Source organism: Mesorhizobium sp. P2_C7, from assembly GCF_056404515.1.
In genome coordinates, this window is the sequence record NZ_JBFUDW010000005.1 from 172363 (window position 1) to 228568 (window position 56206).

The 56206-nt window shown below is 63.8% G+C and carries 53 protein-coding genes (2 of these 53 running past the window's edge); 26 read left to right on the forward strand and 27 right to left on the reverse strand.

The genetic code is table 11. From position 1 onward, the window contains the following. Window positions 1-43 carry the 5' end (the start) of a dihydrodipicolinate synthase family protein gene (locus tag AC1D2G_RS12665; protein WP_477414307.1) on the reverse strand. It extends 1118 nt beyond the left edge of the window, so only the first 43 of its 1161 coding nucleotides appear in the window; the start codon lies at window positions 41-43; its stop codon lies off the left edge, out of view. Between the two features lie 239 nt (window positions 44-282). On the opposite strand from AC1D2G_RS12665, the gene AC1D2G_RS12670 reads away from it, so the two are divergent. The 14 genes from AC1D2G_RS12670 to AC1D2G_RS12735 all read left to right on the forward strand — a co-directional run bounded on the left by AC1D2G_RS12670 (window position 283) and on the right by AC1D2G_RS12735 (window position 16228). After that, window positions 283-1341, forward strand: a complete 1059-nt coding sequence (locus tag AC1D2G_RS12670; protein WP_477414309.1) for a LacI family DNA-binding transcriptional regulator — start codon at window positions 283-285, stop codon at window positions 1339-1341. Beyond that, window positions 1338-2354 carry a Gfo/Idh/MocA family protein gene (locus tag AC1D2G_RS12675; protein ID WP_477414311.1) on the forward strand — a complete coding sequence of 339 codons (1017 nt, stop codon included), beginning with the start codon at window positions 1338-1340 and terminating at the stop codon, window positions 2352-2354. Before AC1D2G_RS12670 ends, AC1D2G_RS12675 begins: the two co-directional genes overlap by 4 nt. Continuing rightward, window positions 2351-3952: an acyl CoA:acetate/3-ketoacid CoA transferase gene (locus tag AC1D2G_RS12680; protein ID WP_477414313.1), complete on the forward strand. Its 1602-nt coding sequence runs from the start codon at window positions 2351-2353 to the stop codon at window positions 3950-3952. Before AC1D2G_RS12675 ends, AC1D2G_RS12680 begins: the two co-directional genes overlap by 4 nt. Further along, window positions 3945-4721, forward strand: coding sequence for an enoyl-CoA hydratase/isomerase family protein (locus tag AC1D2G_RS12685; protein WP_477306529.1), 777 nt, complete (start codon window positions 3945-3947; stop codon window positions 4719-4721). The genes AC1D2G_RS12680 and AC1D2G_RS12685 overlap by 8 nt, the downstream gene beginning before the upstream one ends. A gap of 15 nt (window positions 4722-4736) precedes the next feature. Beyond that, window positions 4737-6248, forward strand: coding sequence for an aldehyde dehydrogenase family protein (locus tag AC1D2G_RS12690; protein ID WP_477414315.1), 1512 nt, complete (start codon window positions 4737-4739; stop codon window positions 6246-6248). A 59-nt stretch (window positions 6249-6307) separates the two neighbouring features. Continuing rightward, window positions 6308-7561 (forward strand): ABC transporter substrate-binding protein, encoded by a 1254-nt coding sequence (locus tag AC1D2G_RS12695; protein WP_095084589.1) that lies wholly within the window; start codon window positions 6308-6310, stop codon window positions 7559-7561. A gap of 90 nt (window positions 7562-7651) precedes the next feature. Further along, window positions 7652-8608 (forward strand): carbohydrate ABC transporter permease, encoded by a 957-nt coding sequence (locus tag AC1D2G_RS12700; RefSeq protein ID WP_095084590.1) that lies wholly within the window; start codon window positions 7652-7654, stop codon window positions 8606-8608. After that, window positions 8605-9549 (forward strand): carbohydrate ABC transporter permease, encoded by a 945-nt coding sequence (locus AC1D2G_RS12705; protein ID WP_095084591.1) that lies wholly within the window; start codon window positions 8605-8607, stop codon window positions 9547-9549. The genes AC1D2G_RS12700 and AC1D2G_RS12705 overlap by 4 nt, the downstream gene beginning before the upstream one ends. 4 nt (window positions 9550-9553) lie before the next feature. Beyond that, window positions 9554-10669: an ABC transporter ATP-binding protein gene (locus AC1D2G_RS12710; protein WP_457154399.1), complete on the forward strand. Its 1116-nt coding sequence runs from the start codon at window positions 9554-9556 to the stop codon at window positions 10667-10669. 5 nt (window positions 10670-10674) lie between these two features. Next, entirely contained in the window at window positions 10675-12192 is a 1518-nt protein-coding gene (locus AC1D2G_RS12715) for a GMC oxidoreductase (RefSeq protein ID WP_477414317.1), read from the forward strand. Beyond that, window positions 12189-12950, forward strand: coding sequence for a 3-ketoacyl-ACP reductase (locus AC1D2G_RS12720; protein WP_477414319.1), 762 nt, complete (start codon window positions 12189-12191; stop codon window positions 12948-12950). The genes AC1D2G_RS12715 and AC1D2G_RS12720 overlap by 4 nt, the downstream gene beginning before the upstream one ends. A 13-nt stretch (window positions 12951-12963) precedes the next feature. Further along, complete coding sequence (locus AC1D2G_RS12725) at window positions 12964-14592, forward strand: GMC family oxidoreductase (RefSeq protein ID WP_477414321.1); 1629 nt, start codon at window positions 12964-12966, stop codon at window positions 14590-14592. A 66-nt stretch (window positions 14593-14658) separates the two neighbouring features. After that, window positions 14659-14919, forward strand: coding sequence for a Dabb family protein (locus tag AC1D2G_RS12730; RefSeq protein ID WP_477414323.1), 261 nt, complete (start codon window positions 14659-14661; stop codon window positions 14917-14919). A 91-nt stretch (window positions 14920-15010) separates the two neighbouring features. Next, a complete protein-coding gene (locus tag AC1D2G_RS12735; RefSeq protein WP_457152578.1) occupies window positions 15011-16228 on the forward strand; it encodes an MFS transporter in 1218 nt (405 codons plus the stop codon). A 9-nt stretch (window positions 16229-16237) separates the two neighbouring features. Here the strand turns inward: AC1D2G_RS12735 and AC1D2G_RS12740 are convergent, their stop codons facing one another. The 3 genes from AC1D2G_RS12740 to AC1D2G_RS12750 all read right to left on the reverse strand — a co-directional run bounded on the left by AC1D2G_RS12740 (window position 16238) and on the right by AC1D2G_RS12750 (window position 19645). Then, window positions 16238-17083, reverse strand: coding sequence for an EamA family transporter (locus AC1D2G_RS12740; protein WP_477414325.1), 846 nt, complete (start codon window positions 17081-17083; stop codon window positions 16238-16240). Between the two features lie 7 nt (window positions 17084-17090). After that, a complete protein-coding gene (locus tag AC1D2G_RS12745; protein WP_477414327.1) occupies window positions 17091-18002 on the reverse strand; it encodes an endonuclease/exonuclease/phosphatase family protein in 912 nt (303 codons plus the stop codon). Window positions 18003-18094: 92 nt separating this feature from the next. Next, window positions 18095-19645: a cation:proton antiporter gene (locus AC1D2G_RS12750; protein WP_477414329.1), complete on the reverse strand. Its 1551-nt coding sequence runs from the start codon at window positions 19643-19645 to the stop codon at window positions 18095-18097. 127 nt (window positions 19646-19772) lie between these two features. On the opposite strand from AC1D2G_RS12750, the gene AC1D2G_RS12755 reads away from it, so the two are divergent. Further along, on the forward strand, window positions 19773-20399 hold the full coding sequence (locus tag AC1D2G_RS12755; RefSeq protein WP_477414330.1) for a glutathione S-transferase family protein: 627 nt from the start codon (window positions 19773-19775) through the stop codon (window positions 20397-20399). Between the two features lie 39 nt (window positions 20400-20438). Here AC1D2G_RS12755 and AC1D2G_RS12760 read toward each other — a convergent pair whose 3' ends face one another. The 9 genes from AC1D2G_RS12760 to AC1D2G_RS12800 form a co-directional block, all read right to left on the reverse strand. Further along, window positions 20439-21503: an ABC transporter ATP-binding protein gene (locus AC1D2G_RS12760; protein WP_477414332.1), complete on the reverse strand. Its 1065-nt coding sequence runs from the start codon at window positions 21501-21503 to the stop codon at window positions 20439-20441. Window positions 21504-21533: 30 nt separating this feature from the next. Beyond that, window positions 21534-22325 (reverse strand): ABC transporter permease, encoded by a 792-nt coding sequence (locus AC1D2G_RS12765; protein ID WP_184876711.1) that lies wholly within the window; start codon window positions 22323-22325, stop codon window positions 21534-21536. After that, window positions 22322-23236: an ABC transporter permease gene (locus AC1D2G_RS12770; RefSeq protein ID WP_457152572.1), complete on the reverse strand. Its 915-nt coding sequence runs from the start codon at window positions 23234-23236 to the stop codon at window positions 22322-22324. Before AC1D2G_RS12770 ends, AC1D2G_RS12765 begins: the two co-directional genes overlap by 4 nt. A gap of 63 nt (window positions 23237-23299) precedes the next feature. Continuing rightward, window positions 23300-24406, reverse strand: a complete 1107-nt coding sequence (locus tag AC1D2G_RS12775; RefSeq protein ID WP_477227980.1) for an ABC transporter substrate-binding protein — start codon at window positions 24404-24406, stop codon at window positions 23300-23302. A gap of 242 nt (window positions 24407-24648) precedes the next feature. Next, the gene (locus AC1D2G_RS12780; protein WP_477414334.1) at window positions 24649-25821 is read right to left on the reverse strand and encodes an iron-containing alcohol dehydrogenase; all 1173 of its coding nucleotides are present in this window, start codon (window positions 25819-25821) and stop codon (window positions 24649-24651) included. A gap of 17 nt (window positions 25822-25838) precedes the next feature. Next, window positions 25839-27227 carry an aldehyde dehydrogenase family protein gene (locus AC1D2G_RS12785; protein WP_477414336.1) on the reverse strand — a complete coding sequence of 463 codons (1389 nt, stop codon included), beginning with the start codon at window positions 27225-27227 and terminating at the stop codon, window positions 25839-25841. Window positions 27228-27401: 174 nt separating this feature from the next. Further along, window positions 27402-28772 (reverse strand): glutamine synthetase family protein, encoded by a 1371-nt coding sequence (locus tag AC1D2G_RS12790; protein WP_477285818.1) that lies wholly within the window; start codon window positions 28770-28772, stop codon window positions 27402-27404. Window positions 28773-28860: 88 nt separating this feature from the next. Continuing rightward, window positions 28861-30417, reverse strand: coding sequence for an amino acid permease (locus tag AC1D2G_RS12795; protein ID WP_184876729.1), 1557 nt, complete (start codon window positions 30415-30417; stop codon window positions 28861-28863). A 20-nt stretch (window positions 30418-30437) separates the two neighbouring features. Further along, window positions 30438-31256: an N-formylglutamate amidohydrolase gene (locus AC1D2G_RS12800; RefSeq protein WP_457150363.1), complete on the reverse strand. Its 819-nt coding sequence runs from the start codon at window positions 31254-31256 to the stop codon at window positions 30438-30440. Between the two features lie 237 nt (window positions 31257-31493). On the opposite strand from AC1D2G_RS12800, the gene AC1D2G_RS12805 reads away from it, so the two are divergent. The 3 genes from AC1D2G_RS12805 to AC1D2G_RS12815 all read left to right on the forward strand — a co-directional run bounded on the left by AC1D2G_RS12805 (window position 31494) and on the right by AC1D2G_RS12815 (window position 36873). After that, window positions 31494-32321 carry a MurR/RpiR family transcriptional regulator gene (locus tag AC1D2G_RS12805; RefSeq protein WP_457150364.1) on the forward strand — a complete coding sequence of 276 codons (828 nt, stop codon included), beginning with the start codon at window positions 31494-31496 and terminating at the stop codon, window positions 32319-32321. Window positions 32322-32581: 260 nt separating this feature from the next. Continuing rightward, window positions 32582-33745: an efflux RND transporter periplasmic adaptor subunit gene (locus tag AC1D2G_RS12810; protein WP_477414338.1), complete on the forward strand. Its 1164-nt coding sequence runs from the start codon at window positions 32582-32584 to the stop codon at window positions 33743-33745. Continuing rightward, window positions 33742-36873 carry an efflux RND transporter permease subunit gene (locus tag AC1D2G_RS12815; RefSeq protein WP_477414340.1) on the forward strand — a complete coding sequence of 1044 codons (3132 nt, stop codon included), beginning with the start codon at window positions 33742-33744 and terminating at the stop codon, window positions 36871-36873. Before AC1D2G_RS12810 ends, AC1D2G_RS12815 begins: the two co-directional genes overlap by 4 nt. Window positions 36874-36923: 50 nt before the next feature. Here the strand turns inward: AC1D2G_RS12815 and AC1D2G_RS12820 are convergent, their stop codons facing one another. The 6 genes from AC1D2G_RS12820 to AC1D2G_RS12845 form a co-directional block, all read right to left on the reverse strand. Next, on the reverse strand, window positions 36924-37334 hold the full coding sequence (locus AC1D2G_RS12820) for a GtrA family protein (RefSeq protein ID WP_095084614.1): 411 nt from the start codon (window positions 37332-37334) through the stop codon (window positions 36924-36926). Further along, window positions 37331-38143 (reverse strand): ChbG/HpnK family deacetylase, encoded by an 813-nt coding sequence (locus AC1D2G_RS12825; protein ID WP_477398775.1) that lies wholly within the window; start codon window positions 38141-38143, stop codon window positions 37331-37333. The genes AC1D2G_RS12820 and AC1D2G_RS12825 overlap by 4 nt, the downstream gene beginning before the upstream one ends. Beyond that, entirely contained in the window at window positions 38140-39129 is a 990-nt protein-coding gene (locus AC1D2G_RS12830) for a glycosyltransferase family 2 protein (protein ID WP_477414342.1), read from the reverse strand. The genes AC1D2G_RS12825 and AC1D2G_RS12830 overlap by 4 nt, the downstream gene beginning before the upstream one ends. After that, window positions 39122-40285: a glycosyltransferase 87 family protein gene (locus AC1D2G_RS12835; protein ID WP_477414344.1), complete on the reverse strand. Its 1164-nt coding sequence runs from the start codon at window positions 40283-40285 to the stop codon at window positions 39122-39124. The genes AC1D2G_RS12830 and AC1D2G_RS12835 overlap by 8 nt, the downstream gene beginning before the upstream one ends. Before the next feature lie 206 nt (window positions 40286-40491). Beyond that, window positions 40492-41529: a zinc-binding dehydrogenase gene (locus tag AC1D2G_RS12840; protein ID WP_477414346.1), complete on the reverse strand. Its 1038-nt coding sequence runs from the start codon at window positions 41527-41529 to the stop codon at window positions 40492-40494. Between the two features lie 54 nt (window positions 41530-41583). Further along, entirely contained in the window at window positions 41584-42825 is a 1242-nt protein-coding gene (locus AC1D2G_RS12845; RefSeq protein ID WP_095084619.1) for an acyl-CoA dehydrogenase family protein, read from the reverse strand. 132 nt (window positions 42826-42957) lie between these two features. On the opposite strand from AC1D2G_RS12845, the gene AC1D2G_RS12850 reads away from it, so the two are divergent. From AC1D2G_RS12850 to AC1D2G_RS12875, 6 genes are all read left to right on the forward strand, one after another. After that, the gene (locus AC1D2G_RS12850) at window positions 42958-43773 is read left to right on the forward strand and encodes an SDR family oxidoreductase (RefSeq protein WP_477414348.1); all 816 of its coding nucleotides are present in this window, start codon (window positions 42958-42960) and stop codon (window positions 43771-43773) included. A gap of 36 nt (window positions 43774-43809) precedes the next feature. Then, window positions 43810-44295 carry a MaoC family dehydratase gene (locus AC1D2G_RS12855; RefSeq protein ID WP_378922604.1) on the forward strand — a complete coding sequence of 162 codons (486 nt, stop codon included), beginning with the start codon at window positions 43810-43812 and terminating at the stop codon, window positions 44293-44295. Beyond that, window positions 44292-45326: a phosphotransferase family protein gene (locus tag AC1D2G_RS12860; protein WP_477414350.1), complete on the forward strand. Its 1035-nt coding sequence runs from the start codon at window positions 44292-44294 to the stop codon at window positions 45324-45326. The genes AC1D2G_RS12855 and AC1D2G_RS12860 overlap by 4 nt, the downstream gene beginning before the upstream one ends. Continuing rightward, window positions 45326-46102 (forward strand): SDR family NAD(P)-dependent oxidoreductase, encoded by a 777-nt coding sequence (locus tag AC1D2G_RS12865; RefSeq protein ID WP_477398787.1) that lies wholly within the window; start codon window positions 45326-45328, stop codon window positions 46100-46102. Before AC1D2G_RS12860 ends, AC1D2G_RS12865 begins: the two co-directional genes overlap by 1 nt. Before the next feature lie 92 nt (window positions 46103-46194). Then, window positions 46195-46839 carry a TetR/AcrR family transcriptional regulator gene (locus AC1D2G_RS12870; protein WP_477414352.1) on the forward strand — a complete coding sequence of 215 codons (645 nt, stop codon included), beginning with the start codon at window positions 46195-46197 and terminating at the stop codon, window positions 46837-46839. 216 nt (window positions 46840-47055) lie between these two features. Beyond that, complete coding sequence (locus tag AC1D2G_RS12875) at window positions 47056-47304, forward strand: DUF680 domain-containing protein (protein ID WP_457150376.1); 249 nt, start codon at window positions 47056-47058, stop codon at window positions 47302-47304. Between the two features lie 133 nt (window positions 47305-47437). Here AC1D2G_RS12875 and AC1D2G_RS12880 read toward each other — a convergent pair whose 3' ends face one another. The 7 genes from AC1D2G_RS12880 to AC1D2G_RS12910 form a co-directional block, all read right to left on the reverse strand. Next, entirely contained in the window at window positions 47438-48223 is a 786-nt protein-coding gene (locus AC1D2G_RS12880) for a ThuA domain-containing protein (RefSeq protein ID WP_457150377.1), read from the reverse strand. A gap of 76 nt (window positions 48224-48299) precedes the next feature. Beyond that, the gene (locus AC1D2G_RS12885; RefSeq protein WP_457150378.1) at window positions 48300-48530 is read right to left on the reverse strand and encodes a hypothetical protein; all 231 of its coding nucleotides are present in this window, start codon (window positions 48528-48530) and stop codon (window positions 48300-48302) included. 59 nt (window positions 48531-48589) lie between these two features. Further along, window positions 48590-49174, reverse strand: coding sequence for a sarcosine oxidase subunit gamma (locus tag AC1D2G_RS12890; RefSeq protein WP_457150379.1), 585 nt, complete (start codon window positions 49172-49174; stop codon window positions 48590-48592). Then, complete coding sequence (locus AC1D2G_RS12895) at window positions 49167-52160, reverse strand: sarcosine oxidase subunit alpha (RefSeq protein WP_457150380.1); 2994 nt, start codon at window positions 52158-52160, stop codon at window positions 49167-49169. The genes AC1D2G_RS12890 and AC1D2G_RS12895 overlap by 8 nt, the downstream gene beginning before the upstream one ends. Continuing rightward, window positions 52157-52468 (reverse strand): sarcosine oxidase subunit delta, encoded by a 312-nt coding sequence (locus AC1D2G_RS12900; RefSeq protein WP_457150381.1) that lies wholly within the window; start codon window positions 52466-52468, stop codon window positions 52157-52159. Before AC1D2G_RS12900 ends, AC1D2G_RS12895 begins: the two co-directional genes overlap by 4 nt. 11 nt (window positions 52469-52479) lie before the next feature. After that, entirely contained in the window at window positions 52480-52902 is a 423-nt protein-coding gene (locus tag AC1D2G_RS12905) for a hypothetical protein (protein ID WP_095084629.1), read from the reverse strand. Further along, complete coding sequence (locus AC1D2G_RS12910; protein ID WP_095084630.1) at window positions 52902-54155, reverse strand: sarcosine oxidase subunit beta; 1254 nt, start codon at window positions 54153-54155, stop codon at window positions 52902-52904. The genes AC1D2G_RS12905 and AC1D2G_RS12910 overlap by 1 nt, the downstream gene beginning before the upstream one ends. Before the next feature lie 200 nt (window positions 54156-54355). On the opposite strand from AC1D2G_RS12910, the gene AC1D2G_RS12915 reads away from it, so the two are divergent. Continuing rightward, window positions 54356-54724 carry a DUF2568 domain-containing protein gene (locus tag AC1D2G_RS12915; protein WP_477414354.1) on the forward strand — a complete coding sequence of 123 codons (369 nt, stop codon included), beginning with the start codon at window positions 54356-54358 and terminating at the stop codon, window positions 54722-54724. A 112-nt stretch (window positions 54725-54836) separates the two neighbouring features. Here the strand turns inward: AC1D2G_RS12915 and AC1D2G_RS12920 are convergent, their stop codons facing one another. After that, window positions 54837-55481 (reverse strand): HEAT repeat domain-containing protein, encoded by a 645-nt coding sequence (locus AC1D2G_RS12920; RefSeq protein WP_477414356.1) that lies wholly within the window; start codon window positions 55479-55481, stop codon window positions 54837-54839. A 203-nt stretch (window positions 55482-55684) separates the two neighbouring features. Between AC1D2G_RS12920 and AC1D2G_RS12925 the strand changes: the two genes are divergently transcribed. Further along, window positions 55685-56206, forward strand: the 5' portion of a protein-coding gene (locus tag AC1D2G_RS12925) for an SDR family oxidoreductase (protein ID WP_477414581.1). 237 nt of this gene lie beyond the right edge of the window; the window shows 522 of its 759 coding nt (coding positions 1-522); it begins with the start codon at window positions 55685-55687; its stop codon lies beyond the right edge, outside the window.

Genomic DNA, 56206 nt, shown 5'->3' on the forward strand with positions numbered 1-56206 from the left:
AGCGGCTGCTGCGGCCACCCTCACCAGGCAAGGAAATGTCCATCGATCTCTCCCTATCGCCGTGCCTATAAATGGAACGTTCCAATAAATCAAGAACCTTTAAGATTCAAGGCTCATTCGTGGGCAAATGCTGCGCCGCAACACGGAAGCCATATAGAATGGGCTTGTAAGCCTCATGGGATCAATTTTTCGAATCTGGAAGGAACCTCGATTGACTCCAGATGGGGTTAGTGATTAGAACGTTCCAATAGATCGGTTTGAAAAGCGGGAGGATGCATCTGGATGGCCAGCCGGGCCAAGGCAACGATATTCGACATCGCCCGCGAGGCAGGCGTGTCCAAATCGACGGTATCGCTCGTGCTCCAGGGCAGCGGGCTGATCCGGCCTGAGACCGCGGTCAAGGTTCGCAAGGCGATCGAGGATGTCGGTTACGTCTACAACCGTGGCGCCGCCAATCTGCGCAAGGCTCATTCCAACGTCATCGGCATGGTCATCAACGATCTCACCAATCCTTTCTTCGCCGAACTGGCGGTAGGCATGGAGCGCGTCTTCCAGTCGGCCGGCATCGTGCCTTTCATAGCCAACACGGCGGAAAATCCGGTGCGCCAGGAAGAGGTGCTCAAATCGCTGATGGAGCAAGGCGTCGCCGGCCTCATCGTGTCACCGGCGCGCGGCACCACGCCAGGCGCATTCCGCCGCCTGGAGTTGGCGGGCGTTCCGGTCGTCTTCGCCATGCGCCGGCTGCCCGAAAGCCGCATTCCGGTGATCACGCCCGACAATCATCGCGGCGCCTACCTGGCCGCCGCCCATCTCATCGGCAAGGGGCATCGCCGGCTGGCCTTCTTCGGCGGCTCGGCCGACCTCGTGGTCTATCAAGAGCGGCTGGGCGGCTTTCGTGAAGCCTGCGAGACGCTTGGCATCGCCGCCCGCGACATCACCGTGATCGAAGGCGAGACCAGCCGCAGGGGCGGCATCGCCTGTCTGGATACCGCTCTCGCAACATCCGAACCGCCGACTGCGGCACTCTGCTTCAACGATGCGGTCGCTTTTGGCGTCATGCTGGCGCTGCGCAAGCGTGGGCTTGAGCCGGGACCGGATTTCGCCGTCGTCGGCTTCGACGACGTGGTCGAGGCCGAGCACTACATGCCGGCCTTGACCAGCGTCTCGGTGGACACGGCCGGCCTCGGCGAACGCGCCGCCCATGTCATGCTTAAGATGATCCAGTCGCGCACGACGCGGGCCGAAGATCATATCGGTGCGATCAATCTGGTGGTCAGGGAAAGCTGCGGCCCGGATCGCCGCGCCCGAAACAGGCCCGCAGGAATGGGGGATGCGGCATGAGCGTCAGATGGGGCTTGATCGGCGCCAGCACGATCGCCAGACAGTTCATGATCAACGCCATCCGTTCGCAGGGCGATGGCGAGATCGCGGCGGTCATGAGTTCCAATCCCGAGCGCGCCACGGCCTATGCCGCGGAAAACAACATCCCGCTGGCTGTTTCGACGCTTGATGCTCTGCTGGGCGCCGACATCGACGCGGTCTACATCTCGACCACCAACGAACTGCATCTGGAGCAGGCTTTGGCCGCAGCAAAGGCGGCAAAGCATGTGCTGTGCGAAAAGCCGCTGGCGCTGACCAGCGACGACGCGCGCACAATGGTCGCCGCCGCGAAGGCAGCCGGCGTCGTGCTCGGCACCAATCACCATCTGCGCAATGCCGGCGCGCACCGCGCTATGCGCGAGGCCATCGCCGCCGGCCGCATCGGCAAGCCGATCGCCGCGCGCGTCTTCCATGCCGTCTACCTGCCCGAAAACCTGCAGGGCTGGCGCATCACGAAGCCTGAGGCAGGCGGGGGCGTGGTGCTCGACATCACCGTGCATGATGCCGACACGCTGCGCTTTGTGCTCGGCGACGATCCGGTCGAAGTGTTGGCCTTCACGCAGTCGGCCGGCATGGCCGGTAGTGGGCTGGAAGACGGCGCCATGTGCATCTGGCGCTTCAAATCGGGCGTCATCGCCCAGTCGCATGAAGGCTTCACCACCAAATTCGCCGACACCGGTTTCGAGGTGCATGGCTCTGAGGGCTCGCTGATCGCCAGGAACGTGATGACGCAGAAACCGGTCGGCTCGGTGTTGCTGCGCACGGCCAACGGCGAGGAGGAACTGAGCTTCGACCGCGAGGACCTCTATTCCCGGTCACTGCGCCAGTTCCACGCCGCGATCCGTGGCGAAGGCCAACCTTCGGCCACCGGCGAGGACGGCATCTGGTCGCTCACAGCTGCCGAAGCAGCCCTTCAATCGGCCGGTTCCGGCAAGGCCGTCAAGATCGACCCGAAACTCGGGAGCAGGAATTGAGCAAGGTCGTTTCCGCCGCTGAAGCCGCAGGCCTGATCAAGGATGGCATGGTGGTGTCCGTCTCGTCGTCGAGCGGTCTCGGCTGCCCGGACGCGGTGCTGGCCGCGATCGGCGAGCGCTTCGACAGCGAAGGCCATCCGAAAGACATCACCACGCTGCACCCGATCGCCGCCGGCGACATGTATGGCATCAAGGGCATCGACCATCTGGCCAAGCCTGGCCTGTTGAAGCGCACATTGTGTGGCTCCTATCCGTCGGGCCCCTCTTCGTCCGAGCCGCCGCAGATCTGGAAGATGATCGGCGACAATTCGGTCGCAGCCTACAATGTGCCGTCCGGCATATTGTTCGACATGCACCGCGAAGCCGCCGCCAAGCGTCCGGGTGTGCTGACCAAGGTCGGCCTCGACACCTTTGCCGACCCCCGCCACCAGGGCTGCGCCATGAACGCGGCCGCCGGTGAGCCGATCGTTTCGGTGCAGCAGTTCGACGGCGAGGAATGGCTCTATTTCCGCTCTATCGTGCCACAGATCTCGATCATCCGCGCCACCACATCGGACGAGCGCGGCAACCTCACCTACGAGCATGAGGGCGCCTATCTTGGCGGCCTGGAGCAGGCGCTCGCCGCCCGCAACAATGGCGGCGTCGTCATTGCCCAGGTCAAGCGCGTCGTCGAGAACGGCACGCTGAAGCCGCACGACGTGCGCGTGCCCGGCGTGCTGGTCGACCACATCGTCGTCGCGCCCGACCAGTTGCAGACGACGCTGACGCCCTACGATCCGGCAATCTCGGGCGAGGTCTTCCGGCCGCTGTCGAGCTTCCGCAATGCCGAAATGAACGTCCAGAAGGTGATCGCGCGCCGCGTCGCCTTGGAACTCCGCGACGGCATGGCCGTCAACATCGGCTTCGGCATCTCGGCCAATGTGCCGCGTATCCTCCTCGAGGAAGGCCAGCACGGCAAGGTCACCTGGGTGATCGAACAGGGTGCCGTTGGGGGCGTGCCGCTGCTCGACTTCAAGTTCGGCTGCGCTTCGAACGCCGAGGCGATCATGCCCTCGCCGCACCAATTCATCTATTTCCAGGCCGGCGGCTTCGACGCGTCGCTGCTGTCCTTCCTACAGATCGACCGCCACGGCTCGGTCAACGTCTCGAAACTGTCCGCACGGCCGCATGTCACCGCCGGTGCCGGCGGCTTCGTCGACATCACCGCCCGGGCAAGGAAGATCGTCTTCTCGGGCTTCTTCAACGCCGGGGCGAAACTCTCCTTGGCCGATGGCGGCATCCGCATCGACCAGGAGGGCAAGGTCAAGAAGGTGGTCAACGAGGTCGAGCACATCTCCTTCTCGGGCAAGCGCGCGGTCGCGCAGGGACAGGACATCACCTATGTCACCGAGCGTTGCGTGATGAAGCTGACGCCGGAGGGCCTGGTCGTCACCGAACTCGCACCCGGTATCGACCTGCAGCGCGACGTGTTGGCCCAGGCCGAGATCCCGCTCGGCGTCGCCAAGGATCTCAAGACGACACCGGCAGCGCTCTACCTGGACCAGCCGATCGGGCTGTCGCTGAATGGCGGCGCCTCGCTTGGAGGCGCGCATGGCTGAGCGTCTCGTCACATTCGAGCAGGATGGTGCCATCGGCGTCGTCACGCTGCGCCGGCCGGAGAAATTCAACGCGCTGGATATTCCGATGCTGCGCGCGCTGGAGGCAGCGCTGGACGAAGCGGAAATGGCGGAAGGCGTGCGTGTCGTGCTGCTGCGCGGCGAAGGCAAGGGCTTTTGCGCCGGCGGCGATGTCGAGGCGTGGGCGCAGATGAGTGCCGCCGACTTCCAGGTGCAATGGGTCCGCTACGGCCATCGCGTCTTTGACCGGCTGGCGCGGTTGCGGCAACCGACCATCGCCGTGCTGTCCGGCCATGCGCTGGGCGGTGGGCTGGAGCTGGCGGTCGCCTGCGACTTCCGCGTGGCCGAGACACAGGTGAAATTAGGCTTCCCCGAAACCTCGATCGGTGTTGTCCCCGGCTGGTCCGGCACACAACGCGCGGTGCGCCGCTTCGGCGCGCAGACGGTGCGGCGTATGGCGCTGGGCGGCGAGATTCTGCTCGCTCCCGAAGCGCTGGCGCTCGGCGTGGTCGACCGGGTGGTCGAAACCGGCAGCGGCCTGTCCGAAGCCAGGGCCTGGGCCGAAAAGATCGCCGAGCGCGGCCCGCTGGCGACGGAAGCCGCCAAGCTGATGGTCGCGGTCGCCGAAGGCGAGGAAAGTGCCGCGGCGACAGAAGCGCTGGCCAGCGGCTTCATCGCCCTGACCGGCGATCTCAAAGCCGGCGTCGGCTCTTTCAAGACCAAGCAAAAACCAGCATTTTCAAGATCCTGAGGATTACACAGTTAGATGAACGCCCCTCTCAACATCATCATGCCCGCCGAGGCATCCGCAGCGCCAAGAACCTATCGGCTGCTGATCAACGGCAAGCATGTCGATGCCCGCGATGGCCGCACGCTGGAGCGCAAGAGCCCCGGCCACGGCTTTACCGTCTCGCACTATGCACAGGCCGGCGAAGCCGAAGTCGATGCCGCGGTGCAGGCCGCGCACAAGGCGTTCGAGACCGGCCCCTGGCCGCGCATGAAGGCGGCCGAGCGCGCCGCGATCCTGCTCAAGACGGCCGACCTGATCGAGGCACGGCTGGAGGAGATCGCCCGGCTCGACGCACTGGAATCCGGCAAGCCGATCGCCCAGGCGCGCGGCGAAATTGGTGGTGCTGTCGACATCTGGCGTTATGCTGCCTCGCTCGCCCGCACCTTGCACGGCGAATCCTACGCCAATCTCGGCGACGCCATGCTTGGCGTGGTGCTGCGCGAGCCGATCGGCGTCGTCTCGATCATCACGCCATGGAATTTCCCTTTCCTCATCGTCAGCCAGAAACTGCCCTTCGCGCTCGCCGCCGGCTGCACGGCGGTGGTCAAGCCGAGCGAGATGACTTCGGCCTCGACCTTCGTCCTCGGTGATATCCTGATGCAGGCCGGCCTGCCCGCTGGCGTCGTCAACATCCTCGCCGGTCTTGGCGCCGATGTCGGCGCGCCGATGGTCAGCCATCCCCTGGTCGAAATGGTCTCGTTCACCGGCTCCACCCGCGTCGGTAAGATGACGATGGCCTCCGCCGCGCAATCCTTGAAGAAAGTCTCGATGGAGCTCGGCGGCAAGAACGGCCAGATCGTCTTTCCCGACGCGGACCTCGAAGCGGCGGCCGACGCGGCCGTATTCGGCGGCTTCTTCAACGCCGGCGAATGCTGCAATGCCGGCAGCCGGCTGATCGTGCACGAGGCGATCGCCGACGATTTTCTCGGCGCGGTCAAGGCGCTTACAGCCAGGGTGACGGTCGGCGATCCGCTCGACGACAACACCAAGGTCGGCGCGATGATCTCGTCCGACCATCTGGCCAAGGTAGCCGGCTACGTCACGGCAGCGGCAAGCGACGGCAGCAGCGTCTACAGCGGCGGCAAACAGCTGGCCTCGAATGCCGGCCAGTACCTCGATCCCACCATCATCCGCGGCGTCACCGAGGACATGGCCATCGCGCGCGAGGAAGTGTTCGGACCGGTGCTCTCGGTGCTGACTTTTGAAACGATTGAAAAGGCGTTGCACATCGCCAACAACACGCCTTATGGTTTGTCTGCGGGCGTGTGGAGCGCCAGCATCGACACCTGCATGTCGGTGGCGCGGAATGTGCGTTCGGGAACCGTCTGGGTAAACACGTTCATGGAAGGTTACCCCGAGCTGCCATTCGGAGGCTACAAGCAGTCCGGTCTCGGACGCGAACTCGGCAAACGCGCCGTAGAGGACTATACCGAAGAAAAGACACTCCAGTTTCATCGCGGCCAACGCACCGGATGGTGGGTCGGCTGAGTTGAGAAGAACCCGGCGGACATTCGCCGGTCGTGTAGATGCAACAAGGGAGGAAGTACATGTTGCGCAAACTTCTTATCGGAACGGCTCTCGCATCGGGCCTTGCTTTCGCGGCCCATGCCGAGGACGTCAAGGAAGTCCAGATGCTGCATTGGTGGACGTCGGGCGGCGAAGCGGCTGCTCTCAACGTCCTCAAGGGCGATCTGGCCAAGGAAGGCTATGCCTGGAAGGACGTGCCGGTGGCCGGCGGCGGCGGCGACGCAGCCATGACCGCGCTGAAGGCGATGGTCGCCGCCGGCAACTACCCGACCGCCTCGCAGATGCTCGGCTACACCGTGCTCGACTATGCGGCGGCCGGCGTCATGGGCGACCTGACCGAGACGGCGAAGAAGGAAGGCTGGGACAAGTCGGTTCCGGCCGCCCTGCAGAAGTTCTCGGTCTATGACGGCAAGTGGGTCGCAGCTCCGGTCAACGTCCACTCGGTGAACTGGCTGTGGATCAACAAGGCCGTCATGGACAAGATCGGCGGCACCGAGCCGAAGACCTTCGACGACTTCGTTGCCCTGCTCGACAAAGCAAAGGCGGCAGGCGTGATCCCGCTCGCTCTCGGCGGCCAGAACTGGCAGGAAGCCACCATGTTCGACTCGGTCGTGCTGTCGACCGGTGGACCTGAGTTCTACAAGAAGGCCTTCAACGACCTCGACGACGCTTCGCTCAAGTCCGACACGATGAAGAAGTCGTTCGACAATCTCGCCAAGCTCGTCACCTATGTCGACCCGAACTTCTCCGGTCGCGACTGGAACCTTGCCACCGCCATGGTCATCAAGGGCGACGCCCTGGTGCAGGTCATGGGCGACTGGGCCAAGGGTGAATTCCACGCCGCCAAGAAGACTCCGGGCACGGACTTCCTGTGCTATCGCTTCCCGGGCACCGACGGCTCGGTGATCTACAACTCCGACATGTTCGGCATGTTCAATGTTCCGGATGACCGCAAGGCCGCCCAGGTCGCATTGGCCACCGCCACCCTGTCGAAGAGCTTCCAGTCGGCCTTCAACGTCGTCAAGGGTTCGGTTCCGGCCCGTACCGACGTTCCGGACACCGACTTCGACGCCTGCGGCAAGAAGGGCATCGCCGACCTGAAGGCAGCCAATGACGGCGGCACGCTGTTCGGCTCGCTCGCCCAGGGTTATGGCGCGCCTCCGGCGGTCGCCAATGCCTACAAGGATGTCGTCTCCAAGTTCGTCCATGGTCAGATCAAGACCTCGGACGAGGCCGTGACCGAACTGGTCAAGGCGATCGACGACGCCAAGTAAGCGCCACACACCAAAAGCGCCTTCCCCGCTCCAGCGGGGAAGGCTCCGATCCGCGAACCTGGTTGGCCTCGCGTCGACGGGAGGAGCCCTATGAGCACGGTAGCGACAAGCCAGATCAAGCTGACGCCAGAGCAGGCCCGACCGCGCGCCTCGGTGCGCTCGCGCCTGCAGGACGCGCTGCCTAAGATCGTGCTGGCGCCGAGCTTCGCCATCACCATTGTCTTCGTCTACGGCTTCATCCTGTGGACGATCTATCTGTCCTTCACCAATTCCAAGACCTTCCCGTCCTATGTCATCACCGGCTCGCGCGCCTACCAGCGGCTTTGGGGCTGGACCTTCGACACCGACCCGCCATCGAGCTGGTACACGTCGATCACCAACATGGGCATTTTCGGCTTTCTCTACATCTTCATCTGCCTGGCGCTCGGCCTGTTCCTGGCCATCCTGCTCGACCAGAAGATCCGCGGCGAAGGCGTGCTGCGGCCGATCTATCTCTACCCGATGGCGCTGTCCTTCATCGTCACCGGCGTCGCCTGGAAATGGTTCCTCGATCCCGGTCTCGGCCTCGAGCAGACCTTGCATCAATGGGGCTGGACGAGCTTCCATTTCGACTGGATCAAGAACAAGGACTTCGTCATCTACACCGTGGTCATTGCCGGCGTCTGGCAGGCCTCCGGCTTCATCATGGCGATGTTCCTGGCCGGCCTGCGCGGCATCGACGGCGAGATCATGAAGGCGGCGCAGATCGATGGCGCCACCACCTTCCAGCTCTATCGCCGCATCGTCATCCCGCTGCTGCGGCCGATCTTCCTGTCAGCCTTCATCGTGCTCGCCCACCTCGCCATCAAGTCGTATGACCTTGTCGTGGCGTTGACCAGCGGCGGCCCCGGCGGCTCGGCCTGGCTGCCGTCGAACTTCATGTACGAGTACACCTTCAAGCGCAACGAAATGGCCGTCGGCTCGGCCAGCGCGGTGATCATGCTGATGACCATCATCGCCATCATCGTGCCCTATCTCTATTCGGAACTGCGGGAGAAGCCGCGATGAGCGCCGTCACCACGCCCGCCCGCCAGGCCTCAGGCGGCGTCAACGCTAGGATCGTCAACCGCATCGTCATCTACGGGCTGCTGGCGCTGTTTGCGCTGTTCTACCTGATGCCGCTGTTCGTCATGCTGGTCACCTCGTTCAAGACCATGGACGAGATCCAGAACGGCAACATGCTGGCGCTGCCCCAGGCGCCCACCTTCGACCCGTGGGTGAAGGCCTGGGGCGAGACCTGCGTCGGCCTCACCTGCGCCGGCATCAAGGGCTATTTCTGGAACTCCATCAAGATGGTGGTTCCGGCCGTGCTGATCTCGACGATGCTCGGCGCCCTCAACGGCTACGTGCTGACCAAATGGCGCTTCCGCGGCGCAACGCTGGTGTTCGGGCTGATGCTGTTCGCCTGCTTCATCCCGTTCCAGTCGGTGCTGTTGCCGATGGCGACGATCCTCGGCAGCCTTGGCCGTTTCGGCGTGTCGCTGCAGAACTCGGTCGGAACGAGCTTCGGCCTGGGCAACGCCACGGTCAATCTCGTCTTCGTCCACGTCGTCTACGGCATCGGTTTCACCACGTTGTTCTTCCGCAACTATTACGAGGCGTTTCCGACCGAACTGGTCAAGGCGGCGCAGGTCGACGGCGCCTCCTTCTTCCAGATCTTCCGTCGCATCATGCTGCCGAACTCGATGCCGATCTTCGTCGTCACCGTCATCTACCAGTTCACCAACATCTGGAACGACTTCCTGTTCGCCTCTGCCTATGCCGGCACCGGCGACGCGATGCCGATGACTGTGGCCCTCAACAACGTCGTCAACACCTCGACCGGCGTCGTCGAATACAACGTCAACATGGCGGCCGCGATGATCGCCGCACTGCCAACCCTTCTCGTCTATGTGCTCGCCGGCCGCTATTTCGTGCGCGGTCTGATGGCGGGCGCCGTCAAAGGATAATCTGATGGCTTTTCTGGAAATTGATGGCCTGAGAAAGCGCTTCGGCCAGGTCGAGATCCTCAAGGGGATCGATGTCGAACTGGATAAGGGCGGCTTCCTGGTGCTGGTCGGCCCGTCCGGCTGCGGCAAGTCCACCTTGCTCAACACCATCGCCGGCCTGGAGACGATCACCTCGGGCGAAATCCGCGTCGAAGGCCGCGCAATCAACGATCTGCATCCGTCCAAGCGCGACATCGCCATGGTGTTCCAGAGCTATGCGCTCTATCCGAACATGACGGTGGCCGGAAACATCTCCTTCGGCATGGAGATGCGCGGCGTGCCAGCGGCAGAGCGGCAGAAGGCGATCGACAAGGTGGCCAAGGTGCTGCAGATCGGCCACCTCCTGCAGCGCAAGCCAAGCCAGCTTTCCGGCGGCCAGCGCCAGCGCGTCGCCATGGGCCGGGCGCTGGTGCGCGACCCAAAACTGTTCCTGTTCGACGAGCCGTTGTCCAACCTCGACGCCAAGCTGCGTGTCGACATGCGCATCGAGATCAAGCGCCTGCATGCCACCACCGGCACCACCATCGTCTATGTCACCCACGATCAGATCGAGGCGATGACGCTGGCGACCAAGATCGCCGTCATGCGCGACGGCGAAGTACAGCAGTTCGGCACCCCGGCCGAGATCTACAACAACCCGACCAATCTCTTTGTCGCCGATTTCATGGGCTCGCCGGCGATGAACCTGATCCCGGCGACGATCGGCACCAACGGCAATGCGCTGTCCGTCGTGCTGCAGCGCGAGGCGCGCGAGCCGATCTCGCTGCCGATGGCCAATGCGCCGGCGGGCCTGTCGGCATTCCAGGGCAAGCCGATCATCTTTGGCGTCCGCCCCGAAGCCCTGACCGATCCGGAAGGCGCCGAGCGCAATGCCTCGAACATCGCCACTGCCGACTGCTTTATCGAGGTCGTTGAACCGGCGGGCTCCGACACCTTCGCCGTCACCAATCTCGGCGGCAAGGGCGTGGTGGCGCGGCTGCGCGCCGACGCCAACATCCAGCCCGGCACCAACACGCCGCTCGCCTTCAACCTGACCAAGGCGGTGTTCTTCGATCCGGCGACCGAAAACCGCATCCTCTGACCGAGATGACAAATCCCGATATCGTCATCATCGGCTCCGGCATCGGCGGCGCCACGATCGCCTCCGGTCTCGCCGGCAGCGGCGCCTCGATCCTGATGCTGGAGCGCGGCGAACCGTTGCCGGCAACGCCGCATGCGCGCGACACCCGTTCCATCTTCGTCGACGGTCATTATCGGCCGAAGGAGATGTGGCGCGAGGCCGGCGGCGCGGCCTTCAACCCCGGCAACTATTACTATGTCGGCGGCAACTCGAAATTCTACGGCGCCGTGCTGATCCGCTACCGCAGGGAAGATTTTGCGGCCATGGAGCATTTCGGCGGCGTCTCGCCGGCCTGGCCGTTTTCCTATGAAGAATTCGAGCCCTGGTATTCGAAGGCCGAGCAATTGTTTCGCGTGCGCGGCTCGCTCGGCGAGGACCCGACCGAGCCGTTCCACTCGATCCCCTATGCCTTCAAGCCTGTGCCCGACGAGGCGCCGATCGCGCGCGCCCGCGCCGAGCTCCAGGGCCTCGGCCTGCATCCGGCCTCGCTGCCGCTCGGCGTCGACATCGACGCCTGGCTGAACGAGGGCAAGACCGGCTGGGACGCGTTTCCCAACACCGGCCAGGGCAAGGTCGACGCGCAAACGGGACCCCTGACGGCGGCGCTGACCGACCAGAACATCAAGCTCGAGACCGGCGCTTACGTCGAATATCTGGAGGCCTCGGCCGACGGCAAAACCATCGTCGCTGTTCACTATCGCCAGAATGGCGCGTTGAAAAAGCTGACGCCGAAGCTGGTCATTCTCTCCGCCGGTGCGGTCAATTCGGCCGTCATCCTGCTGCGTTCGCCGTCACCCGCCACCGGCAAGGGAGGTGGCAAGGGCCTCGCCAACCGCTCCGACCAGGTCGGCCGCAATTTCATGAACCACAATTCCAGCGCCATGCTGGCCATCGATCCGCGCCGCCGCAACGATGCCGTCTACCAGAAGACGCTGATGCTGAACGATTATTATCTCTCCGACGGCAAGGGCGGCAAGCCGCTCGGCAACGTCCAGTTGCTCGGCAAGATCGACGGCAACATCCTCAGCGCCAACGTGAAATTCGCGCCGAAATTCGCGCTCGATTTCATGGCCGGCCATGCCGTCGATTGGTACCTGATGTGCGAGGACCTGCCTGATCCCGAAAGCCGCATCATGGTCGACGGCAAGGACATCGTCATGCAATGGCGCCGCTCCAACATGCAGTCGCTCGACCGGCTGACCAAGGTGATGCGCGAAAACTTCCGCGCCTGCGGCTATCCGATCGTGCTGTCGCGCCCCTTTGACAAGCGCACGCCGTCGCACCAGTGCGGCACGGTGAAGATGGGCGACGATCCCGCCACAGCGCCGCTCGACCCGTTCTGCCGGTCCTTCGATCATCAGAATCTGTTCGTTGTCGATGGCGGCTTCCTGCCGAATTCGGCCGCCGTCAATCCGGCGCTGTCGATCGCCGCGCAAGCGCTGCGTGTCGCCGACCATATCCGCAAGAGCGAGCTTTCCCAATGACCCGCCCGGCGGCCATCGTCACCGGCGGCGCGCGCGGCATCGGCCTTGCCTGCGCCCAGGCGCTTGCCGATGCCGGCTTCGACATCCTCGTCGCCGACCTTGCCGAAAAACCCGCTGACGGGTTAGCCGAGGACATCATCACGCACGGCGCGCAGTTCGCCTATGTCAGCTGCGACATCGCCGATCTCGGCGGCCATGCGGCACTGGTCGATGCCACGATGCGCGCCTTCGGCCGCATCGACTGCCTGGTCAACAATGCCGGTGTCGGCGCCGTGGTGCGCGGCGACCTCCTGGAACTGAAGCCCGAGAATTTCGACAAGGCGCTCAACATCAATCTGCGCGGCACCGTGTTCCTCAGCCAGGCCGTCGCCAAGGCGATGCTGGCTGTCCCTGGAGATCACCCGAAATCGATCATCACCATCACCTCGGTCAGCGCCGAAATGGCGTCGCCGGAACGGCCTGACTACTGCATCTCGAAAGCCGGCCTGTCGATGTGGGTGAAGACCCTGGCGCTCAGGCTTGCCGCCGAGGACATCGCTGTGTTCGAGGTGCGGCCGGGCATCATTCGCACCGACATGACATCGGGCGTCACCGCCAAATACGGCGCCTTGATCGACGGCGGGCTGGTGCCGGCAAAGCGCTGGGGCGAAGCATCGGACATCGGAACCGTGGTGGCGACGCTTGCCGGCGGCAAGCTCGGCTTTTCGACCGGCTCGATCATCAATGTCGACGGCGCGCTCTCCGTGCCGCGGCTGTAAGGTGGATAGTGTCATGACCGACTACATCATCGTGGGCGCCGGCCCGGCCGGCTGTGTTCTGGCCAACCGGTTGAGCGAGGATCCGACGCATCAGGTGCTGCTGCTGGAAGCCGGCGGCAAGGACTGGCATCCCTATATCCACATGCCGGCGGGCTTTGCCAAGATGACCAAGGGCATTGCCTCGTGGGGCTGGTCGACCGTTCCGCAGAAGCACATGAAGGACCGCGTCTTCTGGTACACGCAGGCCAAGGTGGTCGGCGGCGGTTCTTCCATCAACGCCCAGATCTACACGCGCGGCAATGCCCGCGACTATGACGCCTGGGAGAAGGAAGAAGGTCTCGCCGGCTGGGGCTATCGCGATGTGCTGCCCTATTTCAAGCGAGCCGAAAACAACCAGCGCTACGCCAACGACTTTCATGGCGACCAGGGCCCGCTCGGCGTGTCGAACCCGATTTCGCCGTTGCCGATCTGCGAGGCCTATTTCCGCGCCGGCCAGGAGATGGGGATACCCTTCAACCCGGATTTCAACGGCGCCAGCCAGGAGGGCGTCGGCTACTACCAATTGACCCAGAAGGATGCGAGGCGCTCCTCCGCTTCGGTCGCCTATTTGAAGCCGATCCGCGCTCGCAGGAACCTTACTGTCAGGACCGATGTGCTGGTGACGCGCATCGTCGTCGAGAAAGACCGCGCCATCGGCGTCGAAATCGTCGACAGGCCGGGCGGCGAGAAGAAAATCCTGCGCGCCGACCGAGAGGTGATCGTCTCGTCCGGCGCCATCGGCTCGCCGAAGCTGTTGATGCAGTCGGGCATCGGCCCGGCCGACCATCTCAAATCTGTCGGCGTCACGCCGGTGCATGACCTGCCCGGCGTCGGTTCCAACATGCAGGACCATCTCGACCTGTTCGTCATCGCCGAATGCACCGGCGACCACACCTATGACAATTACGCCAAGCTGCACCGCACGGCCTGGGCCGGCCTGCAATACCTGCTGCTGAAGAAGGGACCGGTGGCCTCCAGCCTGTTCGAGACCGGCGGCTTCTGGTACGCCGACCCGACCGCAGCCTCGCCCGACATCCAGTTCCACCTCGGCCTCGGCTCCGGCATCGAGGCCGGCGTCGAGAAGCTGAACAACCCGGGCGTCACCTTGAACTCCGCCTTCCTGCGGCCGCGCTCGCGCGGCACGGTTCGGCTGAAGAGCGCCGACCCGGCCGACCATCCGCTGATCGATCCGAACTACTGGTCCGACCCCTACGACCGCGCCATGTCGATCAAGGGACTGAGGCTGGCGCGCGAGATCATGCGGCAGAAGGCGCTTGCGCCCTACGTGCTGCGCGAGGTGCTGCCCGGCCCGTCGCTCGCCAGCGACGACGAGCTGTTCGACTATGCCTGCCGCAGTTCCAAGACCGACCATCATCCGGTCGGCACCTGCCGCATGGGCCATGACGGCATGGCCGTGGTGACGCCGGATCTGCGGCTGCGCGGCATCGAGGGCCTGCGGGTCTGCGACGCCTCGGTGATGCCGCGCGTGCCCTCCTCCAACACCAATGCGCCGACCATCATGGTCGGCGAAAAGGGTGCCGATCTGATCCTCGACCGCGAACCGCTGCCGCCGGCCGTGTTTTCCGGAAACCGGGCGGCTTAGGAGCAAAAAAATGATCAGGCACTGTGTCTCGCCAGGTTTCGCAACGATGTTCCCGCCGCCGAGCGCATGGCAATCCATGCCGATCTCGAAGCGCTGCGACAGGTGGTGGAGGGCATGGAAGCGGTCCAATTCAGCGCCAATGTCAGCCCCGAGCCGTTCGGCCGCGGCTTCACGCATGGCTTCACCATCGATTTCCGCGATGCCGCCGCCCGCGACGCCTATCTGGTGCATGAGGCGCATCAGCGCGCCGGCGCCCGACTGGTCGCCGCTCTCGAAGGCGGCACCGACGGATTGATGGTCTTCGATCTCGATCTTACGAAAAAGTGACCGCCGGTTTTTCGAAAGCCGGCTGACGGCTGTTCTCTTTTGCCGACCGGGCGACATATCGTTGCCCTGGGGACGGCAAAGGAGGAACGTCTTGAACCTCAATTCCCAACAGAAAAAAACCGTCCTGGCTTCATTCCTGGGCTGGACGCTCGACGCTTTCGATTTCTTCCTCCTGACATTCCTTCTCACGGATATTGCGACTGAATTCCAGACCGACGTCCCGGCCGTCTCGAAGGCGCTGTTCCTGACTTTGGCGACACGCTTCATCGGCGCGTTTTTCTTCGGCATGCTTGCCGACAAATACGGGCGCAAGCCCATCCTCATGCTCAACATCGTCAGCTATTCGGTGATTGGCGCGCTGGCCGCCTTCTCGCCCAATCTCGGCATCTTCCTGGCACTGCGCGCCCTGTTCGGCATTGCCATGGGCGGCGAATGGGGACTTGGCAGTTCGCTCGCCATGGAGTCTATCCCGCCCAGCGCGCGCGGCATGGTCTCGGGCATCCTGCAATGCGGCTATCCGACGGGCTACCTCTTGGCGGCAGTGGTCTATGGCCTGCTCTATCAGCAGACGATCGGCGGCTACACGATCGGCTGGCGCGCCATGTTCCTGCTCAGCTTCGTGCCGGCATTGATCGTGCTGTTCATCCGCTCGCACGTGCCGGAATCGCCGGCCTTCGTCGACGCGCAGAAGACCGCCAGGCCGGGACTGTTGGAAACGCTGCAAAAGCACTGGGGCGTCGCCCTCTATGCCGTCGTGCTGATGATGTTCTTCAACTTCTTCAGCCATGGCACACAGGACCTCTACCCAACCTTCCTGAAGAAGCAGCACGGCTTCGATCCGCATACGGTGAGCTGGATCACCATCGTCGCCAACATCGGCGCCATCGTTGGCGGCCTGGCATTCGGCGCGCTGTCCGAGAAGATCGGCCGCGTCAACGCCATCACCCTGGCGTGCCTGATTGCCTTGCCGTCGATTCCACTGTGGGCCTACAGCACCACGCCCTTCATGCTCGCCATCGGCGCCTTCGTCATGCAGGTCGCTGTCCAGGGCGCCTGGGGCGTCATCCCGGTGCATCTCAACGAGCTTTCGCCGGGGTCCGTGCGTGCGACCTTGCCCGGCTTCATCTATCAGGCCGGCAATCTCGCGGCGTCCTATGGCGGCCCTTACCAGGCAGGCATCGCGGAAGCCCCTGGAGGCAGCTACGGATATGCGCTTGCGCTTTTTGCCGGCGTGGTTGCCGTCTGCATCATCGTCGTCATCCGCTTCAGTCCGGAGCGACGCGGCCAGGTGATGACCGTGCTGGGCTAACGGCGGCAGCTAGCCCAGTCGGAGCGCAACAACGCCGGCGACGATGCTGAGCGCGGCGGCCGCGCGCCAGCCCGTCATCTTCTCGCCGAGGGCGAAGACCGAGATCATCATGGCGAACAGGATCGAGGTCTCGCGCAGCGACGCCACCGAGGCGATCGGCGCCTTGGTCATTGCCCACATCACGATCCAGTAGGCCGCACCGCTGAGTACGCCGGTGAACAGGCCCACCTTCCAGTCGCGCGCCAGCACCGGCAGCGCTTTCGGCCCACGGAAGATAAGGCACAGCACCAGCGCTCCGAGGGCATCGCAGATGAACAGCCAGGCGGCGTAGCTTTGCGCCGTGGCGGCCAGCCGCGCGCCGCTGCCGTCGGACAGCGTGTAGCTGGCGATGAAGATCGAGGTGCCCAGCGCAAAGCCGACGGCGCGCAGGTTCAGCTTTTCCAGATGCGCACCGCCGCGAAACGACATCACCAGCGTGCCGGTCGACAGCAGAAAAATACCCAGAATGGCAAGCGGCGCCGGCACCTCGGCGACCACGAACATACCGCCAAGCGCCGCCAGCAAAGGTGCCGTGCCACGCGCCAGTGGATAGGTCTGGGCGAAATCGCCCGCCTGGTAGGCGCCGATCAGGAAGGTCCGGTAGCCCATGTGGAAGATCACCGAGGCGACGATGTAGGGCCACACCTGCGCCTTCGGCACTTCGACGAAAGGCAGCACGACAAGGGCGGCAGCGCCCATTCCCAGCGTCATCAGCGTGATCGACAGGAAGCGGTCGAGATGGACCTTGACCAGCGCATTCCAGATCGCGTGCATGGCGGCGGCGGCAAGCACCGCAAAGAAGACGAAGGGCGTCATTGCCGGCTCATCCGCCGCGCAGCACGGCGAGCGGTGTTTCGAGATCGATGTCGAGCCGTAGGGGGAAATGGTCCGATGCGACCTCGCCGACATCGGCGCCGACCGAGCGGACGCGCCCGGCAAACATGCCGCCGACAAAGCAATGGTCAAGCCGGCGTTTGGCCAGTTTGCCGTCGATGGTCTTCACATGGGTGTGGAAATCCGCAGTCGGCTGGCTGGCAACGGCGGCGGCATCGACGAAGCCATCGAGGTAGGCGGCGCCGCGATGATAGGGCGTGCTGCCGACGATGCGGCTATATTCGACGCTGCCCGGCTCCATGTTGAAATCGCCCATCCAGATCGCTTCCAGCGGGTTCTCCGGCTCCGGCTCGCCATTGCTCCAGTTGCGCGACGGCTCGTCATCGATGCCGCTCCAGGGTCCGCCCTCTCGGGTCGCACGGCGATGTTCGCCCAAGAGGTAATCGATCTGTTCCAGCCGCTCCTCCGCCGCGATATGGGCGAGATGCAACGAAAACACCCGAACCGGGCCGGCCGGCGTGCGGATCATGCATTCAAGTGCTGCGTTGCGCGTGTTGAGCGGCCGCAGCGTGCGGCGCATCGGCAGTGCATGCAGCCGCGACCAGACTATCGGCAGCTTCGACAGCACCATCGTACCGAACTGCCGGCGTCGGTTGATCAGACGGCCGTCGCGCTGCTCGCTGGCGTCCATGTCGAAGGCCGGACCATAGACCCAGTGATAGTCCGGCAGCAGGCGGGAAATAAGCTCCGGCTGGTCGTCGTAGTTGCTGCGCTGCCAGTGCCGCTCGACTTCCTGCAGCGCGATGATGTCGGCGCCGGCGACGATGCGCGCTGCGCGCGAAAGATCGTAGCGGCCGTCGCTGCCGAACCCGTACTGGATGTTGTAGCTGACCAGCTTCATTGCTTATCCGGCTCAATTTCGATGATGGCAGTAGCGGTTCGGCAGATTGGTTGCAATGTGCAGGGATATGGCAGCGGCTTGGGCCAGATATCTCACGTCGTCAGTGGCTGGAAACTTCCAGCTGGCGATGCCGCCAGTTCCGACCAGTCGATTTCCTCTTCAAGCCGGTGATAGGCCTCGTCACCGATTGTGCCGTTGCGGCGCAGTTCCTCGAGCGTGTCGCGCTGGCGGTTGATGGCATAGAGGCGCAGCCGGTCATATTCGGTTGCCGCCTGTGCGTCCTCCGGGTTTTGAGCGATCAGGCGCTGCGCCTCATACTGCTCGCGCACAACAGCAGCAGCGGCCGATGTCTTGCGGCTCAACACGTCAAGGGCGGCCTGCATAATGGCCACCCGCGCCTGTGCCACCTCGTTGTCGACCGTTCTGTCTGGGTCGAAGTTGAGTATCCGCAGCAGCGGCTTCAGGGTCATGCCTTGCAGCACCAGCGTGCCGAGAACGACCGCGAAGGCAGCAAGCACGATCGGATCGCGGCCGGGAAAACCCGCCGGCAGAGCAATGGCCACAACCAGCGTCACCAGCCCCCGCATGCCACACCAACCGACGAGCACCGCGCCGCCAAACGTCGGCACATCTCGCCTTTGGCCTTCGCTTCCGAAGCGGGCCAACCATCGGATGATCGCAACGTAACTCCCCACCCAGACGAGGCGTGCCACGATGACGACGGCCAGCACCGTTGCAGCGATGAGAAAGGCTTCGCCTTGCCCTTCGCCGGAGAGGCGGCCGACGATCGATCGTGCCTGCAGGCCCATCAGCACGAAGGCCAGCACGTTGAGCACGAAGACCGCTGACTCCCACACCGAATAGGTGCTGACGCGCCGCCTGGCCGACATGCGGCGCGGCGCCATCCGCGCAATGGTCATGGCGTAGACGACGATGGTGATGATGGCCGACAGGCCCAGCCTGTCGGCCAGTATCCAGACCCCGAATGTCCCGGCGAATTGCACCACGGTGCTGCTTGCCGCATCCTCGATCTGGCTGAGCGTCAGCAGCGAAAAGCGGCCTAGCAGATAACCCGCGGCGAGGCTGCCGATCGTCGACAGCAGGATCGTCGGAATGGCGTTGCTCAGCATGATCGAGCCGAGCGCTGCCGAAACCGCCAGGCGGTAGATCAGGAGTGCGGTGGCATCGTTGAGCAGGCTCTCGCCCTGCAGGATGGCGGTGATGCGGTGCGGCACCTTGAACTGCCCGAGTACGGCGCTCGCCGCGACCGCATCGGGCGGCGCGACGATGGCGCCGAGCGCGATTGCCGCCGCGATCGGCAGCCCGGCCATCTTCCAGCCGACGAAAGCAACGACCGCCGCGGTGAAGACGACGGCGCCGAGCGCCAGCAGCGCGAGCGGCAGCCGGTAGCGGTTGAGATCCCGCAACGATGTGTCGTAGGCGGCATCCAGAAGCACCGGCGCGATGAACAGGGCAAGAGCCAGTTCCGGATCGATCTCGATCATTGGAGCACCAGGCACGAAAGCAATCCCAACCCCGGCCAAGGCCAGCAGGGACGGATAGGGAATCTCCAGCCGTCGCGACAGCGCCGTCAGCGCAACGGCAGTCAAAAGCAGGACAAGCGTCAGTTCGAAAAGAGCCATGGCTTGTTACCCCCGTTGATGCTGCATTGTCGGCAGTGGCAAGCCAGCAAGATGCTGTTGATTGGCCATTGCGCACAAGCCCCGTGGCAGTATGTCCAGCAGTCACTTGCAGCGTAAGAGTCAGACCATGATCCTCATCGGCCAATTTGACTCCCCCTTCGTTCGCCGCGTCGGCATTGCGATGACCTTGTACGGCATCGCCTACGAGCACCGTCCGTGGTCGGCCTTCGCCGATGCCGACAAGATCCGGCCCTACAACCCGCTGACCCGGGTGCCGACCCTGGTGCTGGACAATGGCGAGGTGCTGATCGAAAGCCATCTGATGCTCGACTATCTCGACAGCCTCGTTCCGGCCGAGCGGAGGATGTTTCCGGCGGCCGAACCGGCGCGTCACCAGGCGCTGCGGATATCAGCCCTGGCAACCGGCCTCGGCGACAAGGCGGTCAGCCTGTTCTATGAGACGCGGCTGCATGAGAAAGTTTCCGACGTTTGGGCCGGGCGCTGCCGCACACAGATCGAGGCTGTCCTTGCAGTCCTGGAAGCCGATCGTCAGGGAAGGTCGACATCTTACTGGTTCGGCGACCGCATCGGCCATGCCGACATCGCGGTCACCGCCGTGGTCCGCTTCATCGGCGAGGCGCATCCCGGGCTTGTGTCGCTGGCCGACTTCCCGGCGCTGGACGCACATGCCGCAAAAATGGAAGCGCTGCCGGTCTTTCAGACAGTCATGCAGCCATTCATAGCACCGGCCTGAGGGGGCTTGGTTCTTCCTCTGCCCCGTACGCTCTACCGCCTAGTGCAGCACCAGCATATCGCTCGACGAGAACGAAATCTGGGCCTTTTCGCCGACAGCGGGCGGCGGTGTGGCCGGGCTGTTGAACGTATCGAGCGACACGGTGTTGCCGCCGATACCGACGCGAACCCGGATCACAGAGCCGAGAAAATGCACTTCGGAGATCTCGCCGGAAAGGCTGGAGTCGCGACCGGGCTGAAGGCCTAGCGAAATGGCTTCCGGACGCAGGGCAAGCGACAGGGTGTCGCCGGACTTCGAGCCGTTGAGCTTGCCCTTGAGCGAGACTTCCTGCGTGTCGACCTGCACCTTGCCGGATGCAGCATCGGTGACCTTGCCTTCGAGCACGTTCAGCGTACCGACGAAATTGGCGACGAACTTGGTTGCCGGACGGTTGTAGATCTCGAACGGCGTGCCGACCTGTTCAGCCTTGCCGCCATACATGACGGCGATGCGGTCCGAGATCGACAGCGCCTCTTCCTGGTCATGCGTGACGAAAATCGTGGTGATGCCGAGCTTCTTCTGGATGGAGCGGATTTCCTCGCGCAGCGACACGCGCACCTTGGCGTCGAGCGCCGAAAGTGGTTCGTCGAGCAGCAGCAGCTTCGGCTTCGGCGCGATGGCGCGGGCTAGCGCTATGCGCTGCTGCTGGCCGCCCGAGAGCTGATAGGGATAGCGGTCCGCCATCTGCGGCAGTTTGATGATGCCGAGCATCTCGGCGACACGGGCATCGATGTCCGCCCTAGGCATGCCGGCAACCTTCAGGCCGAAGCCTATGTTCTGTGCCACCGTCAGGTTCGGGAACAGCGCATAGGCCTGGAACACCATGCCGACATTGCGCTGGTTGGGCTTCAGCCTCGTGATGTCCTTGCCACCAACCACGATCTTGCCGGCAGTCGGCTCCTCAAAGCCGGCGACCATGCGCAGCACGGTGGTCTTGCCGCAGCCGGACGGGCCGAGGAACGAGACGAATTCGCCACGCTCGACGTCGAGATTGAAATCCTCCACCACCGTGGTGGCACCGAAGGATTTTCGCACGTGCTGGATGGAGAGGAACGGGTCGGCCATGGTGTTGCTCTTTCGATCAGTACTTTTCGATCAATTGGGGCGGTTCGCCGATCTCGGCGCGAAACGGGACAGTATCTGGATCAGCGACATGCAGCCCCAGGTGATGGCAAAGGCGATGATGGCAAGGGCCGCCGGCTCATAGGCGCGGTTGGCGCCTATGTTCTGTAGATACGGACCGAAAGCGGGCCGGTTGAGCAGGCTGGCCATGGTGAACTCGCCAATGACGATCGCGAAGGTCAGGAACGCACCCGACAAGACCGCGATCAGCACATTGGGCAGGATAACGCGCGTAATGATCGTCGACCAGCCGGCGCCAAGGATCTGCGCCGCCTCCGTCAGCGTTCGCACATCGATGGTTCTGAGCCCGGTGTCGACCGCACGGTACATATAGGGCAGCGACAGCGTGGCATAACCGATAACCAGCAGGGCGTTCGTACCGGTGTCGCTGGCCAGGAACGGCAGCGGCGAGTTCGATCCGTACATCCTGATATATCCGAACACGATGACGATGGCCGGAATGACCAGCGGCAACAGCGTGATGAACTCGACGAGCGGCCGCAGCTGCGGCAGGCGCAGCCGGATCCAGTAGGCGGCCGGCACCACGATCAGCACGCCGAGGATGATGGTGAAGACGGCGGCAAGCACTGAATAGCCGAAGGTCGCCTGGAAGCGAGGATCGCCCAACACCACCTTGTAGGCGTCAAAGGAGTACGCGCCACGCCGCATGCGCATGGAAAACTCCACCGTCGCGATCAGCGGGATGAAGAAATAGGCCGCGCCCAGCGCGAAGACGACCCAGGCCCAGAACTTTCCCGACTTCATTTGAGCCACCTCTCGGAACGGGTCCGGAACCAGATATAGAAGACATTGGCTAGGCCGGTGATGAAGATCATGCCGAAGGCGATCGCGTAGCCAAGATGGGCATTATGCAGCACGTCGCCGCGAATCTGCGCATAGAGCAGGATCGGCACGATGTTGAGCGACGAGCCTGTCAGCGCATAGGCGGTGGCAATAGCGCCGAAGGCGTTGGCGAACAGCAGGATGACGGTGCCAAGGAAACTTGGCCAGATCACCGGAATGACCACCATGCGCCAGTACTGCGCCATGGTTGCACCGAGGGTCGCGGCGGCCTCGCCCCATTCCTTCTTCAAGCCGTCGATGGCCGGCACGATGATCACCACCATCAGCGGGATCTGGAAGTAGACATAGGTCAGCGTCAGCCCCCAGAACGACAGGATGTTGAAGCCGTGAGCGTAAATATTGAGGCCAAACAAGGTGTTCAGGATCACCGTGGCAAGGCCCAGCCGGCCGAGTGTGGCGATAAAGGCGAAGGCCAGCGGCACACCGGCGAAATTGGAAGCGACCCCGGAGAAAGTCAGCGTCGCGGAGCGTATCCATTCCGGCAGACCGCCGCGCACGATGGCGATGGCGATGGCGAGACCGGCGAAGGCACCAATCAACGATGAGGCAAGGCTGACCTTGATCGAGATCCAGTAGGCGGCAACGATCGACGGCTGCGCCAGTGCTGCGATATTTTCGAAGGTGAACTCACCCGCATCGTTCTGGAAAGCGCCCAGCATCAGATAGAGCGTGGGCAGGATCAGGAACATGATGGCGAAGATGAAGAAGGGGGCAACGCCGAGCCATTGCGTCGGCAGCCTCATGCTGCGTGCCTCGGCGGGAGGCGCGGTCTTCCCGGCAACAGCGTGGTCTGACATTGGGATATCGGTCATGCGCCGGCTACCGTCTTTGAGAAAAGGGCCGGGCGGCCTCGAGGCCGCCCGGCATGGTCTGAGTTACTTGACGTTGGCGCCGACGACGGCATCCCAGTTCTTGGTGATGGCTTCCTTGGACTTGGCCTGCTCGTCCAGCGTCGGGAACACCGCCGCGGCATAGGATTCGGCCGGCGGCAGCTTGGCCAGCACGTCCGCGGGGATCTTGCCGTTCTTGGCAAGGTCGTTGAAGCGGATCGGGTGGCAATAGCCCTTCAGCCAGCCGATCTGGCCTTCGTCGGAGTAGAGGTATTCCAGCCACAGCTTGGCAGCGTTCGGATGCGGCGCGTAAGCGCTGATCGCCTGCACATAGACACCGGCAACGACACCGGTCTTCGGCACAACGACGTCGACGGGCGGGTTGCCTTTCAGCGTGTCACGGCCGGCGAGCGCGTTGTAGTCCCAGGTGATCAGGATCGGAGTCTGGCCCTGGGCCAGCGTCGCGGCTTTACCGATGACCGGGACGAAATTGCCGGCGGCGTTGAGCTTCTTGAAGAAGTCGAGGCCAGCGGTGCCGGCGGCTTCACCAGCAGCGGCGCCCGACGACAGGCCAGCAGCATAGACGCCCTGGATGGCCTGGTTCGACGCGCGCGGATCGCCGGCAAGTGCGACCGTGTTGGCGAATTCCGGCTTCAGCAGATCGGCCCAGTCAGCCGGAGCTTCCTTGACGATGTCCTTGTTCACCTGGAAGGACAGCACGCCGTAATAGTCGCCGGTCCAGTAGCCTTCAGCATCCTTGGCGCTGTCGGGGATCGAGTCCCAGGTCGACACCTTGTAAGGCTGGATCAGGCCATCCTTCTTGGCGGACGGGCCGAAGGACAGGCCGACGTCGATGACGTCAGGCGCCTGCGGGCCCTTGTTGTCCTTGTTCGCCTTGATTGCCTCGACCTCGTCGCCGGAGCCGGCATCGGGGTTGAGTTCGTTGACAGTGATTTCGGGATACTTCGCCTTGAAGCCGGCGATGACGTCACCGTAGCCGCACCAGTCATGTGGCAAGGCGATGGTGGTGAGCTGGCCTTCAGCCTTAGCGGCCTTGACGAGATCGTCCAGCGAAGCCGCGGACGAAATCACCGACGACGCCATAAGGGTCGCGGCCGTAAGGGAAAGCACTTTCCCCGTGAATTTGAACATGTGTTCTCTCCGTTGAACTGACGCCGTTGGACGCCTGCGATCCGGTATCGTTTTCATGTGACAGCCAGATGAAAGCTTTGTGAAACCGGCTGCTCGCAGCGCGAAAATTTAACTCTTTTTAACCGGCTGTAGCAATTAGCCATCACTTATTTTTCCGGCTAATTACTTTCCGCCATGTGTTTCATCCTTTCCCCCTTGGTTTGCCCTGATTTTCCAGATCAATTTTCAACAAGAAAGCCGTCTTACACCGTGCCGGCGATAGCGTTTTCAAGCAAGGTCAGGGCCGCCTTCTTGGTCAGCTTGACCGGGTTGCCGCCTGCGGTCGGATCGACCACCGCCATGTCGGCGATGAGCCCCTTGCGCTTCTTGTCCATGTCGAGCCCCTTGATCAGGCCCGGAAGCGCATGCGGCACCTTGAGTTCCTTGCGCAGTTTGATGATCGCCTTGGCGAAGCCGTCGAAGCCGCCCTTGATGCCGCAATAGGCGGCAAGCCGGCCGATGCGCTCCTCGATGGAGTCCCGGTTGAAGGCCAGCACATAGGGCATGAACACCGCATTGGTCATGCCGTGATGGGTGTCGTACAGCGCGCCGACCGGATGCGACAGCGAGTGGATGGCGCCCAGCCCCTTCTGGAAGGCGGTGGCGCCCATCGCGGCGGCGCTCATCATATGGGCGCGCGCGACGAGATCCTTGCCGTTGGCATAGGCCTTCGGCAGGTTCTCGAAGACCAGCCGGACGCCTTCGACGGCGATGCCGTCAGCCATCGGATGGTAGCCCGGCGCGCAATAGGCCTCGAGGCAATGGGCAAGCGCATCCATGCCGGTGCCGGCGGTGATGAAGCCGGGCATGCCGACCGACAGTTCCGGATCGGCGATGACGATGGCCGGCAGCAATTTGGGATGGAAGATGACCTTCTTGGTGTGCGTTGCTTCATTGGTGATGACGCCGGCGCGGCCGACTTCCGAACCGGTGCCGGCCGTGGTCGGCACCGCGATGATCGGCGCGATCGCGTCGGAATTGGCGCGCGTCCACCAGTCGTCGACATCCTCGAAGTCCCAAACCGGTCGCGTCTGGCCGGCCTGGAAGGCGATCAGCTTGCCGAGATCGAGCGCCGAGCCGCCGCCGAAGGCGATGACGCCGTCATGCTTGCCTTTCTTGAACACCACGATGCCGGCGGTCAGATTGGACTCGACCGGGTTCGGCCTCACTTCGGAGAAGACGCCGTAGGGGACCTTGGCATCGTCGAGGATCTTCAGGGTCGAGGCAACGACCGGCAGTTTCGCCAGGCCGGGATCGGTGACGAACAGCGGCCGCTTGATGCCGGTAGCCGCCAACACCTCAGGCAGTTCCTTGATGCGTCCGGCGCCGAAGCGAACGGTGGTGGGGTAGTTCCATTTGGAGATGAGCTTGGACATTTTTTGTCTTTCGAAAATCAGATGGCTTCGCGCAGGTGGAACGACTTCGGCCTGGTCAGGTTGTCATAGCCGATGGCCGACAGGGCAGCACCCTTGCCGGTGTCCTTGACGCCGGTCCAGACCAGGGCCGGATCGAGGTAGTCGCAGCGGTTCATGAACACCGTGCCGGTCTCGACGCGGTTGCCGATCGCCACGGCATGCTCTGTATCGCGGGTCCAGATCGAAGCGGTCAGCCCATAGGGGCTGTCGTTCATCAGCGCGATCGCCTCTTCATCGTTGCGCACCTTCATGATGCCGACGATCGGCCCAAAACTCTCCTCGCGCATAACGCTCATCTGATGGTCGACTTGTGTCAGCACTTCCGGCGCCAGATAGGGCGAGCCGGCCCTGTCGTTGGCCACCTTCATGTTGATGTGCGCCACCGCGCCCTTGCGCAGGGCCTCGGCCTTCTGCTCGCGGATCAGGTCGGCGAAACGCGCCTGCGCCATCGGCCCCATCGTCGTTGCCTGGTCAAGCGGATTGCCGACGACATAGTTCTTGGTCTCGGCGATGAAGCCCTCGACGAACTCGTCATAGACCTTTTCGTGCACATAGACGCGCTCGATGCCGCAGCAGCACTGGCCGGAATTGTAGAAGGCGCCGTCGACCAGATTGGCGACCGCATGATCCATCTTGGCATCAGGCAACACATAGGCCGGATCCTTGCCGCCAAGCTCGAGGCCGAGTGTCATGAAGGTACCTGCCGCCGCCTTTTCGATGGCGCGGCCGCCGCCGACCGACCCTGTGAAATTGACGTGGTCGATCTTGCCCGAACCGAGCAGCTTCTCGGTCTGCGCGTGGTTGAGCACGACATTCTGGAACACGCCCTTGGGCAGGCCAACTCTGTCGAAAGCCTGTTGAAAGCGCTCACCAACCAGCAGCGTCTGCGCCGCATGCTTGAGGATGACGGCGTTGCCGGCCATCAGCGCCGGCACGATGGTGTTGACCGCGGTGAGATAGGGATAGTTCCACGGCGCGATCACCATGACCACGCCTAGCGGGTCCTTTTTCACATAGCGCCTGAAGCCGTCCTTCGGGTTGGAAGCCGGCACAGCCCTGAGCGCCGCCTCGGCGATCTCGACCATGTAGTTGGTCCGCTCCTTGACGCCGCCGAACTCGCCGCCATAGCGCACCGGGCGCCCCATCTGCCAGGCGATCTCCGGCACGATCTCGTCGGTCATCGCGACCAGCGCTTCCAGCATCGCCAGCATGTACTTGCCGCGCTCGACGATCGGCGTCTCGGCCCATTTCTCTTGCGCCGCCTTGGCACGCTCGACCGCGGCATTGATCGCCTGGTCCGTTGCCACGGGCCGCTCGGCATAGATCGAGCCATCGATGGGGGATTTGAGTTTGACCGTCTCGGTCATTTTGTAAGTCCTCGCATTCTACAACAAAATCTTGTGGCGTGGCGCTGCCCTCATCCGCCTGCCCGGCAGTCTCCCGCGTATGGTGACCGGGAGAAGGGAACTGCTCTCCGGTCGCCCTGCCCGCGATTCACGGGAGGGGTAGGGCGAGAGGCGCGCCAACGTTCGCCGGCGAGTTTAATACCGCTCGAACCCTCTGTGCAGTTCCCAATCGGTTATGCGGCGGTCGTATTCAAACTGCTCCCACTTTGCGGTGTGGACATAGTGTTCGAGCACATCCTCGCCGAGCGCCTGCTTCAGCATCTTCGACTTCGCCAGCGTCTCGGTGGCGTCGCGCAGCGTCTTCGGGATCTCCGGCAAACGCGACGCCTGATAGGCATCGCCGACGAACGGCTTCTGCAGTTCCAGCTTCTCGTCGATGCCGGCAAGGCCGGCGGCGATCAGCGCCGCAAAGGCGAGATAGGGGTTGAGGTCGGCGCCGCCGATGCGGCATTCCATGCGGATGCCCTTGGTGCCCTCGCCACACAGGCGGAAGCCGGCGGTGCGGTTGTCCTCGCTCCACATGATCTTGGTCGGCGCGAAGGTGCCGGCCTGGAAGCGCTTGTAGGAGTTGATGTAGGGCGCCAGGAACCAGGTGAATTCCTTGGCGTATTTCAGCTGTCCCGCCGCCCATTGCTGGCCAAGCGCCGACAGCGTCCAGTCGGCCTTCTTGTCGAAGAACAGCGGCGTCTTGCCGTCGGCGCTCCACAGCGAATTGTGGATGTGGCTGGAATTGCCGGCCAGCCCGTAATTGTACTTGGACATGAAGGAAATCGCCTTGCCCTCGGACTCGGCAATCTCCTTGGCGCCGTTCTTCAGGATGACGTGGCGGTCCGCCATGTCGAGCGCTTCGGCATAGCGCACATTGATCTCTTCCTGGCCTGGGCCCCACTCGCCCTTGGAATTCTCGATCGGGATGCCGGCCGCTTCCATCTCGTTGCGAAGCCGGCGCATGACGCCTTCTTCCTTGGTGGTGATGCCGATCTGGTAGTCGCCGATGTAAGGCGAAGCGGTATCGAGACCCTGCCAGTGTTTCTTGCGGGCGGAATCGTAGGTCTCGTTGAACAGATAGAATTCGAGCTCGGAAGCGAAATAGCCGATATAGCCGCGCTCCGTCAGCCGCTTGACCTGCTTCTTCAGGATGGCGCGTGGCGAATGCGGCAGGTCGTCATGCGTGTGGTGGTCGAGCACGTCGCAGATCACCAGCGCCGTCTTCTCCAGCCACGGAATGCGCCGCAGCGTCGCCAGATCCGGCTTCATGACGAAATCGCCATAGCCCTTCGACCAACTCGCCGCCTTGTAGCCGGGCACCGGCTCCATATCGATGTCGGCGGCCAGGAGATAGTTGCAGCCGTGCGTCTCGTCATGCGCGGAATCGACGAAATACTGCGCCAGGAACCGCTTTCCCGCCAGCCGCCCCTGCATGTCGACGATGCAGGCGAGCACCGTGTCGATCTCGCCGCTGGAGACCGCTTTCTTCAACTGATCGAACGAGAAATTTCCGGCCATTCCTTTGGCACTCCAGCGCTTGAGCTCTTGAACGGGTTAAACAAAACCATGGCCGGCGCGATGCCGGCCATGGCCAGGATGGTTGATGTCAGTGACCAGTTTCGCCGACGGCCTGTTCCGCCGCCTTGATGGCTGCCTGACGCGCCGCGATGATGTCGCCGAGCGGCGGACCCTGGAACCGGTTCCGTTCGAACGCGAACCAGACGATCGCCGTCAGGATGAAGAAGCCGACGGTGATGTAGAGCGCCCAATCGTTCGGCGGCTGGATGCCGATGACGAAGATCAGGATCATCGACACGATCGACAGGAACGCGAACAGCATGAACACGCCACGGCCCATGTTCCACGGACCCATCTTGTCCCACTTCGGCGTGCCCCATGCCAGCATGCCGAGCACGATCGGCACGGTGAAGGACAGGAACAGGAAGATGACGGTGCAGGACACGACGATGGTGTAGGCCGAGGTGCCGGCGACCGAGACCAGCGTCGAACCCCAGACGAACAGCACCGACAGGATCGACGCCGTCCAGATCGCCGCCACCGGCGTGCGATAGGTCGGGCTGACCTTGGCGAGTGCCGATGAGCCCGGCAGGCCGCCGTCACGCGAGAAGGCGAAGATCATACGCGAGGCAGAGGTCACGGTTGCGAGGCCGCACAGAAGCTGCGCGACAAACACGACGAGGTACACGAACTCCTTGATGCCGGGGCTGACGCGCTGGTCGAAGGCCCAGAAGAACACGTTCCAGCCCTGCTTGGCGGCGTCATCCATGTTCGGGATCATCAGCACGAAGGCGGCCAGGAACAGGTAGCCGAAGACGGCCGACCAGATCACCGACATGACCATGGCACGGGGCACCGAGGAGGCTGCCTTGATGGTTTCCTCGGAGGTGTGCGCGGAAGCGTCGTAGCCGGTGATCGTATAGATCGGCAGCAAGAGGCCAAGTGCGAACACCCAGGCATTCGAAACCGACGGCCAGACGCTGGCGCCGGCATCGCCGGAGTAGTTGTGGAAGGTGAACAGCCGGCTGAAATCCCAGGTCTCGGCGGAGAGAAGGCAGACGACCGCGATCAGGATCGAACCGAAGAAGATCAAATAACCCGAGAAGTCGGTCAGCTTCGCTGTCAGCTTGATGCCGAGATGATTGATAAGTGCCTGGGCGCCGGTGATGATGACCAGGAAGATCATCTGGTTGGTCAGCGTGCCCTCGATGCCGAGCGCCGGTCCGAAGGCGCCGACGAAGAACGTCCAGGTGCCGACATTGATGGCGCCGAGCACGGTGATTAGGCCGAGCAGGTTGAGCCAGGCCGTGACCCAGCCGGTGCCGCGGTTGCCGAGGATCGAACCCCAGTGATAGAGGCCGCCGGCAGTCGGATAGGCCGAGCTGATCTGCGACATGGCGACCGCGAAGGTCAGTGAAACGAAGCAGCCGACCAGCCAGCCGATGCCGATGCCGATGCCGCCGGCGCCGGACGTTGCCTGGGCCAGCGAATTGATGCCGCCCGAAAGGATGCAGATGATCGAGAAGGAAACGGCGAAATTCGAAAAGCGGCTGAGGCGCCGCTCCAGTTCCTGGGCGTAACCCATGCTGTGGAGGGCCTTTACGTCCTCCGCCTTGTCAACTTCAGTGTAACCCGGTGCTGCCATTGGAAGTCCCCTGTTGGTTCTTAGCTGGCCGATTGAACTGACTTTCCGACTGAATGCGATCTGGTGTATCCGGCCTCCTGTGGCTCCAGATCCGAAAAAATGCCCGTGAGCAGATCCGCCCATTTCCGCTGCCCGGTCTCGCCGGCGATTTCGTCGTTGCGGATCTCGATCATCGCGCACGGCAGGCCGCGCGAACGTGCGTGGCGCTCCAGCGTGAAATAGACGCGGTCGGCCGGCGAATAGGGCTCGTTGACGCCGACGGTGACGCCGGCAAGCCGCTTCAGCGCCCCAATCAAAGGCGACGCCAGCCGGCGGTCCTCGTCGTGAATGATGCCGATATGCCAGGGCCGGTTGCGGCCCTTGTAGATCGGCGTGAAGGAATGCACGGACACCAGGCGGGTTTCCTGCCCGCGCGCCAGCCTGCCGTCGACAATCTCCTCGATGGCGGCATGAAACGGTTGCCACGACAGCGCGACGCGGGCCGCGCGCTGCTTGTCCGACAGGCCGGCGTTGCCGGGTATCGTCGTGGTCTCGCTGACCGGCGGCACCAGATCGGGCGCATCCAGCGGACGGTTGCAGTCGATGACGAGCCGCGAAATGCGGGTTTCGACCAGCGTCGCGTCGAGCGCCTCGGCCATGCGGCGGGCAACAGGCAACGCGCCGGGATCCCAGGCGATGTGACGGGACAGGTCCTCGGCGGCAAGGCCGAGCGTGCCGAATTCGGCCGGCAGGAAATTCGAGGCATGATCGCAGGTCAGCACGAAAGGGCTTGATCCGCCGGGGTTGGTCACCCTCACGGTATCAGACGATGCAAGGCTGGCGGGCCGTGCTTGCTCCATAGTCTGCCGTCCCCGGGGAGCGCTGTATCGTATGTTACGTATTTTGTCTCATTGCGTCCCTATGGATGATTTCATACAGTTTACCCGGTTTTGTCAAATGCGATTTCGGAAAAGACAGTGGACAGGGCCGAAGCATTTTGCAGCCAGGTGGAATCACCTGACGTCGCAAAAATGCGGCCAAGACAAACAGACGGAGCCGGATGGGTTTAGCCATTCCGGTCCGGGGGCGGGGGAAAGATGATTTCCAGCATTGCCGAACTGATCGCCGACCGCGTTGGCACGATGCCGGCCAGTGAAAGGCGCGCGGCCCAGACCCTGATCGCCAGCTATCCGATGATCGGCCTCAAGACGGTTGCCGAATTCTCGGCCGCGGCTGGCGTCTCGTCGCCGACGATCCTGCGCTTCGTTGCCCGGCTCGGCTTCCAGAATTACCCCGAATTCCAGTCGAGCCTGCAGGACGAACTGGCGGCGCAGCTGCAATCGCCGGCCATAAGGACGCTCAACCCGCCCTCGCCCGGCGGCGGCACCGCGTCACCGATGCTGGAAGCGACGCTCGACAATATGCGCGAGACGTTCAGGCACCTGTCCGACAAGCAGCTTGCCGACATCGCCGCCCGCCTTGCCGACCGACGCGGCAAGACCTTCCTGATCGGCGGTCGCTTCACCGATCCGCTGGCGCGTTACATGGCCGCCCACCTCGCCATCATCCAGCCCGAGGTCTTTCACCTCGCCGGCCAGGAAAGCATGTGGCGCGACCGGCTGATCGACATGGGCAAGCGCGACGTGCTGGTGATCTTCGACATCAGGCGCTACCAGGACAGCCTCCTCCGCTTCGCCGAAAAGGCACACCAGCGCGGCGTTCAGATCGTGCTGTTCACAGACCAGTGGCTGTCGCCGATCGCCCGCTTTGCCCGCCACGTCATTGCCGGACGAACCGCGGTGCCGTCGGCATGGGACTCTTCGGCAGCCCTCTTCGTCGTCGCCGAAACACTGATCGGAGCCGTCACAAGGCAGCTGGAAGCAGAAGGCGCCAAGCGCATCCGCGAGATGGAAGGTCTGCGTTAGACCGTCAACGTTACACAGATTTAATGTGCGCAGACACTGGCGAGTTGTCATAAAGGCGCGATATCGGGGCGTCTTCTTGCCTTAGAATAGCCTCGCTGCGTCTGCTTCCTTCGGGAAACCGCCAATGCATGTCGCTCAAAAGTGGCCCCGGTTTTGAGATAGCGACATGCATAAACAAAAGACCTAAAGCGCGTCACATGAATCCGTTTCGACGCGACGCGCTTTAGACGGAAGGATTGTTTTGCCTAACCGGAGTGCCGATGGCCGCCTGGAAACAGATACTTTTCGCGCTTGTGGTGCTGGTCGTGGCTTCAGCCGCCTGGCTGCGCTTTTTTCCGGGCGCACCCGAGGTGCTGGCACGCTGGGGGATAGACTGGGTATATGCGGCAACGCCCCCAGCTGAAACCGGTGCCGCCAGCACGAAGCAGGCGAACGGCGGCAATGGCGGCAACCGGCGGGTGAACGTGGTCGCCCTGGCCGCCACTACGGCGACCATCAACGACCGCCTTCAGGCGATCGGCACCGGCCGTGCCAATGCCTCGGTAACCGTCAATCCATACAGTTCCGGCCGCCTTGCCGAACTGCTGGTCGAATCCGGCAGCCATGTCGACAAGGGACAGATCATTGCCACCCTCGATTCCGAGACCGAGGTGATCGCGCAGGATCGTGCCAAGCTCGTCTTACAGGACTCGCAGAACAAGCTCGACCGGGTGAAATCGCTGCGGGCTTCCAACGCAGCGACACCGGTCGCCGTCGCCGATGCCGAAGTGGTGCTGGCGGTCGCCAAACTGGTACTTCGCGATGCCGAACTTGCCCTGCAGCGCCGCTCCATCATCGCACCGATCGCCGGAACCGTCGGCATCCTTCCAATCGCCGCCGGCAATTATGTGACCAACCAGTCGGCGATCGCCACGCTCGACGACCGCTCCAGTATCCTTGTCGATTTCCTCGTGCCCGAACGCTTCGCCGCCGCCGTCAAGGTCGGCGCGCAATTGACGGCGACGCCGATCGCCAATCCCAGCAAAACCTACACCGGCACGGTTTCGGCCATCGACAACCACATCGATGAAAAGAGCCGCACCCTTCTGGTCAAGGCCAAGATAGCCAATCCGGCAGATTCGCTGCGTGCCGGCATGTCGTTTGGCATCACTATGAAGTTCGCCGGCGAGACCTATCCGGCCGTCAGCCCGCTGGCGATTCTCTGGGGATCGGACGGCGCCTATGTCTGGCAGGTCGAGGACAGCAAGGCCAGGCGGGTCCCGGTGCGCATCATTCAACGCAACACCGAGACCGTGCTGATCGACGCGGAGATCGACAGCGGCGACATGGTGGTGACCGAAGGCACCCAGAGCGTCAGCGAAGGCGGCGCGGTACACACCGCCGGCGAAGAGCAGCGCGCCGCGGACGCTGCTCAAGGCTCATGACCAGCCCCGTCAACGCCGCAAGCGACACCGGCTTTACCGCCCTGTTCATCCGCAGGCCGGTGATGGCCTTCGTGCTGAACACACTGATCGCAGTTGCCGGCCTGGCTGCCTTCTATGGCGTCGAGATCCGCGAACTGCCTGACGTCGACCGCGCGGTCGTCACGGTCTCGACCGCCTTCGCAGGCGCTGCGGCCGAAACCGTCGACCGTGAACTGACCGACACCATCGAGGGCGCTGTCGCCCGCGTCTCCGGCGTCAAGTCGATCTCGTCGTCTTCCTCCTTCGGTTCGAGCCGCGTCACCATCGAGTTCAACGACGGCGTCGACCTCAATGTCGCCGCCTCGGACGTGCGCGATGCCGTCGGCCGTGTCGCCAACCTGATGCCGGACACGGCCGATCCACCGCGCATCGTCAAGGCCGACGCCAATTCCGACCCGGTGATGCGACTGGCGGTAACGTCGGACAACATGTCGATCCAGGACATGACGGTGGTGGTCCAGGACCAGATCGAGGACGAACTGGCCGCCGTGCCCGGCGTTGCCGACGTCCAGATCTATGGCTATCGCGACAAGATTTTCCGGATCGACGTCGACCAGAACAAGCTCGCCAGCCTCGGCTTCACCGTCGCCGACCTCAGGGCAGCACTTGCCTCTGTCGCCTTCGACTCACCGGCCGGTTCGATCACCACGACAGACCAGGACCTGATCGTCCGCACGACGGCGGACGTGACCACGCCCGAAGAATTCGAAAACATCATCATCGGCGGCACGACGCGCATCCGCGACGTCGCCACCGTCACGCTAGGCCCCGATGTCGGCCAGACCACGCTGCGTTCGGACGGCAAAACCGGCATCGGCATCGGCATCATCCGCCAGGCGGAATCGAACACGCTGGACATCTCGACCGGCGTTCAGGCCGCCGTCGCCAAGCTGCAGGAGAACCTGCCCAAGGGCATGTCGATCAAGATCACCAGCGACGACGCGGTTTTCGTCAACGGCGCGGTGCACGAGGTCGAGATCGCACTCGGCCTGTCCGTGACCATGGTGCTGATCGTCATCTATGTGTTTCTGCTTGACTGGCGCGCAACGCTGATCCCGGGACTGTCGATGCCGGTGGCCATGATCGGCACCATCGCCGCCATCTATCTGGCCGGCTTCTCGGTCAACATCCTGACCCTGCTCGCTTTGGTGCTTGCGACGGGACTGGTCGTCGACGACGCCATTGTCGTGCTCGAAAACATCGTGCGACGACGCAATGAAGGCATGGGCCCGCGCGCCGCCGCCGTGCTCGGCGCTCAGGAAGTGTTCTTCGCCGTCATTGCCACGACTCTGACGCTGGTCGCCGTCTTTGTGCCGATCTCGTTCCTGCCTGGCCAGACCGGTGGCCTGTTCCGCGAATTCGGCTTCGTGCTCGCCATGTCGATGCTTTTGTCCTGCGTGGTGGCGCTGACGCTGTGCCCGATGCTCGCCTCGCGCATGCTGTCGAGCGCCTCGCTCCACCATGAAGGCGGCCACGGCATCGGCGCCCGCATCGGCGGCGCGCTGAATTCAGCCTACAAGCGCGCCCTGCACGCTTGCCTCGACGCGCCATGGATCGTGCTTCTGGTCGCGGTGCTGTTTGCCGGCACCGCCTTCGCGCTGTTCGGCACCATCCGCCAGGAACTGACCCCGACCGAGGACCGCGCCGCCGTGCTGTTGCGCATCAGCGCCCCGCAAGGTGTCAACCTCGACTACACGACGCAGCAGATGCAGAAGATCGAGAGGCTGATCCAGCCGATGCGCGAGTCCGGCGAGATCCGCAGCACGTTCGAGAACGCCGGCCAGAACGGCTCTTACAACTCAGGCTTCATGGTGATGACGCTGGCGCCATGGAACGAGCGCAGCCGCAGCCAGCAAGAGATCATGGCCGAGATCAGCCAGCTGACCAAACAAGTGCCGAGCGTGCGTATCTTCCCGGTGCAGCCCAACAGCCTCGGCATTCGCGGTGCCGGCAACGGCCTGCAGTTCGCCCTGGTCGGCAATAACCGCAAGGCGCTCGGCGACGCGGCGGTCAAGATCATCGCCGAGATGCAGAAGGACCCACGCTTCCAGACACCGCGCCTGTCGATCGATCCGACGCAGCCGCAACTGGCCGTGGCCATCGATCGCGAGCGCGCCTCCGACCTCGGCATCGACATCACTGGGATGGCCAACACCTTGCAGGCCATGCTCGACGGCAACGATGTCGTCGATGTCTACATCGCCGACCGTAGCTACGGCGTGAAGCTGGTCTCGACCACCAACCCGATCAACGACCCGACCGACCTGGAAAACATCTTCCTGAAGACATCAGACGGCCGTTTCGTGCCGATGTCGACCATTGCCACGCTGACCGAGCGTGCGGTGCCGCCGTCGCTGTCGCGCGAGCAGCAGCAGCCGTCGGTGGCGATCACCTCCAACCTCAACGGCGACTTCGCGCTTGGCGATGCGCTGACCCGCGCCGAGGAAATCGCGACGCCGCTTTTGCCTGCGGGCAGCCGCATCCTGCCGCTGGCCGAGGCCGCGACGCTGGGCGAGACCAACAGTGGCATGGTGACCATCTTCGGCTTCGCTCTGGTCATCATCCTGCTGGTGCTGGCCGCCCAGTTCGAAAGCTTCGTCAGCGCCGTCATCATCATGGCGACGGTTCCGCTCGGGCTAGCTTGTGCCATCTTCGCGCTGCTGCTCTCGGGCACCAGCCTCAACGCCTACAGCCAGATCGGCCTGGTGCTGCTGGTCGGCGTCATGGCCAAGAACGGCATCCTGATCGTCGAATTCGCCAACCAGCTGCGCGATCGCGGGCTTGGTGTGCGCGAAGCGATCGAGCAGGCCTCGGTCATCCGCGTGCGGCCGGTGATGATGACGATGATCTGCACCGTGCTCGGCGGCTTGCCGCTGGTGCTGGCGAGCGGCGCCGGTGCCGAGGCGCGCGTGGCGCTCGGCTGGGTCATCGTCGGCGGACTGGGCCTTGCCACCGTCTCGACGCTGTTCCTGACGCCGGTCGCCTATCTCTTGCTGGGTCGCTTCGTCACGCCGAAGACCCATGAGGAAGCGCGGCTGAAGCGCGAGCTCGAGGAAGCCGCCTATAGCAAGGTTGAGCCGGCCGAATAGAGAAGTCCAAGAAAGTGTGTCGCGGTTTTCCGCCCGTGAATAGGCAGTGCCTATCTCAAGAACCGGCCTTCGATCGACCAGCGCGCGGCGAGGAAATTCAGCACCGCCGCCACCACGACGCCGCCGATCTTTGCCGGCCAAACTCCGACGGTAGCGGCAAACAGCGCGATCGAAAGGCTGGAGACACCGAGCGAAATCAGCGCCCCGAGCGAGGCGAAACGAAGGAAGGCGTCACGCAGCCGGATGGCTTGATTGCGCTCGAACGCCCAGAAGCCGTTCGCCACGAACGAAAAGCTGACGGCGATGAACCAGGCAACGATGTTGGCGGGCACCGGCGGCATCTGCAGCTTGAGCAGCAGGTAGAAGCTGGCAAGGTCGATGGCCGTGTTGGCAAGTCCGACGATGGCAAAGCGGACGATCTTGTTGCCGGTCGAACGCCGGGGCTGGTCGGCGCCGCTCATCCCTTGCCGTCCATGATTGCGACACCGGCGCGGGCCAGGCTGGCGCCGAAATCGTCCGATGCCAGGACCGCGAATTCGACCTCGCGCACGCTTTGCATCGGGTCACGCGCGCGCAACGTCTCGTCGACATGGCCGGGGTGGCACATGAACAGCCCCCGTTCCGGCAATGCCTCGACGGCGGCCTGCAGCACGGATGCGAACTTTTCGGGCCGCCGCCAGTCATAGATGCCGGCGAGCGGTTCGAAGACGGTGAAGCCGGCATGCAGCATGGACTGGTTGAACCCGGCGGCGAGCGCTGCGATCGCGGCGACTTTCGGCGCCGTGCCGGCCAGTGCCGGCGCGCCGCGCAGCGCCGGCCTGTCGGCTTCGTCGTGCAGACGCGCGCGCAGCCATGTGCGCACGACGGGAAGAAAATGCACATGCTGATGCCCGTCGACGAAATCGGGGCGGCGCCCGAGTGCTTCGACGAAGCGGCTGTACTGGGCGTCGAGTTCGGCATGCACATCGAGGTCGTCGATGCGGCCGCGCAGAACAGGCAATGCCAGCGAGCGGAGTGGTGGCAGCCGGCCTTCCGGCGCCAGGCTCGACCGGCCGGTGACGGCTGGCTGGTCGGTCAAGGTAAGATGCAGCCCGACCGCGACACGGCCACACAGGGGCTTTATGCGCTCAGCCTCCTGCGCCCATTGCGCAAATCCGGTCATGCAGCTGGTGCCGGTCAGGCGCCCACGATCGAGCAGGTCGAGGATCGCGGCGGAGACGCCTGGCGCCAGGCCGTAGTCGTCGGCGATCAGGCGGATGCGCCGCTTCATGCCTCGCGAGCGCCCGGGGCCAAGCTGTCGGGAGCAACGTCGCTGCGTACGACGTCGCGCACGATATAGACCGGCCGATCCTTGCTTTCGCTGAGCGTGACCCAGACATACTCGCCAATCAGCCCGAGAAGGGTCAGGTTGAGGCCGCCGAGCAGGACGACGGCGACCAGCAGACTGGGATAGCCGGGAACGGCAATGCCGTAGAAGATCACCTCGAAGAACACCTTGGCGCCGTAGACCGCGCCGGCAAATGCCGCAAGCAGCCCGCTGAGGCTGATCAAGCGCAGCGGAATGACGGAAAAGGAGGTGAACCCTTCCAGCGAGAAGGCGATCAGGTTGAGCCGGCTCCATTTCGACGTGCCGCTGGCGCGGTTCTCCGGCGAATAGGGCAACGCCTTCTGGCGGAAGCCGGCCCACGCAAACAGGCCCTTGTTAAAGCGTCGTTTGTCACGCAGGCTGGTCAGCGCACGCGCCACGGCACCGCGCATGACGCGAAAGTCGCCGGCATTTTCGGGAATGTCGAAACGCTGGCTGCTGTTGATCAGGCTGTAGAAAAGCCGTGCCAGCTGACTGCGTCGCCAACTGGCCTCACGCCTGTCGTTCTGCGCGTAGACGACATCGATGTCGGGATGTTCCACCAGCTCGGCGATCATCTTCAGGCTGATGTCCATCGAATGCTGGAGGTCGGCGTCCATGATCAGCACCATATCCCCGCGCGACTGGTCGAGGCCGGCGAGCACGGCGACTTCCTTGCCGAAATTGCGGCTGAGGCGGACGATCTCCCATGACCCCGTCAGCACCTGCGAAAACCGTTTGGCGCCATCGTCCCGGCTGCCGTCGTCGACCAGGATCTTGTGCACGTCCATGCCGAAGCGCTCTGCCACCGCTGCCTCCAGCGCGGCAAGCAACTCGGCGAAGGCCAATGCCGACGGCGCCTCGTTGAGGAACGGCGCGACGATATCGAGTACCGGCCGCGACTCAGCCATTTGCGACCCCCGCATTCACCACCTTTTCTCCCGCCTTGGCCCAGAACCACCAGATCAGGGAACAGGCGATGAAGGCAATCGCGATCGGCCGGAACCAGGGGTAGAGGAAAGCATGCACATGTTGCTCGACGCCGGTCAGCCCGGTCGCGAACAGTGCCGTCGACAGCACCGAGGCGAAGACGCCGCCTCGTTCCTCGCGCCACAGCAGGGCGACGGCGAGCCCGGCGGGCACGGCGATCATCGCATAGGTGTTGGGCTCGACGCGCGGATTGAAGACGCACATGTAGAACGTGGCTGTCAGGAAGATCGCCAGCCCGGCGGTCCCCCGCTCGAGCTTGCGATCGAACCAGAGCACGGTCGAGAGCGTCAACAGGCCGACCACGAAGCGCACCGCCGTGGCGCCGGATTCCGCGATAGGCATCCCCGCCGCCGCAAAAGGCGCGGTGAAATCGGAGGCAACAAAGCGGCTGGTCTTGTCGACCGCCATCGAGGTCAGCATGCGGGCGAAATCAAGATACTGGCCGTTCAGATAACTGGCTGGCGCGAAAGCATAAGGTATGGCGAGCACGAACAGCACCGCCAGCACCAGCACCGGGATCAGCCGGGGGCGCAGCCCTCCTGCCAACAGCAGCATGATGATCGCGGTCGGCTTGGCGATGACGGCCAGCGAAGCCCAGAAGAAGGTCTCGGCGCGCCGACCTTCAAGCGCCGAAAGCGTAAGGAGCCAGCAGGCGCCGGTCAGCAGTATTGTCGATTGTCCGTTGCGGATCGCGCCGAGCGCCAGCGGCAGAGCGAGGAAGAGGCCGAATGAAAGCAGCCAGGTCAGTTGCTGACCGCCGAGCTTGCGAACCTGCCGCATTGCGGCAAAGGTCAGCACCGCGAAGCCGAGGGCATGCCACACCAGGCCGCCCAGATGCGGGCCTAGCTTCAACAGCGGAACATAGAGCGCGGCAAAAGCCGGCGCGTAGAGATACCCCATCTGGGAGCCAAGATTGTAGAGCGGCCGGCCGGCCAGAAATTCCTCGCTGCCAAATCTGTAGGCCCCCAGCACCGAATGCGTGTCGGGCGACCACAGGACCATGACAAGAACGATCAGGAACGCTCCGATCCACATGCTAAGTCCCAAACGGTCGAAAACCGGCTTGGCAATCGTCATCAAGTCACTCCACACCGCCCTGGAACAAGCCCTTGCCGGCGCCGTCAGGCATTCGATGGCGGCGGCATATCACGGACAAAGCGGCGCGGCATAGAGGGCTGAAAGAGCGGATGGCCGCCCGACGGCGCCAGCGGCAGCCGGACACCAGCATTTTTGGCATCGAGAGCGTCTGGAGGCTTCGTATTCGAGCTTCGGGCACCTTCATGCTAAGGCCTGATGAACACCTTGCCGTTGGGCTTGGCCAGTTCCGTCGGCACCAGCGCCATTGCCTCGGCGAGCGGCACCACTGCCGTCACATCGGTCGACCAGCGCCCATCGGAGAACCGTTTCTGCGCTTCCAGGATCGCTGGGCCGCGGCGGTCGCGAAACTGGCGCATCCATTCGCTCAGCCAGAAACCCTCTATGTGCTTGTGCTGGAAGATCAGTTGGCCGGGTTCACGGATGATCGTGGCTTCGGGATCGAGCCGCCCGTAGATGATCCAGCGCGAGCGCTTCGGCATGACGTCGAAAATGGCGGAGGCCAGCGGCCCGGTCACCGCGTCGAGGAAGATGCGCGGCTGTTCGGCCTTCATCACCTCGCGTAGCGCCGTCTTGAAATCCGGCGCCTTTTCGTTGAGGACGTACGCCGCGCCAAGCTCCTTCAGAGGCGCGATCTGATCGTCGCGGCGCACCGTGACGATGGGTCGAAAACCCGCTTCCCTGGCCAGGCCGATGATCAGCTTGCAGAGCTGGCTGGCGCCGGCGGTCATGACAAAGGCCTTTTCGCCCTCCTCTTTGACGATGTCGAACATGGCGAGCGCGGTGAGCGGGTTGACGATCATCGCCGCGCCATCCTCGTCGCGGACGGTGTCGAGCAGCGGGATGCAGACCACCGCTTCCGCCACCGCATATTCGGCCCATGAGCCCCAGTTGGTGACGCCTGTGGCGAAAGCGACGCGCTTGCCGACGAGGCTCTTGGGATAGGGCTCATCGCCACTGGCGACGACGGTGCCGACGCCCTCGAAGCCGGCCGGTTGGCCCTTGGCGCGCGGCTGGCCATACTGACCCTTGATGAAGGCGACATCGGACGGATTGATCGAGGCGAGACTGACCTTGATCAGCACCTGCGTCGGCCCCGGCATCGGAACCGCGATGCTGCCCGGTTCGAGATAAGGCTCCATAGCCTCCAGCACGCTGCCGGAAGGTGTCCTTGTGTAGCCGTCGCCGACAAGCAGCAGCGCCTTCATTTCGGAGGGGACGGTCATCGGAACACTCCTTGCTTGGACCTGCCGGCGGCGCCGGGTGACGAATGCCGGCGCTCAGACCTTTTCCTGCGTGTATTTCTTCAGTTCGGTCCGCGCCACTTGGCGGCGATGAACGGCATCAGGCCCATCGGCAAGGCGCAATGTCCGCAGATGCGTCCATGAGCGCGCCAGCGGCGTGTCCTGGCTGATGCCTTGCGCGCCGAACATCTGCACCGCCTCGTCGGTGACTTTGAGCGCGACGCGCGGCGCGATCACCTTGATCTGGCTGATCCAGGGTGCTGCGGCGCGCGCATCGCCCTGGTCGATCATCCATGCCGCCTTCAGGCAGAGCAGCCGCGCCATCTCGATCTCCATGCGGCATTCGGCGATGATGTCGAAATTGGCGCCGAGTTTTGCCAAGGGCTGGCCGAAGGCCTCGCGGTGCACGGAACGCTGGCAAAGCATCTCCAGCGCCATTTCGGCCTGGCCGATGGCGCGCATGCAGTGATGGATTCGGCCGGGGCCGAGCCGCCCCTGCGCGATCTCGAACCCCCTGCCCTCGCCAAGGATCAGGTTCGATGCGGGCACCCGCACATTGTCGAAGCGAAGATGCATGTGGCCGTGCGGCGCATCATCGTCGCCATAGACCTGCATGGCCCGGACCTTGGTCACGCCCTTTGCGTCGGAAGGCACCAGGATCATCGAATGCCGCCTGTGTTTCGGCTCTTCGTCGGCACCGGTCCTAACCATGACGATGTAGATGGAGCAGCGCGGATCGCCGGCGCCGGAAGCCCACCATTTCTCGCCGTTGAGCACATAGTCGCCGCCCTGGCGCTCACAGCGCATCGCAATGTTGGTGGCGTCGGACGAGGCGACATCCGGCTCGGTCATCAGGTAGGCCGAGCGGATCTTGCCGTCTAGCAGCGGCTCGAGCCACGCCTTCTTGTGGTCGGCCGATCCATACCGTTCCAGCACCTCCATGTTGCCGGTGTCGGGCGCCGAGCAGTTGAAGGTCTCGGCGCCGAGATGCGCCTTGCCCATCTCCTCGGCAAGATAGGCGTATTCGACGGTGGACAGGCCGTAGCCGCGCTCCGAGCCGGTCAGCCAGAAGTTCCACAGGCCGCGCTCCCGTGCGGTCTTCTTCAGCCCTTCGAGGATTTCACTCTGGCGCGCGCTATGGACCCAGCGGTCGCCTTGCTTGCCCACTTCGCCGAGGAATTCCTTGTCGAGCGGCATGATCTCGTCGCGCACCATGGCCGCGACGCGCGCGTGGATCGGCTTCAGCCGCTCGGTCATGCCGAGATTCATCTCCGTCATCGCTAACCCTTCATGCAGGCCAGGCATTTTACCCGTGGCAAGGATGACCGTACTTCGGATAGCCTTGTCAACGCGAACTGTTTTGCCTGCACACCGAGGCCCGCATACCAAGGTAGGGCGCGGAGGATTGTGATGAGCTATCTGGACGAGCTGTTTTCGGTGGCCGGCAAGACCGCGCTGGTGACGGGAGCGGCGACCGGCATCGGCCGCATGGCGGCAACCGCGCTGGTGAATGCAGGCGCGAGCGTCATGATCGCCTCGCGCAAGGGCGAGGATTGCATCAAGGTCGCCGGTGAACTGAACGGGCTTGGCGCACCTGGCCGGGCCGAAGGCTTCGCCGGCGATGTGTCCAGCGAAGCCGGCATTGCCGCACTCGTCGCCGAGGCCAAGGCGCGGACCGACCACCTGAACATCCTGGTCAACAATGCCGGTGTATCCTGGGGCGCGCCGCTGGAGAGCTTTCCCTATTCCGCCTGGGCGAAAGTGCTCGGCGTCAATGTCACCGCGGTCTTCCATCTGACGCGCGAATTGCTGCCGCTGCTCGATGCCGCCGCCAGCGATGCCGATCCGGCGCGGGTGATCAATCTTGGATCGGTGATGGGCACACAGCCGCTGGCCGACGACGCCTATTCCTACACCGCGTCGAAGGCCGCGGTTCATCATCTGACGCGCACCCTCGCGCTCGAGTTCGCCGCTCGCCGCATCACCGTCAACGCCTTCGCCCCCGGCCCCTTCCAGAGCCGCATGACGGCTTTTGCCACCGGCACGGAAGAGCAAGCCAGGCATGTCGGCAACCATGTTCCGATCGGACGTATCGGCGCACCGGATGACATTGCCGGCGCAACACTCTATTTGTGCAGCCGTGCAGGCAGCTATGTCACCGGCGCCATCCTGCCGATCGACGGCGGACAGTCAGTGCAGCATGGGCTGACCTTGTTCAAGGAATGACATTTTCCGGCCGGAGCCGGGGGTGAACTGGAGGACATCCGCGTGGAACCGATCAGTCTCGATGTACTTCTGGCCAGTGTCGGCAAGGAAGTTGGCGTGTCGCCGTGGCGGGTGGTCACGCAACGCATGATCGACCAGTTCGCCGACGCCACCGACGATCACCAGTTCATCCACTGCGATCCGGAGCGCGCCATGCGCGAGACGCCGTTCGGCGGCACCATCGCGCATGGCTTCCTGTCGCTGTCGCTGTTGTCGGCGATGACCTTCGAGACCATGCCACCGCTGGAAAACGGCAAGATGGGCGTCAACCACGGCTTCGATTCGCTGCGCTTCCTGGCGCCGGTGAAGACCGGCGCGCGCATCCGCACCCGTTTTGTGCTGGCCGACGTCAAGGTCAGGCCGTCGGGCTGGGTGCAGACCGCGCATGACGTGACGATCGAGATCGAAGGCTCCAAGAAACCGGCGCTGACCGCCCGTTGGCTGACGCTGACCTTGATCGAACGCCAGCCCGAGACGGCATGAGCGATCCGAACGTTCTCGACCAGGCAGCACTGGCGCCCTATCTCGAGGCCACCATCACCGGCTTCACCGGGCTTGCCTCCATCGAAAAATTCAAATCCGGCCAATCGAACCCGACTTACCTTTTGACCGCGCAAAGCGGCCGCTACGTGTTGCGCGCCAAGCCGCCCGGGCAACTGCTGAAATCGGCGCATCAGGTCGACCGCGAATTCACCGTGATGAGCGCGCTTGCCGGCACCGCCGTGCCGGTGCCCAGGATGCTGCATCTGTCGGCGGAGGACTCGCCGATCGGCCGTATGTTCTACGTGATGGATTTCCTCGACGGCCGCATCCTCTGGGATCCGGCGCTGCCTGAGGCCCGCGACAACGACGAACGCGCCGCCATCTACGATGCCATGAACGCAACGCTCGCAGCGCTGCACGATGTCGATGTCGGGGCCGCGGGTCTCAACGATTTCGGCCGGCCGGGTAATTATTTCGAGCGCCAGTTGGCCCGCTGGACCGCCCAGTATCGCGCCTCGGAAACCGGTACCATCGCCGATATGGACCGGCTGATTGCCTGGCTGGAGACGCATAGGCCCGCCGATGACGGCCGCGTTTCGCTGGTGCATGGCGACTACCGGCTGGACAATCTGATTTTTGCCGCCGACCGGCCGACGGTTCTGGCGGTGCTCGACTGGGAATTGTCGACGCTCGGGCACCCCTTTGCCGACATCGCCTATCAGTGCATGCAATGGCGCCTGCCCCACGCCTCGGGCTTTCGCGGCCTGGGCGGTATCGACCGTCGCGCGCTCGGCCTGCCTTCCGAAGAGGACTATGTCGTCGCCTACTGCCGGCGACGCGGGCTGGACGGCATCGGCGACTGGACCTTCTTCCTGGCCTTCTCCTTCTTCCGTCTGGCGGCGATCTGCCAGGGCGTCTTCAAGCGGGCATTGGACGGCAACGCCTCCAATCCCGAAAAGGCCAGAACCTATGGCGAGGCGGTAAAACTGCTTTCGCATCTCGCCGCGAAACTGACCGACCAGGAGGCGTGATGGGCCGTTTTGCGGGAGCAACCGTGCTGATCACCGGTGCGACCGGCGGGCTTGGCCGGGGTGCGGCGAAAGGCTTTGCCGCTGAAGGCGCGCGGCTGGTGCTGTCGGATATCGACGAAAGGGCGCTCGCCGACCTTGCAGCCACGCTGCAGGCCGAAACGGCGACCCTTGCCGGCAACATCGCCGACGAAAAACTATCCGAGGATCTGGTCAGGCTGGCGGTCGAAAAATTCGGCCGTCTGGATGTCGCCATCAACAATGCCGGCATCGTGCAGAGCTTCGTGCGCTTGCCGCAGGTCCCCTCGGACGAGGCTCGCCGCGTGCTGGAGGTCGATCTGCTCGGCGTCTTCTATGCCATGAAGCACCAGATCCCGCAGATGGAGCGGCAGTTCAAGGCGACCGGCAAGGGCGGCGCCATCGTCAACATCGCTTCGGCCGCCGGCCTATCCGGCGCGCCGAAACTCTCGGTCTATGCCGCAGCCAAGCACGGTGTCATCGGCTTGACCCGCTCGGCGGCGGTCGAATACGCCACCAAGGGCCTGCGTATCAACGCCATCTGCCCCGCCCACACAAGGACGGCGATGGTCGACAGCTTCGTGCGCGTCTCCGGCGCGCCGGAAGCAGAGGCGTTGGCGGAGCTGACGCGTGGCGTGCCGATGAAGCGGGTGGCGGAAGTCGACGAAATCACCACCGCCATCCTGTTTGCCGCCGATCCGGCAAACTCCTTCATGACCGGCCATGCGCTGGCCGTCGACGGCGGCATCGGTGCGATCTGAAGCATGCCGTTTGGGAACCTGTCGCGCCCTTGTCCGTTTTCGTACAGCGTATATAATTTAGCCAGGTACCAACCAACCAAAGGCACGAGATCTTGCCGCCGAGCGTCCAGACACGCCGCGAGAAACAAAGGGCCGAACTGCGCTCCGAGCTGGTCGAAGCCGCGCACAAGCTCGTCCAGGAAGAAGGCTATGAAGGCCTGACCATCCGCAAACTGGCCAAGCGGGTCGGCTACGCGCCGATGTCGGTCTATTCCTATTTCGCCGACAAGCAGGACATCCTGTTCGCCCTGGCCGAAGATGCGTTCGAGACGCTTGCCCGCCGCATCGAGGAGCATTCGTCCGACGATCCGATCGAGGCATTGCAGGCGGTCATGACTGAGTATGCCGCCTTCGGGCTCGGCAATCCCAACGAATACCGCACCGTGTTCATGACCGAGAAGACCAAGCTGCCGGAAGGCAGGAGCTACGAGGCCATGGAAGAGAGCAACCCGGCGATGAACGCGCTGATCAGCAGGGTCGAGGCCTGTGTCGCCGCCGGCAAGCTGCAGGGCGACCCGCGCGCCATCGCCACCATGCTGTGGGCGGTCGGCCACGGCACGATCTCGCTGCTGATCACCTTTCCGTTCTATCCCTTCGGCGACCCGCAGGCTTTCGTGAAGCGGATGTGCGATTTCACGCTTGCCACGCTGAGCACGCAGACCGTGCCGCCGCTGACCGAAACGCCGGTCAAGTGCTGAGCGGCTTCCCTCACAGGCTCTGACAACCACGACCAACGTCCGGTTGGAGTGCTCGGCTGCGCCAGAACGCCGCGATTTTTGGCGTTCAATAAAAGTTCAATAAAATTCATTCGTACATGTACGTTTCTGACTTGAACGACGGCATCGCCAGACGTATATGTACGCCGTATCGTACACGTACGGAAAAAATTCAACGGTCGAAAACGGAGACTGACGATGAAAACGACACTCCTCACCCTCGCCGCCGTGCTGGCACTTTCGGGCTCGGCCTTCGCCGCCGGCGCCACCCATCCGGTCAAGCAGGCACCGGCTGCGACCTGCGTCGACACCAGGACCCATGTGAAGCTCGATTGCGCTCCCACCGGCTCGGTCGAGAAGCAGGGTTCCACGGAAAACACCGCTGACGGCAAGGGCCCGCGGCTCGGCATCAGCATCAATCCGTGGATCGTGCCCAGCACATTTTGAGACAAAATCAAACGCCGAGGCCGGCGCAAATTGAAAGCCGGCCTGGCGAGCAGTTTGGTCTAAGCGACGCCACCTCGGTTGGCGGCACCGGACTGGCCCAGTCGAACGCTGACGCGTAGCCCGGCCTGGCCCATCAACTCAGGCCCTTGTCACCGTCGGCATGCAGGCGCAGCCCTTTCTGGACGATCTTCTCCTTGGCGGCGTCCGTCGGCACGTTCGGCGCATTGGTGATGCCGGACCAGGCCGGCGCCGGGTTGTGCGCCCAATGCACGGCGTTGCGCAGCACCTGCTGCACGCCCTCATTGTGGTAGATCGGGTAGGTTTCGTGGCCGGGCGAAAAGTAGAATATCCTGCCGGCGCCGCGCTGGTAGGTCAGCCCGGACCGGAACACCTCGCCGCCCTCGTACCAGGACACGAACACCGTCTCGAGCGGCTCCGGCACCGCGAACGGCTCGCCATACATCTCCGTCTCGCCAATCTCCAGGCACTCGCCGATGCCCTGCGCGATCGGATGGCTGCGGTTGATCGCCCAGACGCGCTCGCGCTCGCCCGCCTCGCGCCATTTCAGCGAACAGGGCGTGCCCATCAACCGCTTGAATATCTTCGAGTAGTGGCCGGAATGGAGCACGATCAGCCCCATGCCTTCCCACACCCGCTTCTGCACGCGCTCGACGATCTCGTCCTTGACCTCGCCATGCGACCTGTGGCCCCACCACAGTAGGACATCGGTGGTGGCCAGGCGCTGTTCGCTCAAGCCGTGCTCGGGTTCCTGCAAGGTGGCGGTGGTCGCCTCGATACCCTTGTCCTGGTTGAGCGCCGCGGCGATTGTGCCATGCATGCCCAAGGGATAAAGGTCGCGCACGGCGGCATTGGTCTGCTCGTGGACGTTCTCGCCCCAAACGATGGCTTTTGTCGGCATTTTTCTCTCCCAAAGCGCTTTAAATAGCATGCCCGATGGGATTGAGAAGGCCCGATCCGGCCTGGTCCGATGGAAACTACCTCGTCCGCTTCTTGCGGCCGGCCACGGTCTTGGCCTTGCCCGGCTTCGCGGGACCGCCGGGGATGGCCGTCCCGGTTATCGACACCGGATCGCTGGCCGGAAAGGTGTCCTCGAGGCCTTCCTCAAGTTCTTCTTCGGCGCTCGAGCCCTCGTGCTTCTCATGTTCGAGCGAACGAACGGCAGGGCTCTTCTTGACCGGCGACTTCGGCGCGGAATTCGACGGCATCGGCATTCTCCCTCGGCGTGCGGATGCAGAACGAGCGTGCCCTGCAAAACGTTCCGAGTTCAGACCGCTGCGTCTCGCGATCCCTCGGACAGGAAAGTAAAGACATAGTCCGAGAAGGAACGCCAGCACTCGACCCTGAAGCCATCGGCCGCCGTGCGCAACAGCACGATCTCGGCCTTGCCCAGGATCGTGCGCGAAGCCGCTCCGACCGGGAAGGCATCGAGCGACAGATCCTGCGGGCAGCCAGAATTGATCGCCGCGGCCGCGCCGGCGCCCGTCACTCCGATCGCGATGTTGCGATGCGAGATACCGACGGCCGAATGGAGGGCGGAAACCGCCGCGCAGTCGGCGAGCGGATCGTTGCTGGCCTCATCGATAACCAGCCATTCGTCGGGACCAAGCCACAGAGCGGTGCGGCCGGCCTTCGTGGCCGAGGTCTTCGGTTTTTTCGGCAAGGTCACGCCAAGCGCCTTGGAAAGGGCGGCAGTCGAAGCCTCCGGCGCGCGCAGCGAGATGCGCTCGGCCGGCGGCAGCACCTCGACCTTGGCGCCAGTCGCGGCGGTGCTGCGTCCAGCTAGCGCCGGACGGCGCTCGACCGAAGGCGATGCAACCGAAGTCGTCTTCTTTGCAGCGGCTTTAGCCATTGAGGCGCCCTCCCGTCTCGTCGAAGAACACCATGCCGGAAACCTCCACTTCGATCACCCCGTTCGGCATCGGCACGTAGAGAGTGTCACCCATGCGGTCGCGGCCGCCGGCGACCAGCGCAAGGGCAATCGAGCGGCCGCAATTTTCCGACCAATAGCTCGAGGTGACGTGGCCGATCATCTTCATCGGGATCGCCTGCTTTGGATCCTCGACGATCTGAGCGCCCTCTTCCAGCACCACCTTGGGGTCCTTGGTCTTGAGGCCGACCAGTTGCTTGCGGCCCTTGGCGACCAGATCCGGCCGCGCCATGCCGCGGATGCCGACGAAATCGGCCTTTTTCTTGCCGACCGCCCAGTCGAGAGCGGCATCGTTCGGCGTCACCGTGCCGTCGGTATCCTGGCCGACGATGATGTAGCCTTTTTCGGCGCGCAGCACGTGCATCGCCTCGGTGCCGTAGGCGGCCGCACCATGCTTCTGGCCCTCGGCCCACAGCGCTTCCCAGACTGCCTGGCCGTAGTCGGCCGGCACGTTGACCTCGAAGCCACGCTCGCCGGTGAACGACATGCGGAACAGCCGGGTCGGCACGCCGCAGATCTTGCCTTCGCGCACCGACATGTGCGGCAGCGCCTCGTCGGACATGTCGATGCCTTCGACCAGCGGCGCGATGATGTCACGCGACTTCGGTCCCTGTACGGCGATGACTGCCCATTGCTCGGTGATCGAGGTCAGCCAGACATTGAGTTGCGGGAACTCGGTCTGGAGATAATCCTCCATGTGGTTCATGACGCGCGGCGCGCCGCCGGTCGTCGTCGTCACATGGAAGCGGTCTGGCGCCAGCCTGCCGACGACGCCGTCATCATAGATGAAGCCGTCCTCGCGCAGCATGATGCCATAGCGGCAGCGGCCTGGCTCCAGCTTCTCCCACGGATTGGTGTACAGCAGTTCCATGAACTTGGCCGCATCCGGCCCGACCACTTCGATCTTGCCGAGCGTCGAGGCATCGAACAGGCCGGCCGTCTTTCGCACCGCGACGCATTCGCGGTCGACCGCGGCGTGCATGTCTTCACCCCCCTTGGGGAAATACCAGGCGCGCTTCCACTGTCCGACATCCTCGAACACGGCGCCTTGCGCCTCGGCCCACGGATGGATCGCCGTCTTGCGCGTCGGGTCGAACAGCGGCCCGCGCGAGTGGCTGACGATCGCGCCGAAGGTGACAGGCGTATAGGGCGCCCGGAACGTGGTCAGGCCGACTTCCGGGATTGGCTTGCCAAGTACTTCGGCAGCAATCGCTAGGCCGTGCATGTTGGAGGTCTTGCCCTGGTCGGTCGCCATGCCGTTGGTGGTGAAGCGCTTGACGTGCTCGATCGAGCGCATGCCCTCATGCACCGCCTGGCGGATATCCTTGGCGGTGACGTCGTTCTGGAAATCGACAAAGGCCTTGACCGTGGTGTCCGGCCCGGCGCCGGGGGCAGCCCCCAGCATGCCGCGCGACCAGCTCTCTGAGGCGTCGACCTTCGGCTTGTTGCTCTTGGCGGTTTTAGCAGCGGCATCTTTCGCTGCCTTCTCGCCGGCCGCATAAGCCTCGTCGATCGTCGCCGACAGCCCGTCGGTGCCGTTGCAGGCGCCGACCGAGACGCAATCCTGCGCATAGGTGCCCGGCACGAAGCGCTTGGTCTCGTCGTTGAAAGCGACCTTGCCGCGCGACTGCGAGAACAGATGCACCGACGGCGTCCAGCCGGCCGACATCAGGATCGCATCGACCGGGATGGTGCGTTCGCCACCGCCATTCTTCGGCTGCACGGTCATCGACGACACCCGCAATTTGCCACCGGCGCGGATCACCGCGCGGCCGAAATTGACCTCGATGCCGAGCGCCCTCGCCTCGTCGATCACCGGTCCGGTCGGATGGTCGCGCAGGTCGACGATCGCCGCCACGTTGACGCCGGCCTTCTTAAGGTCGATCGCCGCCGCATAGGCGGAATCATTGGCGGTGTAGACGCCGACATTCTTGCCGACAGCGACGCCATAATGGTTGAGATAGGTGCGCGCCGCACCGGCCAGCATGATGCCCGGCCGGTCGTTGTGGGCGAAGACCATGTGCCGTTCGATAGCGCCGGAGGCCAGCACCACGCGCTTGGCCCGCACCTGCCACAGCCGCTCGCGCGGCAGGTCGTGGCCGGGGGCGGAGAGATGATCGCTGACGCGCTCGACCAAGCCGACGAAATTCTGCGCGTAGTAGCCGAAGGCCGTGGTGCGCGGAAGCACGCGGACATTGCCCATGCCTTGAAGCCTAGCAATCGCCGCCTGCGCCCAGGCAAAACCGTCCTGGCCATCGATCCCGGCGCCGGTCTCGAAACGCAGGCTGCCGCCGAACTCTGCCTGCTCGTCGGCGAGGATGACGCGCACGCCGGTCTCGGCCGCGGCGAGTGCTGCCGCGATGCCGGCGGCACCGCCGCCCAGCACCAGCACGTCGCAATGCGCATAGCGCGACGAATAATGGTCGGGATCAGGTTTATCCGGGGAAATGCCAAGGCCGGCCGCGGCGCGGATCTTCGGCTCGTAAAGGCTCTTCCAGGCCGCTTTCGGCCACATGAAGGTCTTGTAGTAGAAACCGGCAGAAAACAGCGGCGACGCGATGTCGTTGACCGCGCCGACGTCGAAGGACAGCGACGGCCAGCGGTTCTGCGACTGTGCTTCAAGCCCGTCATAGAGCTCCTGCACGGTGGCCCGCACGTTCGGCGTCTTGCGCGCCGCGTCACGCTTGATCTCGACCAGCGCGTTGGGCTCTTCCGCGCCCGCCGACAGGATGCCGCGCGGGCGGTGATATTTGAACGAGCGGCCGACGAGATGGACGCCATTGGCAAGCAGCGCCGAGGCCAGCGTATCGCCCTCGATACCGGTGTAGGACTGGCCATCGAAGTTGAACCGCGCGGTCTTCGCCTGCTTGAGGCGACCGGCACCGGGAATGCGGAACGCGCCGCTCATTTGGCAACCACTTCGTTAGAGATTATGGGCAGCTTCGACGGCTTCGGTTCGCCGGCCTTGTAGGTCATGATGAACTTGTCGGTGACGGTGTCGCGCACCGCATTGAAGAAGCGCGCGCAGCCATGCATGTGCCGCCAGCGCTCATAGATGATGCCCTTGGGATTCGAGCGGATGAAGAAGAACTTTTCGAAATCGTCGTCGCTCTCGCCAGCCATGTTGGCCGAGCGCGCGATATGCGCCTCGCCGGCGTTGCGGAACTCGAGTTCCGGGCGCTCTTCCTCGCAATAGGGGCAGCGGATGAGAAGCATTTGGTTCGTTCCTACAATTCGCCGTTGCCGACATGAGCGCCGGCGGGTTGGTCGCAAAGCCTCTGGCCCATGGCGGCAAAAGGCGCGACGAGCCGGATGCGCTCCTCCACGCTTGCGGCCGGACGAAACAGGTCGCGGTACGCCATGTTGCCGATGGTGAGTTGCATCGGATCGGTCGTGACGATGACGCGGCGCGGCTCGAATGTGTCGTCCTCATCCTGGTCGGAAGGCATGTTCTCCAGGAACATGACCACCTTCTGGCCGCCGCTCCACACGCAGGCCAGGATGCCGTCATCGACGGAAAACGGCCAGTTGGCCTCGTTCCCGGCGCGGCTGATCGGCTGCGTGCGCACTTCGTCCGCCGAGGGAAAATGGAACATGCCCTGTTCCCCCGCCAGCATCAGCGGCATGGCGACAGCCATCTGCGCCATCATCAGTGCGCCACCGCCGCCGCCGCCGCCTCGTCGATGAGTCGGCCGGTGCGGAAGCGCTCGATGGTGAAGGGCGCGTTGATCGGATGCGGATCATCCTTGGCGATGGTGTGGGCAAAGACATGGCCGGAGCCCGGCGTCGCCTTGAAGCCGCCCGTGCCCCAGCCGCAATTGACATAGAGGCCGGGCACCGGCGTCTTGGCCAGGATCGGCGAGCGGTCGGGTGTGACGTCGACGATGCCGCCCCATGAGCGCAGCATCTTCATGCGCGTGAAGATCGGGAACATCTCGCAGATGGCGTCGAGCGTGTGCTGCAATATGTGCAGGCCGCCGGTCTGCGAATAGGAGACGTACTGGTCGGTGCCGGCGCCGATGACCAGCTCGCCCTTGTCGGACTGCGAGATATAGGCATGCACCGTGTTCGACATCACCACGCAAGGCACCACCGGCTTGACCGGCTCCGACACCAGCGCCTGCAGCGGATAGCTTTCCAGCGGCATGCGCACGCCGGCCATGTTCATGATGACGGACGAGTGGCCGGCGGCAACGACGCCGACCTTCTTGGCGCCGATGAAGCCGCGCGTCGTGTCGACGCCCATGACTGCGCCATTGGCCGCCCGCTTGACGCCGGTGACCTCGCAATTCTGGATGATGTGGACGCCGCGCGCCGAGGCGCCGCGGGCATAGCCCCAGGCCACGGCATCGTGGCGCGCCGTGCCGCCGCGGCGCTGCAAGGCCGCACCGACGACGGGATAGCGCGCATCCTTGGAGGTGTTTAGCGGCGGGCAGAATTCCTTCGCCTGCTCCGGCGTCAGCCATTCATTGTCGATGCCGTTCAGCCGGTTGGCGTGGACATGACGCTTCAGCACCTGGATGTCGTGCACGTTGTGGGCGAGCATCATGACGCCGCGCGCCGAATACATGACGTTGTAGTTGAGCTCCTGGCTGAGCCCGTCCCACAGCTTCAGCGCATGGTCGTAGATGCCGGCGCTCTCGTCATAGAGATAGTTCGAGCGGATGATGGTGGTGTTGCGGCCGGTGTTGCCGCCGCCGAGCCAGCCCTTTTCCAGCACCGCGACATTGGTGATGCCGTGCACCGTGGCGAGGTAATAGGCGGTGGCCAGGCCATGACCGCCGGCGCCGACGATGATGACGTCGTATTCCTTCTTCGGCTCAGGCGAGGACCACTGTTCCTCCCAGCCCTTGTGGCCGCGCATGGCCTCCCGGGCGATGGCGAATACCGAATATTTCTTCAACGTTCCAGCCTCGCAAATGGCGGCAGGGCATTCTATCGACCCCGGCGCGCGAGGTGTATCACTAGCGAAACGCAGCTTCCACCCTTGCGCTGTTTGCGACGGCGCTTGCCGTTTTGCGCCGCGCCGAAAATGACGCACGCGATCTGGTGGCCATGGTTGCCTTCAGTCACATTGCCGTCGCGACACTCTGGAGGACGATCATGGGCAACGCCTGGTGGAATTTGACGTTGCGCTTCCTGCTGGAGCTTGCCGCCTTGCTCGGCCTCGGCTTGTCGGGCTGGGGTCTCTCCGATGGATTGTGGCGCTGGCTCCTGGCCCTGGCCTTGCCCCTCATTGCCGCTGCCTTGTGGGGGACCTTCGCCGTGCTCGACGATCCCAGCCGGTCGGGCCGCGCCCCTGTGCCGGTACCGGGTGCGGTGCGTCTGGTGCTTGAACTGACGATCCTGTTCGGTGGTGCCGTCGGATTCTACGTGGCCGGCTACACGACCACGGGCATCATCCTCGCCCTGCTCATCGTCATCAGCTACGCGTTCTCGCTCGATCGCCTAGGATGGCTGCTGAAGCAATAGTTCGGGCCGATACAGGGGCCTATATCGCCAGACTCTCGATGCGACTCAGCAAGTCACGCGGATGACATGCCTTGCCTGAACAGTGCAGACGACCAGACGGCGTAGATCGGTGTCAGATGGCTATGATAACAACTGGCCGCGATCTCTCTGACTTCGGCATCATCCGACCCTTCGGCCATTGCCAGGAGCTGCTCGTCGACCACATAGCGTGGCCTGACTGCGACGGCTGCACCGAAGCGCCGCACAAGCGCGTCCGGATGATCGAGCAGCCACCGTATCCCTTGGTCGTTGCCCTGAAGTGCTGACCATGAGCCTTTGCCAGGATCGGGAAGGCCGAGTCCGGACGCAGCGTGGCAGCATTTTCCACCGCGAGCCGTAACTGCCACCGGCCCGCGAACCGGATGAACTCGGTTGCTCTCCATCGAACGCCGGCATGCTCGTCATCCAGCCGCAGCATGACGCGACCGAGAATGGCGCCATCCGCAGGCGTCGTGCATCCCAGAAGCGCCTCGATTGCGTCGAACCGGATGCCCGAAACTTCACTGTCGAGCAGATCGGCTATCTCCGCGACGACGCAATTCATTTTGTAGCTTATTTTGGAACTGATCTCGGCCACCAAGAAAGCGGCGGCGGCCTGGGTATGAAGATTGTCGGACGTCAGCAGCGGCCGAAGATTTTCGAACGGAAAGCCTCTATGAAATTCCGATTGAAGAGCGAACGTCAACGCACTGTCGCCTTCGAAGCCGGGCTCCAGCAACTTGCTCATGATGTCTTGGGGGGTCATTGGAATGGGTGGCGCGTCCACCCGCAATGTTGAATGACGGCTTGGTAGCTTGGCGTCCGCCCGGCGTCAAGAAATCTTAGCAGATGCCTTCGCACGTATCGGGTGGCTCGCGCGCGCCCAACTTGCGATCAACATCCCGATTGCCGGCGCCGCTGGCGAAGAAAAGGATGCAGAAGATGCTTGCACTCGCCAACAAGATCGCCATCGTCACCGGCGCCAGTTCCGGCATCGGCCGCGCCACCGCGAAACTGTTCGCCGAGGAAGGCGCCAAGGTCATCGTCGCTGCCCGCCGTCAGGCCGAGCTCGATGCGCTGGTGGCCGAGATAGCCGACGCCGACGGCACGGCCGTCGCCCTTGCCGGCAATGTCCGCGACGAAACCTATGCGAAAGCCCTTGTCGATCTGGCTGTCGAAAAATTCGGTGGGCTCGACATCGCCTTCAACAACGCCGGCGCCGTCGGCCTGATGGGTCCGATTTCGGAACTGTCGCTGGATGGATGGCGCGAGACGCTCGACACCAACCTCACCAGCGCGTTTCTCGGCGCGAAGTATCAGGTGCCGGCGATGATCGAGCGCGGCGGTGGTTCGCTGATCTTCACTTCCACCTTCGTCGGTAACACCGTTGGCATGCCCGGCATGACCAGCTATGCCGCGAGCAAGGCCGGGCTGATCGGGCTGACTCAGGTGCTGGCCGCTGAA

Excerpts from the sequence above, each read along its gene's own strand:
- AC1D2G_RS12905 (WP_095084629.1), bottom strand. The coding sequence starts at position 52,902 with ATGATGGCGCAGATGGCTGTCGCCATGCCGCTGATGCTGGCGGGGGAA.
- AC1D2G_RS12715 (WP_477414317.1), top strand. The coding sequence starts at position 10,675 with ATGACAAATCCCGATATCGTCATCATCGGCTCCGGCATCGGCGGCGCC.
- AC1D2G_RS12885 (WP_457150378.1), bottom strand. The coding sequence starts at position 48,530 with ATGCCGTCGAATTCCGCGCCGAAGTCGCCGGTCAAGAAGAGCCCTGCC.
- AC1D2G_RS12780 (WP_477414334.1), bottom strand. The coding sequence starts at position 25,821 with ATGTCCAAGCTCATCTCCAAATGGAACTACCCCACCACCGTTCGCTTC.
- AC1D2G_RS12800 (WP_457150363.1), bottom strand. The coding sequence starts at position 31,256 with ATGGAGCAAGCACGGCCCGCCAGCCTTGCATCGTCTGATACCGTGAGG.
- AC1D2G_RS12820 (WP_095084614.1), bottom strand. The coding sequence starts at position 37,334 with ATGAGCGGCGCCGACCAGCCCCGGCGTTCGACCGGCAACAAGATCGTC.
- AC1D2G_RS12700 (WP_095084590.1), top strand. The coding sequence starts at position 7,652 with ATGAGCACGGTAGCGACAAGCCAGATCAAGCTGACGCCAGAGCAGGCC.
- AC1D2G_RS12760 (WP_477414332.1), bottom strand. The coding sequence starts at position 21,503 with ATGGCCGACCCGTTCCTCTCCATCCAGCACGTGCGAAAATCCTTCGGT.
- AC1D2G_RS12685 (WP_477306529.1), top strand. The coding sequence starts at position 3,945 with ATGGCTGAGCGTCTCGTCACATTCGAGCAGGATGGTGCCATCGGCGTC.
- AC1D2G_RS12795 (WP_184876729.1), bottom strand. The coding sequence starts at position 30,417 with ATGGCAGCACCGGGTTACACTGAAGTTGACAAGGCGGAGGACGTAAAG.
- AC1D2G_RS12785 (WP_477414336.1), bottom strand. The coding sequence starts at position 27,227 with ATGACCGAGACGGTCAAACTCAAATCCCCCATCGATGGCTCGATCTAT.
- AC1D2G_RS12815 (WP_477414340.1), top strand. The coding sequence starts at position 33,742 with ATGACCAGCCCCGTCAACGCCGCAAGCGACACCGGCTTTACCGCCCTG.
- AC1D2G_RS12695 (WP_095084589.1), top strand. The coding sequence starts at position 6,308 with ATGTTGCGCAAACTTCTTATCGGAACGGCTCTCGCATCGGGCCTTGCT.
- AC1D2G_RS12835 (WP_477414344.1), bottom strand. The coding sequence starts at position 40,285 with ATGACGATTGCCAAGCCGGTTTTCGACCGTTTGGGACTTAGCATGTGG.
- AC1D2G_RS12840 (WP_477414346.1), bottom strand. The coding sequence starts at position 41,529 with ATGACCGTCCCCTCCGAAATGAAGGCGCTGCTGCTTGTCGGCGACGGC.
- AC1D2G_RS12765 (WP_184876711.1), bottom strand. The coding sequence starts at position 22,325 with ATGAAGTCGGGAAAGTTCTGGGCCTGGGTCGTCTTCGCGCTGGGCGCG.
- AC1D2G_RS12730 (WP_477414323.1), top strand. The coding sequence starts at position 14,659 with ATGGCAATCCATGCCGATCTCGAAGCGCTGCGACAGGTGGTGGAGGGC.
- AC1D2G_RS12900 (WP_457150381.1), bottom strand. The coding sequence starts at position 52,468 with ATGCTTCTCATCCGCTGCCCCTATTGCGAGGAAGAGCGCCCGGAACTC.
- AC1D2G_RS12710 (WP_457154399.1), top strand. The coding sequence starts at position 9,554 with ATGGCTTTTCTGGAAATTGATGGCCTGAGAAAGCGCTTCGGCCAGGTC.
- AC1D2G_RS12770 (WP_457152572.1), bottom strand. The coding sequence starts at position 23,236 with ATGACCGATATCCCAATGTCAGACCACGCTGTTGCCGGGAAGACCGCG.
- AC1D2G_RS12745 (WP_477414327.1), bottom strand. The coding sequence starts at position 18,002 with ATGAAGCTGGTCAGCTACAACATCCAGTACGGGTTCGGCAGCGACGGC.
- AC1D2G_RS12915 (WP_477414354.1), top strand. The coding sequence starts at position 54,356 with ATGGGCAACGCCTGGTGGAATTTGACGTTGCGCTTCCTGCTGGAGCTT.
- AC1D2G_RS12720 (WP_477414319.1), top strand. The coding sequence starts at position 12,189 with ATGACCCGCCCGGCGGCCATCGTCACCGGCGGCGCGCGCGGCATCGGC.
- AC1D2G_RS12755 (WP_477414330.1), top strand. The coding sequence starts at position 19,773 with ATGATCCTCATCGGCCAATTTGACTCCCCCTTCGTTCGCCGCGTCGGC.
- AC1D2G_RS12705 (WP_095084591.1), top strand. The coding sequence starts at position 8,605 with ATGAGCGCCGTCACCACGCCCGCCCGCCAGGCCTCAGGCGGCGTCAAC.
- AC1D2G_RS12845 (WP_095084619.1), bottom strand. The coding sequence starts at position 42,825 with ATGACGGAGATGAATCTCGGCATGACCGAGCGGCTGAAGCCGATCCAC.
- AC1D2G_RS12670 (WP_477414309.1), top strand. The coding sequence starts at position 283 with ATGGCCAGCCGGGCCAAGGCAACGATATTCGACATCGCCCGCGAGGCA.
- AC1D2G_RS12895 (WP_457150380.1), bottom strand. The coding sequence starts at position 52,160 with ATGAGCGGCGCGTTCCGCATTCCCGGTGCCGGTCGCCTCAAGCAGGCG.
- AC1D2G_RS12740 (WP_477414325.1), bottom strand. The coding sequence starts at position 17,083 with ATGACGCCCTTCGTCTTCTTTGCGGTGCTTGCCGCCGCCGCCATGCAC.
- AC1D2G_RS12825 (WP_477398775.1), bottom strand. The coding sequence starts at position 38,143 with ATGAAGCGGCGCATCCGCCTGATCGCCGACGACTACGGCCTGGCGCCA.
- AC1D2G_RS12865 (WP_477398787.1), top strand. The coding sequence starts at position 45,326 with ATGGGCCGTTTTGCGGGAGCAACCGTGCTGATCACCGGTGCGACCGGC.
- AC1D2G_RS12725 (WP_477414321.1), top strand. The coding sequence starts at position 12,964 with ATGACCGACTACATCATCGTGGGCGCCGGCCCGGCCGGCTGTGTTCTG.
- AC1D2G_RS12830 (WP_477414342.1), bottom strand. The coding sequence starts at position 39,129 with ATGGCTGAGTCGCGGCCGGTACTCGATATCGTCGCGCCGTTCCTCAAC.
- AC1D2G_RS12775 (WP_477227980.1), bottom strand. The coding sequence starts at position 24,406 with ATGTTCAAATTCACGGGGAAAGTGCTTTCCCTTACGGCCGCGACCCTT.
- AC1D2G_RS12875 (WP_457150376.1), top strand. The coding sequence starts at position 47,056 with ATGAAAACGACACTCCTCACCCTCGCCGCCGTGCTGGCACTTTCGGGC.
- AC1D2G_RS12890 (WP_457150379.1), bottom strand. The coding sequence starts at position 49,174 with ATGGCTAAAGCCGCTGCAAAGAAGACGACTTCGGTTGCATCGCCTTCG.
- AC1D2G_RS12810 (WP_477414338.1), top strand. The coding sequence starts at position 32,582 with ATGGCCGCCTGGAAACAGATACTTTTCGCGCTTGTGGTGCTGGTCGTG.
- AC1D2G_RS12750 (WP_477414329.1), bottom strand. The coding sequence starts at position 19,645 with ATGGCTCTTTTCGAACTGACGCTTGTCCTGCTTTTGACTGCCGTTGCG.
- AC1D2G_RS12850 (WP_477414348.1), top strand. The coding sequence starts at position 42,958 with ATGAGCTATCTGGACGAGCTGTTTTCGGTGGCCGGCAAGACCGCGCTG.
- AC1D2G_RS12790 (WP_477285818.1), bottom strand. The coding sequence starts at position 28,772 with ATGGCCGGAAATTTCTCGTTCGATCAGTTGAAGAAAGCGGTCTCCAGC.
- AC1D2G_RS12675 (WP_477414311.1), top strand. The coding sequence starts at position 1,338 with ATGAGCGTCAGATGGGGCTTGATCGGCGCCAGCACGATCGCCAGACAG.
- AC1D2G_RS12880 (WP_457150377.1), bottom strand. The coding sequence starts at position 48,223 with ATGCCGACAAAAGCCATCGTTTGGGGCGAGAACGTCCACGAGCAGACC.
- AC1D2G_RS12805 (WP_457150364.1), top strand. The coding sequence starts at position 31,494 with ATGATTTCCAGCATTGCCGAACTGATCGCCGACCGCGTTGGCACGATG.
- AC1D2G_RS12690 (WP_477414315.1), top strand. The coding sequence starts at position 4,737 with ATGAACGCCCCTCTCAACATCATCATGCCCGCCGAGGCATCCGCAGCG.
- AC1D2G_RS12860 (WP_477414350.1), top strand. The coding sequence starts at position 44,292 with ATGAGCGATCCGAACGTTCTCGACCAGGCAGCACTGGCGCCCTATCTC.